Here is a 52,432-nt window from a genome sequence, read left to right as displayed (position 1 = left end):
TAAATTAACATTATAAATTCTATGTGTGTGGTGTATTAAAGATGGGGTATTTACACACCGCAACTACTTTGCATTGTCGCTATAGTGATATTTATCATTCAAGCCCTGGGCGTGGTCATGGGAATTATTGAAATGCTGAACTCTGGGCCAGGATCTGGAGTCATGCTTTGGCTCGGCCTCTTCGGTGGGATCGCCTCAGCCGCCTTTCAGCCGGCAATCTTAATAGCCGTTGCGGCAGCAGTTACGCATCTTGAGAGAATAGCTAATCTGCCTAATTTAGAAAAATAAATTGTCTCATCTAGGCATTGAGCAGGATCGGCTTTGCCGCGAAGCGCCTTCGACTTGAATGAACTGTTAGACCTCCGTCTACTCTGGCAACACAGGCATGAGTAATCAACCTTCCGATGCTTGCTCTTCTTTCTCTTCGCGCAACACTCTATATTTTACACCCCACCCTTCGGGCACCATTACTACTACAGGAACAGTTCTATTTAAATGAATGACGTCTTTTTTTGCCCTCACATCCACTCTTCTTTTCCAATCATCGCCGCACTTACCCTTTTCTCCATAAAATATATTATTAGTGTCCAACTCCCAATACATCAGCCCCCTACCCGGTACTAGCTTAGGATTGAATTCTCCACCTATTTTATTTTTTTGGCAATTTACCTCAATATTTTTGAACGCCCACACCTCGATCTTTTGCACATCTTTTTCTATTATTTTTTGACTATTTATTACGTATCTAATATACCCTTCTTTGGCATCTGGGTATTGCCTTAATATGTCATCTCCCTCTTTTGCCTCATCGGCATAAGCCGCCTCGGCAGGTAACAACAATACCATTGCTATCAGCGACAATGCACAAGCAACCCTAATCATTTTATTCCTCTTCATAAATAAAATGCACCCGAGCCACAATAATGGCTGGGCGCACTATTTCCCCTGAAACATCAATGCACTGTTTCATCCTTGACTTCTTTACCGCCACTTTCCCTTATAGCATCCGCAGTCCCCTGTATATATGCTTTTATGGCGCTAACATCATCTTGCGACAGCTTGTCAGTAAAATCCGGCATCCCTAAGCTATAGAATGGTCCTTTGAATACAAAAATTCCCAGATTCTCCAATATATTTTTATCCACGTACGCCAGATTTGGCAACGCTCCGCCTTTTGTAGCCCCTGGGGCTCCATGACAAGTTGCACAGGAACTCGTATAGAGCTTCTCTCCAAGTTCTATTTTCGACGGGTCATAATCAACGCCTTCAACTAATTTTCCTGTTCCTTCCTGCAAACTTCCCGGAGAAACGGCATCACCGCCCAGCTTAAACGTATATACAGTGCCGGATCCATGCTGTTCAGCCACCCTTCTCGGCAATCCATATGCACCACCCCAGCCTACTGGTATTGAAATATATTGCTCTCCATCAATTTCATATGTTGCTGCTCCAGCTCCTGCCCCACCATTCAAATCAAACTGCCATAATTTATCGCCGGTCTCTGCAGCATACGCTATAAATTTCCCATCAGACGTTCCTTGGAATACCAAATCCCCACCGGTAGACAACACACCTCCATTCCAAGGGGCATCATATCTAACCCTCCAACGCGATTTTTTTGATACTGGATCCCATGCCACTAGCTCACCAAACTCGCTAACAGCGTCGCTACTCCCCATTGTTTTTGCTTCGTCCCTACCAATAAACGAGCCTCTCACCCCGGGTTTCGGATCTTTGAAGCGCCAATCCATTTGATCCTTATATGTTACTGGTATTTGCTGAGCCGGTATATAAACAAGCCCCGTATCTTTGCTATATGACATAGGCTGCCAATTATGTGCGCCCAACGGTCCAGGTATCTGCAAATATTCATTTTTTGTGTCTCTTGCTGCCGCAAATTCTATTGGCCTTCCATCCTGACCATAGCCTTTCGCCCAAGTGACGTCCATATAATTTTTAGCGGATATAAACTCCCCTGTCTCTCTATCGATCACATAGAAGAATCCATTCTTCGGAGCATGCAATAATACTTTTCTTAATTTTCCATCTATTTTTATATCAGCCATAATTATTGGCTGTACCGATGTATAGTCCCAATTATCGCCTGGCGTCTCTTGATAATGCCACTTATATTCCCCGCTGTTAGGGTCTATAGCAACGATAGACCCTAGATATAGATTGTCTCCGCCCGCTGGGCTCCGAACTGCTGCCGCCCATGGACTTCCATTGCCTGTGCCAATATATAACGTATCAAGCTCTGGGTCATATACCATAGAATCCCAGACAGTTCCACCGCCACCGTTCTTCCACCACTCCCCAGCTGGGTCCCAAGTCTCAGCCGCCTTCTTCATCGCTTCATTCTCAAAGGGCTCTTTTGGGTTTCCAGGAACGGTGTACCATCTCCATTCCTTTTCTCCAGTATCTACATTGTAAGATGTAATATACCCACGTCCAGAATAATCCGCTCCTCCGTTACCTATAACTACATGACTTCCCGCTATTCTTGGCGCACCAGTTATCGTATAGTACCCCTCTTCTCCATCGAATGTATCTTTCTCCCAAACGAGCTTCCCGGTAGATGCATTCAGAGCGATCAGCCTCCCATCAAATGCAGCTACATAAACCTTATCTCCAGATAAGGCAACGCCTCTATTTACCGCATCACAGCATGCTTTGACGCCCCATTTCCCCTTATCCACCTCTGGATCATACTTCCATATGCTTTCTCCAGATTTAGCATCAATGGCATGAACGACCCCCCAGTTAGAGGTTACATACATTATGCCATTCGCGACTACTGGGGTTGATTCTATTCCTCGGCTACTTTTTAAATCATAAGACCAAGCTAGACCCAAATCTTTAATGTTAGATTTATTTATCTTATTCAATGGACTATAATGCGTCTCATAATAGTCCATTCCAGTTGTTAGCCATTCCGCACCTTTTGTTGAATTTTCTATTATTCTATCCTCTGTGACTGGCTTATATTTAGGTCCGCTATTTTCCGCATGAGCGCCGGTAATTGCCATACCGAACACCATAGATGACATAATAACTATAGCTGTTCGCGAATTCATTTTATCTCCTCAGTTACAAATACCATTTATTAAATCTTCTAATTTAGCCTTGACGCGCTCGGGCGTGAACGGGATCTGGCGCAGGCGCACACCGGTGGCGTCAAAGACGGCGTTGCTGATGACAGCGGCCGGTGGGGTTGGTGGAGGGCTCGCCACCACCAGTGGACTTGCGTTCGGGGTCGTTGTTGACGAGCACCATCTCTATGTCGTCGGGGATCTCGGAGAAGTGCAGGATGGGGTAGGCGGTCCACTCCAGGCTGGTGACGCGGCTGTGGTCGAAGGTGACTTCCTCGTGCTGCGTGCGGCTCAGCGACTGGATGATGTTGCCCTCTATCTGGTTGTGCAGGGGTTTGTTTGCATAACAAGTTAGGTATTCGCTAGAACGGTATATCGTCGTCCATATCCATGATATTGGCTGCAGGCTTTTGCGCGGGGCGCTGCTGTTGCGGTGCCTGGCTGCGCTGCTGGGGTGCCTGGCGTTGTTGCGGAGCGGAATAAGATTCATCGCCGCCAAAACCGCCATCGTCCATGCCGCCTGTACCTGTACTTTCGCGACCACCCAGCATTTGCATCTGGTCTGCCACGATTTCGGTTGAATAACGGTCTGCACCCGTGTCCTTGTCCTGCCACTTGCGGGTTTTCAGACGACCTTCGACATAAACCGGGCGGCCTTTCTTGAGATATTCACCGGCGATTTCCGCCAGGCGGTTATAGAACACCACGCGATGCCATTCGGTTTCCTCACGGCGCTCGCCCGAATTCTTATCCTTCCAGTTTGAAGTAGTGGCAATGGAGACGTTGCAGATGGCAGCGCCATCTGGAGAGTAGCGCACTTCCGGGTCGCGTCCCAGATTGCCGACGAGTATGACTTTGTTGACTGATGCCATGTTTAAATCCTGACTGTAGATGGTAATCAGGACAGTATCTTAACTGCCCTTACCGGCTTGCACAATTAGGTCATTATAGCCACCACGGGCTTTACGTAGGAGATTTGAAGCTTCTGGCGGTAAAGAACCAGACGGCAGCCAGTATCGCGCCCATGAGGAAAACGTTCGGCACGCCCGTGTAGCGGGCCAGCAGGCCGCCTACCGCGCCCCCTGCCGCAACACCCAGGGCCTGGGACATATTATAGAACCCGAGGGCCAACCCCTTGTGCTCTGCCGGGGCAACGCGCGATACCAGTGATGGCTGCAACGCTTCCAGAATATTGAATGCAACGAAATAACCCACGAAGAGCACCACAATGGCGGCGAACGAGTGGGTCGAAAAAGCCATGATGGCCATGACGATGGCCAGGCCGGCCACGCTCCACTCCAGGCTCTGCTTGTGTACGTGCCGCGTTTCCGTGTAGAAAACGACCGGCACCATGGCCACAAATGAAGCCAGAATCACGGGCAGGTAGACCTTCCACAACGTGCCGGTCGTAAACCCGCCCAGCCCGATCAGCAGTGGGGGCGCCACCACGAAAATGGACATCAGGATGCAGTGCAGGCAGAACACGCCAAAATTCAGTCGCAAGAGGTCGCCGTTTTTCAGCACATCGCGCGGGCGCGACTGGATGGCAGGGATCTGCAAGGGCGCTACCGGCACAATAAAAGTGGCCAGCAGCAGGCTGACAAAGCCCAGCAGGGAAATAACCCAGAACAGGCCCGAGAGGCCTCCATATTCGACCAGCAGGGGGGCGAGCACCAGCGCCAGGGCAAACGAAATACCGATGGAGCCGCCCACCATGGCCATCGCGCGGGTGCGGACTTCCGGGCGCGTCGCATCTGCCACCCAGGCGGTAATGGCCGCGGAAATGGCCCCCAGCCCCTGGATGGAACGGCCAATGACGACGCCAGTTACCGAATCACTGAGTGCGCAAACGATGCCACCGATGATGAACAGCACCATACCGCCAATAATCACCGGGCGGCGGCCAAAACGGTCCGAAGCCATGCCCAGCGGAATCTGCAAAATGGCCTGAGTCAGACCATACGCGCCAATGGCCGCTCCCACCAGTGCCGCATTACTACCGCCGGTCAGGCTTTTGGCCGCATCGGCAAAAACCGGGGTCAGCAGGAACAGGCCCAGCATGCGAACCGCAAAAAGCAGCGCCAGTGTCGTGCTGGCACGGCGTTCAGTGGACGTAAGTTTGAGTTTAGCCGGTTTGGCAGCATCTGCTTGAGCGGGTTGACTTGGCGCAGCGGAATTCATTCAGCAAATAAAAAGACAAAGTGGGAGGAAGGTATAACTGGTATTGACACCTGCGTTATAGTAATGGATTAGTCCGAGAAAAACCCAGTTCGTTCAACAGGAAAAGATAATTTCATGGATGCCATCCGCATTCGCGGTGCCCGTACGCATAATTTAAAAAATGTGTCGCTCGACCTCCCCCGTCATAAACTGGTCGTTCTGACCGGTTTATCCGGTTCAGGCAAGTCTTCGCTTGCCTTTGACACATTGTACGCAGAAGGGCAGCGCCGCTATGTGGAAAGCCTGTCGGCCTATGCCCGGCAGTTCCTGCAATTGATGGACAAGCCCGACGTAGACCTGATCGAAGGCCTGTCGCCGGCTATCTCCATTGAGCAGAAGGCAGCAGGTCATAACCCTCGCTCCACCGTCGGCACCATTACCGAGATTCACGATTATTTGCGGCTGCTGTATGCCCGCGTAGGCACGCCCTACTGTCCCGTACATGGCGAACCCCTGCAGGCACAGTCGGTTGCGCATATGGTGGACCACATTCTGGCCATGACCGCCGATACGCGTATTGCCATCCTGGCCCCCATTGCCCGCGAACGCAAGGGCAGCTACGAAGACGATTTTGCCCAGTTGCAGGCTCAGGGCTTTGTACGGGTGCGCATCAACGGCCAGATGACCGAACTGGAGCCGCGCCCTGTTCTGAACAAAAATGAAAAGCACTCGATTGATGTGGTCATTGACCGCCTGCGAGTGCGGGAAGAAAGCAAGCAGCGGCTGGCCGAAAGCATAGAAACTGCGCTCAAGCTGGCAGATGGTCGCGTGCTGGTGCTGGATATGGATAATGAGCGCGAACAGCCGTTTTCCATTCGCTATGCCTGTCCGATCTGCAATCATGCCCTGGCAGAGTTGGAACCACGCCTGTTCAGTTTTAACAACCCGGTGGGCGCCTGTCCGACCTGCGATGGCCTGGGGCACACCTGGTTCTTTGATCCGAAACGGGTCGTGGCCTTCCCCACCCTGAGCCTGTCCAGCGGCGCCATCAAGGGGTGGGACAAGCGCAACGCGTTTACCCATTCACTGTTGACCAGTCTGGCAGCACATTTCGAATTCGATATGGATGTGCCTTTTGAAGAGCTGCCGCCGGCGATCCAGAAAACGGTGCTGTACGGCTCGGGCAGCGAAGAAATTTCATTTGTGTACCTGAACGACAAGGGCCGCGGCTCTGTCAAAAAACATGCGTTCGAGGGCATTATTCCCAATCTGGAGCGTCGCTGGAAGGAAACCGATTCCAATACCGTGCGCGAAGAACTGGGCAAGTACCGCAGCCTGCAGGTCTGCCCCGATTGCGGCGGCTCACGCTTGCGCGAAGACGCCCGGCATGTGCTGATCGGCAATGAATCACGCGGCGGTTCGCGGGTGGGCATGGCGATCTATGAAGTAGAAGCAATGGCGCTGTCCGAATGCCTGCACTGGTTTGAAAACCTGAACCTGACCGGATCCAAGCAGGAAATTGCCGACCGAATTGTGCGGGAAATCCGTGCCAGGCTTGAGTTTCTGAACAATGTGGGCCTCAATTACCTGTCGCTGGACCGCAGCGCCGACACCATTTCAGGTGGCGAGGCGCAGCGTATCCGGCTGGCCAGCCAGATCGGATCGGGACTGACGGGCGTCATGTATGTACTGGACGAACCCTCTATCGGGCTGCACCAGCGCGATAATGATCGGCTGATCCAGACCCTTGCACATTTGCGCGATCTGGGCAACAGCGTGATTGTGGTCGAGCATGATGAAGACATGATCCGCTCGGCAGACTGGGTGGTGGACATGGGGCCGGGCGCAGGCGAACACGGCGGCCAGATTATTGCCTCTGGCACCCCGGATCAGATTGCCAATGATGAATCGTCGCTGACCGGGGCTTATTTGAGCGGGCGCATGCGCATCAAGGCGCATAACCCGCGCAAGCTGGATAAGGAGCAGGCGTGGTTGAAAATACGCGGCTGCTCGGGCAACAATCTGAAAAACGTCGAACTGCAGGTGCCTGCAGGCAAACTGGTGTGCGTCACGGGCGTATCCGGTTCGGGTAAATCCACCCTGATCAACGACACGCTGGCAACGCTGATGGCGCACGAACTGCATCGTGCCCAGACCGAGCCAGCCCCCTTTACGTCGGTAGAGGGACTGGACCACTTTGACAAGATCATCAATGTGGATCAAAGCCCCATCGGCCGTACGCCGCGCAGCAATCCAGCCACGTATACCGGGCTGTTCACGCCGATCCGTGAGTTGTTTGCCGGCACGCCGGAATCCCGTACCCGCGGCTATGATCCCGGGCGGTTTTCCTTCAACGTCAAGGGCGGCCGCTGCGAAAGTTGCCAGGGCGACGGCGTTATCAAGGTTGAAATGCATTTTCTGCCCGATATGTACGTTCCTTGCGATACATGTCATGGCAAACGCTATAACCGCGAAACCCTGGAAATTCGCTATCGGGGCCGCACCATCAGCGATGTGCTGGATTTGACGGTGGAACAGGCGCTGGAATATTTCAGCGCGGTGCCGGTGATCAATCGCAAACTGCAGACCCTGATGGATGTGGGCTTAAGCTATATACGGCTGGGCCAGTCTGCCACCACGCTCTCGGGCGGGGAAGCGCAGCGTATCAAGCTGTCGCTGGAACTGTCCAAGCGCAGCACGGGCAAGACCATGTACATTCTGGACGAGCCCACGACCGGCCTGCACTTTGCCGATATTGCACTATTGCTCAAGGTGATCAACCAACTGGTAGATGCGGGCAATACGGTCGTGGTCATTGAGCATAATCTGGATGTGATCAAGACCGCCGACTGGATTATTGATATGGGCCCCGAAGGCGGCCAGGGTGGCGGACAGATCGTGGCAACAGGAACACCGGCCGATATTGCCGCCAGTCCGAAGAGCCATACGGGACGTTACTTGAAGCCCCTCTTGGAAAGAGAAAAGGCCTGAGCAGCCATACCTGTGGCTACCGGGGCGCCTCGGTGTAGTTGCGCAGTTCCTTGCGGATGATTTTTCCAGTTGTGGTCATGGGCAGCGCGTCGACAAAATAAACGCGGCGCGGATACTCGTGCGCAGCAACACGCGTTTTTACATGATCCTGGATTTCTTTTTTCAGCGCATCCGATGGCACCACGCCTTCGTTCAGGACAACAAAAGCGGTGACCGCTTCGGTGCGCTCGTCATCGGGCAGCCCCACCACGGCAACCATGCTAACCAGTGGATGCCCCAGAATACAATCTTCGATGGGGCCCGGACCAATGCGATAACCCGCACTGGTGATCACGTCGTCATTGCGGCCGACAAAGCGGAAAAAACCCTCCTCATCCCGAACGCCCATATCTCCCGTTACCAGGAAGTCGCCGGCGAATTTTTCCCTGGTGGCCTCTGGGTTGTTCCAGTAGCCCAGGAACATGACCGGATCGGGACACCTGACACCGATATTGCCTTCGGTACCGTCGGGCAACACCTCTCCCTGGTCGTTGACAATCTGCACATCATGGCCTGGCGCAGCCTTGCCCATGCTGCCTATTTTGGGCTCGAACAGATCGGCGCAAGACGACACCAGCATATTGCATTCGGTCTGCCCATAAAATTCGTTGATGGTAATGTCCAGATTGCGCCGCCCCCAGTCGATCAGTTCCAGCCCCAGGCTTTCACCCCCGCTGGCAATGGAACGAAGCGCCAGCGGCCAGCGGCCACGCGGATTTTCCAGCCGGCGCAGCATTTTGAGTGCCGTTGGTGGCAAAAAGGTGTGCGTGACCTGGTGCCGCGACATGATATCGAAAGCCGCTTCGGCGGTAAATTTGGAAAAACGGCAGGCCAGCACGGGGATACCGTGATGCAATGATGGCATAAGGACATCAAACAGACCGCCGATCCACGCCCAGTCTGCAGGCGTCCACATGACTTTGGCGTTTTCGGGAAAGAAATTGTGGGAAATTTCAACGCCAGGCAAATGCCCTGGCAAGACCCGATGTGCGTGCAGGGCCCCTTTGGGCTTGCCGGTTGTGCCCGAGGTGTAAATGATAACGGCAGGGTCATCGGCCAGGGTACGAACCGGTTCAAGGGTATCTGGCTGCTGTTGCAGCGATGGCCAGAATGCCAGCGTTGCCGGTGTATTTTGCGTGGCATCGATATCCACGACGGTTTTCAGTTCGGGTAAGGGCGTTGCAATGGTACCCAGCTTGGCCACCCCTTCTGCATTGGTTACCAGGCCCCGCGCGCCAGAATTGGACAGACGGTAGGCCAGCGCATCGGAGCCGAACAGTGAAAACAGGGGAATGGCAATGAGCCCCAGCTTGTAGCAGGCAATATGTGCAATGGCAGTTTCTATGCCCTGGGCCAGCAAAATACCCACCCGATCGCCGCGTGCCACCCCAGCCTGTTGCAACACGTGCGCGAACTGGTTGGAATAGGCTTTCAACTGGTCGAAGGTGTAATACTGGATATCGGCGGGCGACTTTTCATGAATGATGGCAAGACGGTCGGCCCCGTCTGCCCATTTGTCACAAACATCAACGCCGATATTGTAGTGTTGCGGCACATTCCAGTGGGTAGCCGACACGGTTGCGTCGTAGGTTGCATGGCGTGTTAGCAAGGCAAGTCTCCTTTTCTTTTAATTGTATATCGGTTCGCTGCCGTCGCTTATACGTCATTGGTGTTTTTCACACTCTCGGAAACCCGTATTTGCTTCGTTTTTCGCCGGTATTCCGACGGCGTCATGCCCTGCATATTCAGAAATGCCGTTGCGAAATTGGCGGCGTTGGAAAACCCCACGTCTTCGGCAATGGTCAGCGTGCGCAACGACGTAGTGGCCAACAGGTGTTTTGCGGTGCGCATGCGTAAATCACGAATGTATTCAAAGGCGCTGCAACCGCAAACATTGTAGAAGGCGCGATTCAAGCGCTTTTTATTCATGGACACCAGCGCTGACAGCTTGGGCAGGCTCAGGTCTTCAGACAGATTGTCCTGTGCATACTGCATGACGATGCGCACGGCGACTTCATCGTCGCTGTCAATGGTGCCGGTATGCAGTTCCTGGCCCGAGGACAAACGCATTGACGCCTGCTGTTGCCGTACGCTGTGCAACCGCTGGGAGATACTGGCATGAATGCGGATGCGCGCTACCACTTCGTCATACGGATGGGCTTTGGAGATGAAATCGGAAGCCCCATATTCCAAAGCCTGGATGCGCGATTGTGGATCGTCCAGATCGCTGTAAAAGAGCACGGGAATATCTGTGGTGAGTGTGTTGGCCTTGAGCCGACGGCATAGAGGAATACCATCAAGCCGGGGCAGATGCAATTCCGAAACAATGACATCGGGCTGCAGCGTAATGGCCTTTTCGTACCCCTGCAGACCGTCAAATGCAACTGTGATACGGAAACCAGCACTACGCATGGCGGCAAGCACGCCGTGCAAACTCTGCATATTGCCGTCGACAAACAGAGTATGGGGGCTACGCAATGGTGGGGCCGGACTGTCCATAGGATTTCGCTTGACTTATCTAAATTGAAAATGCGAAATCATTTTCCAACAAGATGCGAAGTCCCTATTTTGAAAAAATTCTTGATGCTTTTTGAAAAAAGAATGAATGTAGCTTTTATGAATAATTCTTAACGTTAGTCAATCCAGTTTGCTGTGCAACACCCCGGTTTATACGACAAACAGACGCTTGTATTCTTTGATCGCATAACGATCGGTCATCCCGGCGATATAGTCGGCAATGGCGCGCGCCTGCCTGCGCTCATCATCGTGCCGGTAGTCTGCCGGCATCAGCCGCGGATCTTCCACAAAGGCCTTGAACAGCGATTGGACGATGGTGCTGGCCTTGTTGGCCATGCGCATCACCTTGTAGTGGCGATACAGATTATGCATCAGAAAGGATTTGAGCTCGTCGGCCTGCGTGCGCATTGCGTCGGAAAACTGCAGTAACGCAGGCGCTTCGGTCACGTCTTCACGTGTCTGAATCTGATGAGTACGCAGATTGTCCCGGGTCGTGTGGGTCAGGTCCACGATCAGGGCGTTGATCATGCGCCGGATGATCTCGGCAATGAGCCTGCGCCCGGTGACATCGGGAAACAGACGACTTACTTCATCATGGTAGGTGGCAAACAGTTGCACCTGACGCATTTGTTCAATTGTGATAAGACCTGAACGCAGGCCGTCATCAATATCATGATTGTTATAGGCGATTTCGTCGGCCAGATTGGCCAGTTGTGCTTCCAGGCCCGGGCGCTTTCTGTCGATAAAGCGCTGCCCCACTTCGCCCAGCTGGCGCGCGTGCGACAGTGAACAATGCTTGAGAATCCCCTCGCGGGTTTCGAAGGTGAGATTCAGGCCGTTGAACGAGGCATAGCGTTCCTCCAGCTCATCGACCACCCGCAGGCTTTGCAGATTGTGCTCGAACCCGCCAGCCGCCGGACGCAGTGTCTGCATCGATTCGTGAAGTGCGTCCTGGCCTGCATGGCCAAATGGCGTGTGACCCAGGTCATGGGCAAGCGAGATCGCTTCGGTCAGGTCTTCGTGCAATCCCAGATTGCGCGCCACCGCCCGCGCAATTTGCGCCACTTCCAGACTGTGGGTCAGACGGGTGCGGAATAAATCACCTTCGTGATTAACAAAAACCTGCGTTTTATATTCGAGCCGACGAAATGCGCCGCTGTGGATGATGCGGTCACGGTCCCGCTGGAAAGGGTCGCGCGCCGGGTCGGCATCTTCCGGATGCAGCCGCCCCCTGGAGTGGGCCGGATGGGTCGCGTAGGGCGCTAGCTTGGGCACTGTCATGCTTTACGCCCGGGCGCCGGCCATATCAGGAACCTGAACCGCGCCGCGATCGATGGCAATGTCGCCAACTGTGTCGCTGAGCGTTTCCTGAACCTGCTTTAATGGGGCCGCCTGAACCACTGCCTGACCAATGGCCGGCATGAGTACGTAACGTATTTCGCCGCCTTCGGTTTTCTTATCGCCCTGCATCAGGTCAAGCCAGGTGCTCCCCCCTAGATCCGGCGCAATATCCGGACAGCCGATGGCACGCACCAGCGCGCGCACCCGCGCGATATCGGCCGCAGGCAAGCCAAGCACCTTGCCCGAGAGCACGGCGGCCTGGACCAGCCCGCAGGCAACCGCCTCGCCATGCAGCCAGGTGCCAAACCCCAGGCCTGCCTCAATCGCATGACCGAAGGTATGGCCCAGGTTAAGGATGGCGCGCAGGCCTGTTTCCTTTTCGTCTTCCGAGACGACCTGCGCCTTGAGCTCGCAGCAGCGTGCAATGGCATAGGCCAGTGCGTCTGCGTCAAGCGCCACCAGTTGCGCGACATTGCTTTCGCACCATTCAAAAAACGCACGATCCAGGATCAAGCCGTATTTGATGACTTCAGCCAGTCCGGCCGACACTTCACGGGCAGGCAGGGTGCGCAGGACATCGATGTCGATATCGACACTGACCGGCTGATAGAACGCACCAATCATGTTTTTGCCCAGCGGGTGATTGACCGCCGTCTTGCCGCCCACCGAGGAATCCACCTGGGCCAGCAACGTGGTAGGAATCTGCATATAGCGAATGCCGCGCATATAGGTTGCTGCTGCAAACCCGGCCATGTCGCCGATGACGCCGCCGCCAAGCGCCAGAACGACGGCGCGGCGATCCAGCTTTTCGGTCAGCATGCGATCGTAAATGGTGTTAAGGGTATCGAGCGACTTGAAGGATTCGCCATCGGGCACGATGATGGTGAGCACCGGTTTGTGCAGGCCGGCCAGTGCCTGGCGCAGCGCCTCTCCGTAAAGCCCGTCAACGACTGGGTTGCTGATGACGACCAGCCGCGTGGCGTTGACCGGGACCGATTCGGCAATGTGCTGCAGGCGCCCCGGCGCAATATGAATGGGGTATTGTCCGGCAGATGTAGCGACGTTGACTGGGGCCATCAGATTCTTTCACCTCGTTGTTGGTAATCTTTCAATAGACGGTCAATAGCGTCAAGCACCGTATTGATGGAGCCATGGCTGGTTTCGACCGTGAAATCGGCCAGACTCTCGTAAATGGGTTCGCGCTGTTTTAACAGCTCCACGATACGCGCTTTGGGGTTGGCCGTCAGCAGCATGGGACGATTTTTATCCTTTGCGACTCTCCGAAAGAGTTCATCGCTGCCCGCCTTCAGATACAGCACGATACCGCGCGTGCGCAGCAGTTCCTGATTCTCGGGCGCCACAACGGCACCGCCGCCGGTGGCCAGGACCACATCGCGACGCAAGGTGATATCCTGCAGCACCTGGGTTTCCCGACGCCGAAAACCGGCTTCGCCCTCAATATCGAAGATGGTTGGAATACTGACCCCGCAACGGGCCTCGAGCTCGTGGTCCAGATCGAGAAAGTCCCGACCCAGCGAGCGGGCCAGGCCTCGGCCGATGGTCGTTTTGCCGGCGCCCATCATTCCGATGAGGAAAATGGGCGCCTGACCGGTGTGGCGGACATGGGAATTGTCCTGTTCTGTATGCTGCATGTACGTAAAAAGGTTTTTCTCCCGGTTACGCCGGGGCGTGAAAATACAGACGTTCTATGACAGTTGTCAAAGAAATGACACCATGTTTTCAATGATTTGTCGTTTATTTGTTGCAACATAGCACATGTACACCACACAGCACAATTCAGTTACAGAAAGAGCCGAAAATTTCAGCTTTTCCCGCTAGAAGGTATTAAAATTGCCTGCGATGAGTACACGTAAACCCAACTCCCCTCGTAAAACTGTGCAGCGCTCGAGCGCAGGCTCGCGCATAGGCCGGTTCCTTTTTCAATCCGTCATATTCTGCATTGGCCTTGGGCTTTGCGGTTTGTTGCTGGGTACCCTTGCCGTAGCGTTAACCTGGCCGAACCTGCCGGATCTGAAGGCGATGACCGATTATCGCCCGCGGGTGCCGTTGCGTGTGTACACGGCAGACAAAATCCTGTTGGCCGAATACGGCGAAGAGCGGCGTAACGTACTGCGCTTCAACGAAATCCCGGAGGTTATGACAAAGGCCTTGCTGGCGGCAGAAGATGATAACTTCTACAGCCATGGCGGGGTCGACTGGTCGGGTGTAGGTCGTGCGGTTATTGCCAACGTGGCTTCCGGCGCCAAGTCGCAGGGTGCCAGTACCATTACCATGCAGGTCGCGCGAAACTTCTACCTGTCCTCGGAAAAGTCCTTCATTCGCAAATTCTACGAACTGATGCTCACCTACAAGATCGAACAGAACCTGAGCAAGGACCAGATTCTTGAACTGTATCTGAACCAGATCTATCTGGGGCATCGTTCCTACGGCTTTGCCGCCGCCTCCCGCACATATTACGGCAAGCCCCTGTCGGAAGTGACCATTGCCGAAGCGGCCCTGCTGGCCGGGATTCCCAAGGCGCCTTCCCGCTTCAATCCGCGCGCCAATATGAAGCGCGCAGTCGCACGTCAGCACTACGTGCTGGATCGCATGGAAAAGCTGGGATACATTACGCCCGAACAGCATCAGCAGGCCATGGCACAGAAAATCGTCCTGCGTGACAACACGCAGGAAACACCGGAAACCAACTTTGCCCGTCATGGCCAGTACGTCGCAGAACTGGCCAGGCAACTCATGTACAACGTATACAAAGACAATGTGTATGGGCGTGGCCTGAGCGTTTACACGACGATCCGCTCAGAAGACCAGGAAGTGGCCTATCATGCGGTGCGCGAAGGCATCATGTCGTATACGCGAAGAAAGCCATATCCCGGACCGGCAGCCCAGGTTGACCTGCCCGAAGGGATCGAAAACGATACGGAACGGTTTGACCTTGCCCTCGAAGAGATTCGCAATAAACACCGCGACAGCGATGACCTGGTAACGGCCGTGGTGCTCTCGGCCAGCGCCACCAAAGTGGTCGCAGCGCGCACGCCCGAACAAATCTATGAATTGAGCGGCAAGTCTTTGGGCTATGTGAAACGGGCCCTGGTCAAAACCGGGCCGGTTTCCCGCCGGATCCAGCGTGGCTCAGTCATTTATCTGCAGAAAGTGGACAACATCTGGACGATTATCAATATGCCGACGGTCGAAGGCGCGTTCATTTCCCTGAACCCGCAAAACGGCGCGATCGAATCGATGATCGGCGGATTCGACTTCAACCGGGGCGATTTCAATCGCGTCACCCAGGCCTGGCGCCAGCCCGGTTCTACCTTCAAACCCTTCGTGTATGCTGCAGGCCTTGAACGCGGTATTACACCGGGCACCAATGTTTCGGATCAGCCCTTTCATCTGAGTGCCGCCCAGACGCGCAGCAAGCCCTGGAGTCCCAAGAACTACGGTAACTCGTACACCTACAGCCAGACAATGCGCCAGGGCTTGTACAAATCCAAAAACATGGTGTCCATCCGCATTCTGCAAACGGTCGGACCGGAATTTGCCAGCGAGTTCATCTCCCGCTTTGGCTTTGATCCGGCACGTCAGCCGCCCAAAAGCGCATACCTGACCATGGCGCTGGGCGCCGGCAGCGTGACCCCCCTGCAAATGGCCAGCGCCTACTCGGTGTTTGCCAACGGTGGTTATCGTGTCAATCCATACATCATTGATTCTGTTGTGGATATCGCCACAGGACGCGTCATCATGAAGGCCCAGCCGGCCGTGGCTGGTGATGAAACCAACCGCGTACTGGATCCCCGTACGACCTATGTGATGAATGAACTGCTGCGTGGCGTGGCCAAATCGGGCACCGCCGCCAGAACGCAGGCCACGCTCAAACGCAACGACATTGCGGGCAAGACCGGCACCACCAACCAGTCATTCGATGCCTGGTTTGCCGGATTCACCCCCAAGCTGGTAGGCATCTCCTGGCTGGGCTTTGATCAGCCCAAATCACTGGGTGACAAGGAAACCGGGGGCGGTGCAGCCATGCCGATCTGGCTCACTTACATGCAAACCGCCCTCAAAAAAGTGCCAGTGACCGCACCAGGCCCGATGCCTGAAGGGTTGACCAAGGTCGGTGACAACTACTATTTCTCCGAATTCCCACAGGGCAAGGCATTGGCCAACATCGGTGTCTCGGGCAGCGGGGGCCAGGACCCGAACGCAGCCAAACCTGCCGCTCCGTCTGGCGATGCGATCGGCAAGGCCCTGGAGTCGTTCAACCCCATGGGTGGGCCGCCGATACGGTTTTAAGCGGTCTGAGACGGTCTCTGGCAGCGCTGAAAGGATCTGAGAGGATTTGAAAAAGCGAGTGGCCGGTTTGACCAGGAATATGAAAAGGACCCATGCACATCCAATGCATGGGTCCTTTTTACTTTCCTTTTTACTTCTGGATGGTCCGACGCAGTTCAAGGCGCAGCAAACCCGGTGCAAAAGCGCGGAGCCTGGACAAAAAGAGCAAGACGATCGGAGGTACTTGCCCAAGAGCCGGATGGAAAACGGTTAGATGATTGTATGCCGTCGAGTACGGTGCGCTGGCTGGTTCGCCGCCTGATGCGCCTCCCGGAAAACACCACAATGGTGATCAACGAGCATCCGGCCTGCACTATTGCGGTTTTGCCGCGCAGCCCTGATCAGAGCGTTATTGTGAGCGCGCGAGCGGTAATGTCGGAAAAAATGCTGCTCAGATTATCCTGAAGCGTCGTGCCTGTGCGGGTGTCCACCCAGTTGGTGTTATCGAACTTGTAATGAAATCCGCCGGACGGCGCTGCTACCCACATTTCCTGTAGCGGCGCCTGACTGTTGACCACGACATGGGATTTCTGATCGAATACAATGGTCAGTACCTGACCGCTGCGGCTGGCGTCCAGGTCGATATCCAGTGTTTCAAACCAGTTGTCGACCTGTTCATGGATCTTGTCCAGGATGGCATCTGCGCGTGCAAGAAATTCTGATTCAGTCATAATATGGTTCTGTAAAAAATTTAAAGGGTGTGCCGTGTCTGCACCAAGTATAAAACGCCTTGTAGCCATCATTGTAACCCTCCTTGTCGGGAGTGTGGGTTTAACGGCTTGCGGCTATAAAGCGCCACTGTACCTTCCTACCGCCGAGCAAAAGCAGAAGTTGCAGGAGCGCGACGAACGCATCAAGGCCCGCAAGGCGAAGGCCGAAGCAGAGAAAAGGGCGAAACAGCAAGCGGCCAAGGACGCCGCCGGGCAGCCCGCTAGCGGCACCAACTCAACTGCCACACCGTGATGATGGCCCATTGCACATGCGCCGCAAAACGGTTGCGTTGGGCTCTGTGGCGGTGTGACCTGTCGCGGTGTGATCCTTATTGCAACACGGGACAGGTCACAACAGCCAGCCCAATGAAAGCGGGAATGATGCCCGGCCAGCAACGCCAGCTGGGCTAAACGCCTGACAGCGTGACGTTATTCCTGCTTTCGTAACTATGTCATCATCTGTGCTTACCCCATTTTCTGTCATCTTCGTGTGACATTACTCTTTTTAATTGTTTCATTAACTACTGTTTACCATGACTGAACTGAATGCCCCGGCGGGTGCACCCTTTTTTCATTATGACGGCTCGCAACTCATGGCAGAGTCGGTCTCTGTTTCCGAGCTGGCAGCACGCTACGGCACACCGCTGTACGTTTATTCCCGTGCGGCGCTCAAAGCGGCCTGGGAATCCTACGCACAGCCTCTGGTCAACCGCAATGCACTGGTCTGTTTCGGCATGAAATCCAACTCCAACCTGGCCGTATTGCAGCAATTTGCGCAATGGGGCAGCGGTTTCGACATTGTTTCCGGCGGCGAGCTGGCCCGTGCCCTCAAAGCAGGCGCGCAGCCCGACACCATTGTCTTTTCAGGTGTCGGCAAGCAGGATTGGGAAATCAAAGCCGCGCTGCAGGCGGGCGTCAAATGCTTCAATGTGGAGTCTACCGACGAGCTGGAACGCATTTCCCTGATCGCAAGCCAGCTTGAACGGACCGCGCCGGTATCCCTTCGCGTAAACCCGGACGTGGACGCCAGGACGCACCCCTATATTTCCACCGGCCTGAAGGACAACAAATTCGGGATTGCAATTGAAATAGCGGCGCAGGTGTACCAGCGGGCTGCCATATTGCCGTGGATCAAAATCGTCGGCGTCGATTGTCATATCGGCTCCCAGATCACACAAATCGAGCCATATCTGGATGCGCTGGAGCGCCTGCTGAATCTGCTCGATACCTTGGCTGGCCTGGGCATCAGGCTGGAACACCTGGATATCGGCGGCGGCCTGGGTATTCGTTATCAGGACGAAACGCCCATTGCCCCGGCCTTGCTGCTGGACAAGGTGTTCGCGATGCTTGAAGACCGTGCCTATGGGCATCTGCAGCTGATCATGGAGCCCGGGCGCTCGCTGGTTGGCAATGCCGGCATCCTGGTGACACGAGTGCAGTACCTGAAACATCACGAGAGCAAGAATTTTGCCATCGTGGATGCTGCCATGAACGATCTGCTGCGCCCGACCCTGTACGACGCCTGGCATGGGGTGCTGCCTGTCGTCAGCCCGTCTGACACGAGCAACACCACACAATCCAGGGTATACGACGTTGTCGGTCCGATCTGCGAAAGCGGCGACTGGCTGGCGCGCGACCGCCAGCTGCAGTTGCAGCAAAATGATCTGCTGGCAATCGAATCGGCCGGGGCCTATGGCTTTGTCATGTCGAGCCATTACAACACGCGGCCACGGTGCGCGGAAGTGATGGTCGACGCCGATCAGACCTATCTGATCCGTCCCCGCGAAACCGTTGAAGAACTGTTCGCTTCGGAGCAGATGCTGCCTGGTTGATACTGCGTGACGCGGGCCGTTGCCCGGTGAATAATCCAAAGCGAGTGCCGCAGTCGGGCATTCGCTTTTTTCATTATGACAGATGAAACAAGGGCCTCGGCAAAGGACCTTGTAACGCCTGGCTCGCAAGCATCGCTGCTTCCGGCCTGTCTGCGACCTGCAACCACTCGCGCAGCGCGATCACGCCTGTCAAACAAAATAAGGTTGTGGCGCCAGGCGTCTGCCCTCCGCGTTATATTGGTTCGGGTTACGTTCTTATATCCGAATATATAAATAAGTATTCTCTATTTTACGTATAAGAATTCCTTATATACAGTAGCCATATCTGATTCCCTATTTCGCCTTTGGTCATCTATGTCTGCCGTCTACGCTTCACTCACATCATCCCCAGCGCCCGTTGGGCAACCCGTATCGTCTGAACCGTCTTTCGAGATACGGCCGCTGGCCGCGCCACTTGGCGCAGAGGTGCTTGATCTGAACCTTGATCAGCCGCTGCCCGATGAGGCATTCTCACGTATCAGGCAAGCCTTTTCGGACCACCATGTGCTGGTGTTTCGCAAGCAGGACATTACGCCGACTCAGCATGTGCAATTTAGTCGTCGCTTCGGACCGCTGCAGATTCATGTATTGAGACAGTTCCAGCTGCCTGGCCATGAGGAAATTCTGCAAATATCCAATATCCGGGAAAACGGCAAGCCGACCGGCCTGGGCGATGCCGGTGCTTTCTGGCATTCCGATTTGTCATACAAGGCGGTGCCCAGCCTGGGTTCGCTGCTGCATGCCCGCGAGTTGCCCGACACCGGCGGCGATACCCATTTTGCAAATATGCACCTGGCCTGGGAAACACTGCCCGCATCGCTGCAAAAGATTTTGCTGCCACTTCAGGCAGAGCATAGCTACATCAAGCGCTACGAAGAACAGCGCGCCAAGGCGCCGTGGCGCCCGGCACTGACGCAGGCGCAACTGGACGAAGTCAGGCCGGTGGTGCATCCGGTGGTCACGACCCATCCTGAGAATGGTCGCAAGGCCCTGTTCGTAAACGAACACTTTACCTCGCGTATCGTCGGCCTGCCGCATGATGAGAGCGAGGATATTCTGCAGCAACTGTTTGCGCATAGCATCCGCCCCGAATTTATTTACACCCATCAGTGGCAGACAGACGATATGGTTTTCTGGGATAACCGGTCAGTCATCCATCTGGCCGGCGGCACCCCTGATGACCAGCGTCGCCGCCTGAACCGGACCACGGTGGAAGGGGCCGTGCCGGTTTGATCACAAATGTGTTAATACCCTGCGCCGCCTGTTCGACCGGGTGCTGCCCACGCACTTGAACAGGTCGCGGCATCGCTGCAGGATTGCCTCAATCGCCGGCGCAACGCACCCCTTACCCCGCCCTGATCCAGCCAATCGACATGCGGCATAATCGCGGCGACCAATAACAACATTTCAGCATTCACCTTAGCCAGAGAGCCCATCATGATTACCAATCCAGCCAGACGCCCGCTTCGTTTTCTGTCAGTACGTAACGTAGCACTTGCACTATCGGCCTGCGCGCTTGTCAGCACCACGGCGTATGCCGAAGGCCAACTGCGCATCGCCGAACAGCATGGCATCGTGTATTTGTTGTTGCAGGTTGTGCAGGATCAGAAACTGGTCGAAAAACACGGCAAGACTGTAGGACTTGAAATCAAACCCCAATGGGTCAAGCTGTCGGGGGGCGCCGCAATTAACGATGCCCTGTTGTCTGATTCGATCGACATCGCAGGAGCCGGCGTTGGCCCGCTGTTGACGATCTGGGATAAAACGCGCGGCAAATACAATGTCAAAGGCGTCGCCTCTTTGGGCAACTTTCCTTATTATCTGATCAGCAATAATCCAGACGTTAAAACCATTGCCAACTTCAGCGATAAGGATCGCATTGCGCTGCCGGCAACAACCGTGTCGGTCCAGGCACGCATATTACAGTTGGCTGCATCCAAACAATGGGGCAAGCAAGCGTTCAAACAACTGGATCGGCTGACGGTGACGTTGCCCCATCCCGAAGCGACCGCCAGCATCATCAAGGGCGGTACCGAAATCAACGCCCATTTTGCCACGCCTCCCTACCAGGAGCAGGAACTCAAAGGCAACGAGAACGCGCACATTGTTTTGAAATCCTATGACGTGCTGGGCGGGCCGTCTACGTCAACGGTGCTGTATGCCACAGAGAAATTTCGCCAGGACAACCCCAAGACCTATGGCGCTTTCGTCGAGTCATTGAAAGAAGCAGCGGCGTTTATCCAGGCCAATCCTGAAGGCGCGGCCGATGCGTATATCCGTACTGCCAAAAGCAGTATCGACCGTAATCTATTGATTGAAATTATCAAGAACCCCGATATCCAGGTCAAGCTGGCGCCGGAAAATACCTTCCCGCTGGCGCAGTTCATGGGCAATGTCGGCGCCATCAAGCACCGCCCGGCGTCCTATCAGGATTACTTTTTTGACGATGAACACAACCACAATGGCAGTTGAAATATGGCCCATGCACTGAAAAACACCCCATTGCGACTGGCTGCCGCTCCTGAGCAACCAAAGCAAAAACCCCAGCTCTCTGACCAAAACGCGTCCATCCACTTGGCAGACCAGGACTCTTTGCAGCGTGGTGATGCTTCCCAAGAAGCCAGCCTGCCCGAAGCCCTGTTCCGTGCGCAAGGAGTAAGCCTGCAGTACCAGACCGGCAATGCCATTGTACAGGCGACGCGGGACGTCAGCTTCTCCATCTACAAAGGCGACCGGTTCATTTTACTGGGCCCGTCCGGCTGTGGAAAGTCCAGTCTGCTCAAAGCAGCTGCCGGATTTATCAAACCCCAATCAGGCGCCTTTACCCTGAATGGCAAAACCATTTCCGGGCCAGGGCCCGACCGCGTGGTGGTGTTTCAGGAATTTGATCAGCTTGCCCCGTGGAAGACGGTGCTGCAGAATGTCGTCTTTGCCCTGCGCGCTTCGCGTACGCTGGACAAGGTGCAGGCTAGGGAACGCGCCGAGCACTATTTGCACCGGGTCGGTCTGGGCAGCTTCCTGCATGCCTATCCGCATACGCTGTCAGGGGGCATGAAGCAGCGCGTTGCGATTGCGCGCGCCCTGGCGATGGAGCCGGCCGTGCTGCTGATGGACGAGCCGTTTGCCGCCCTGGATGCACTCACCCGGCGCAAAATGCAGGAAGAATTATTGCAATTGTGGGACGAAACCCGGGTCACATTAATGTTCGTGACCCATTCCATAGAAGAAGCCCTGGTGGTCGGCAATCGGATTTTGCTGCTGTCGCCGCATCCGGGCCGGGTGCGCGCAGAGCTCAACAGCCATCAATTCAATATGGATAGCGCGGGCAGCGAGCAGTTTCAGGCAGCAACCAGCCGCATTCACCGCCTTCTGTTCGAGCAATTGCCTGTCTCCGAATCGGATCCTGCCGTTGCCGAGCGTTCCCATGAACCAGCCTAGCATGCGCATCGACCCCCCCTATCGACCGGAGTTCGAATATCCGCTCTTGGCACTGGCGCCGGCGGCACAGACCGAGTCGGTTCGCGAACCCCTGAGCCTGGCGCATCGCCTGCTCAATCATGACGGCATTCGCAAGATCCTGATCCTGGCGGTTCTGGCGATGATCTGGGAAATGGTCGGCCGCTGGCAGGACAATGAGCTGCTTCTGCCGACATTTACCGCCACCATTGGCGCCATGTGGGCTGACCTGGCCAATGGCCAATTGCCGGCCCGCATGGCGATCTCGCTGTCGGTGTTGCTGCAAGGCTACGCACTGGGTGTGATACTGGCCTTTTTTCTGACTACATTTGCCATTTCCACCCGCCTTGGCCGGGATGTTCTTTCCACCCTTACATCCATGTTCAATCCCTTGCCGGCCATTGCCCTGCTGCCGCTGGCGCTCATGTGGTTCGGGCTGGGTACTACCAGCTTGTTGTTTGTACTGGTTCATTCAGTCATGTGGCCGTTGGCCCTCAACACCTTCGCGGGATTTCAGAGCGTGCCGCAAACGCTGCGCATGGCAGGACAGAACTACGGACTTCGCGGACTCAGGTTTGTCTGGCAGATCCTGATCCCAGCCGCGTTGCCGTCCATTGTGTCCGGCCTGAAGGTTGGCTGGGCCTTTGCCTGGCGTACGCTGATCGCAGCAGAAATGGTCTTTGGCGCATCATCCGGCCAGGGCGGCCTGGGCTGGTATGTGTTCCAGCACCGAAATGAACTGGAAACCGCGCAGGTATTTGCCGGGCTGGTCATGGTCGTGATCCTGGGCCTGGTGGTTGAGAACCTGGTGTTTACGACCCTGGAGAAAATGACGGTACGGCGCTGGGGTACGCAACAGTAAAGAGCGCAAGCGCCGGTCGGCGCAGCGAATATGAACAAATTGACGATTTTCCCTGTTGGGATACCCGGTTGCTGTATAACCGGGTATCCCTTTTTTTTGGCTGTCCGGCGCTGGCCGTAAGCAGTGGCTTACAGCTCTCCGTAGGAGTGCAGGCCCGACAGGAAAATATTGACGCCCAGGAAGGCAAAGCTGGTGATAACCAGGCCAACCAGCGCCCAGTAGGCCGCAAACGTGCCGCGCATGCCTTTCATCAGGCGCAGGTGCAGCCAGGCAGCATAATTGAGCCAGACGATGAAGGCCCAGGTTTCTTTCGGATCCCATTGCCAATACGTACCCCAGGCATCAGCAGCCCAGAACGCGCCCAGAATGGTGGCCACGGTGAAAAAGGCAAAGCCGATGGAGATGGACCGGTACATGATGTCGTCCAGCACTTCCAGCGGCGGCAATTTGGCGGCAATGACGCGACGCCCTAGCAAAATAGCGGCAACGATGGCCAGGCTGCCCAGGAAGTAGACGAACCAGAAGCCCATATTGTCCTTGTCACGGAAAATGAACAGCTCCGACACCATGGCGCCGCCCACGACCAGCAGCGGAATCATGGGTTTCCAGCTGGTGGTGGCGCCATGCTGCTTGACCAGATAAGCGAAGCCGACCATCGCGGACAGGGCAAAGGAACCATAGCCAATGAAATTGGCCGGCACGTGCAGTTTCATCCACCAACTGCGCAGGGCGTTATTCAAAGGCGTAATCACTGCAGCGTCACGCTCGAATGTGTACCAGAGCAGGAAGATGACCGCAGACGAAATGACCAGCAACACAAAGCCACCCAGGGCACGCGTGTTGTAGCGTCTCTCGTAATACAGGTAGAACAAGGCCGTGATCAGGCAAAACAGCACGAAGACTTCATACAGGTTGCTGACAGGGATGTGCCCCATGTCGGGCGCGATCAGATGGCCCTCGCGCCAGCGCACCAGCAGGCCGGTGAAGCCGGCAAAAACGCCGGTCCAGGTCAGGGCCGACCCCATCCAGGCGCCGGTAGTACTGACAAACCCGATCCAGTAGCACACGGTGGCCATGAAAAACAGTGCACACATCCACAAAATGGCCGATTGCGAAGACAGCAGGTATTTCAGCAGGAAATTACTTTCCGCATGCGCCAATTGCCCGTCATACAGCCATATCGCCAGACCGGCTGCCAGGGCACAGGCAATCATCAGCTTGCGCACGGGCCGCCACAGCCAGCCCATCCAGGTGGCCGCAAATGTCATGCCGACCAGAATGGCTTTCTCGTAGTAATCCATCGAGTCGGGGTACTCTATGATGGCGTAGATGGCCCCTGCCAGCAACACCAGCAGGAACAAAATGTCGGAAAAGTCCGGTTTGCCGCGCAGCATGCGGCTGTCGCCGGACTCGGTAATGTTCTTTTCCCAATCGACCAGCTGGTCGGCGGCTCCTGATGCGGTCACAACGGTATTTGACATATTTGCCTCTAGGCTTTTTCGTTGCCAGTAAAGTAATGGCGGAAGCGCTCGAATTCACGATTGAAGTCGAGGGTGCGTTTTTGCGAGGTCATGGCTGCCATCATACGGCTATCCTGATCGTCCTGACCGGGCTTGACCCAGATCCAGATTCGGCGATCACGGATGTAGAACATGGAAAACACACCCAATATCAGCAGGATTGATCCCCCATAGACCATTAGTTTACCCGGGGAACGCGTGGCCTGCAAAACAGTGGCCTGAATATGCTGAAAGGTTTTCAGCTGAAAAAACATGGGCGCCGGGTAATTTGCCAGGTCAGACACTGCGCGCAAGGACAGGTCAAACCAGCGCGCCTGTGCCTGGGCATCCGGCCCTTCGAAAACGATGGGCGCAAGACCGGCCTGTTCGCGCGCCAGGTTGCGCAGTTCAATGGCACTGAACAATAGATACTCGCGCAGGATCTTCTTCATGGGCTCGCGCAACTGTGCAGGAACTCGGTCGCTTTCGGACACACCCTCGCCTTCAACATACTTGTCGATACCGGCGAAGCCGTCGGCGGCAAAGACGCTGAGCGCGCGCTCGGCCAGCTGGACAATGACCGCTTTATCGATGCGGCCATCCTGATTCTTCTCTGCATACGCCGTCGCCGCTTTCAGGCGCATCGCCTTGTCATTGAATGCCGCGCGCATGGCCAGAAATTCGCTGACCGTGCTTTTACCATCTGCAGGGATCCGGACATAACGGAACATCGAATCGCCGGGCAACTGCATACCGATCAGGAAAACCGGTGAGTCTTCAAGCATAACCGGCAGCATGTAGTTATTGAACTTGATGGACTGGTTGCGATCATCGGTCAGCGTATAGGATACGCTGGGGCCAATGTTGCGTAGTTTCTTGTCATTCCTGCCGGCTGCGCTGCCGGTCACGGCCAGAATGTCTTCCTGGAACGTTTTGGGCTGGGCCGCACCCGGATTCGGGGCGGACAGATCTTCGACGTTGATGGGCTTGAAGTCCTCGAAGGTCACGGTATAGTTTTTGCTCTGACCATTGAGGGTTGTGGTCACGCCTGTCTGCTCGCCGACCGCGCCCGACAGCTCAAACGGCGCACTGCCGTTGCCCGCCAGCGGATAGCCGGTCACGGAAACCTTGGAGCCGCCGTCATGAAAGCTTGACTGATACAGCGTAATGCCATGCATCTGAAACGGGTGATTGACTTCGATGGTTTCATTGGAAACCTGGCCTGTTTCCCTGTCGGTAATCGTCACCTCGCTGGCAAAGCGCTTGGGCATGCCATTGGTTTCGTAGTACTCGATGATGAATTTATTGAGCTTGATATCGAAGGGCAGCATTTGCAAATACTGACCGCCGCTGAGCGCCAGAATCCCGGTGTTGGCTGAATTGCCTTCGGCGATGGAGACATTGCCGCGAAAACTGGGGTTGCCAGACGAAAAACGCGCCGCTTCGGGCACATCGGAAACGAATCGGGCGGTGTCGGGAATGGGTTGCTTGCTGCCCAGCCAGATTTGCAGGCGGTTGGGCAACTCGCTGTCGAGCAGCCCGCCGATACAGACGATCACAATGGCCGAATGCGCAAAAATATAGCCCAGCCGATTGGCACTGCCCTTTTTGGCCGCCAGCAGCGTGCCGCTGGCGTCTGTTTTTTCCTTGACCGCATACCCTTCTTTTTTCAGCCAGCTGCGGACTCGCGCGAGTGAGGCAGCGGAGGTAAGACCTGTTTGGATATCAATGCGATGTGGAAAAGCACGCAAGCTGCCTTCGCGGATATATTCGCGAAAAGAGCGCATGTCCTTGAGCATTTTGGGCGCATTGCGTATCAGACAGATGCTGGTGGAGACCACCAGAAAAGTCATGATGAGCAGGAACCACCAGGTGTTGTAGATTTGCGCCACGCCGAATTTGCTGAATACAGCATACCAGTACATGCCGAACTGATCGGTGTAGGTCAAGTCAGGCTGGTTTTGCTGCAGGACCGTGCCAATAATGCTGGCCACGCAGATAAACATGAGAAGGCTCACAGCAAAACGCATGGAGCCAAGCAATTCAACGAGCTGGGCGCCCCAGGCTCTGGTAGTTGGTCGAGATACTGAATTTGTCATAAGAAAAAGGGGCACACAATGCGCGTTACCCCTTCTTTGACCCATTGTTACGGAAAAGTTCCATAACGCGGGTCAGAAATTGTCGATCGCGGCCAATTGCCAGGTTGCCGCTAATCGAAAGGCTGTCGAATCAGCGAATGCCAGCTGCGTAATCTGCAACGGCCTGGATGTCTGCCTTATTCATGCGGTTGGCAATTTTACCCATCATGTTTTCTGCGCCACCCTGCGTGCGATAGCCATCGGCAAAGGCATGCAACTGAGCTTCCAGATACTCCGGATGCTGACCGGACAGACGTGGGAAGGCCGATGGGATACCCTGGCCGGTCGCGCCGTGGCACGATGCACAGGCAGGAACGCTACGCTCAGGAATACCGGCACGCCAGATCTGGCGACCACGTTCGACGACCTTCCGGTTGTCACCCTGCTTGGCCTTGGCAGGCTGGGTCAGTTGCTGTTTGCTCAGGAAGACTGACAGGTTCTGCATGTCTTCCTTGGTCATTTGTGCCACGATAGGCGCCATGGCTGTAGGCTTGCCGTCTGGCGTGCCACGAATGACCTTATCGGCGGGTGCCTTGAAGTGTTCAAGCTGAAGCGTGAGGTATTCATGAGGCATGCCGGCCAGATTCGGGTACATGGCAACGCCACTGTTGCCGTTGACGCCATGACAGGCGACACAGGCAAGAATGCCGCGAGAAGTATCACCCTTTGTATAAAGGGCAGCGCCTTTCTCGGCGTCAGGAACAGCGGATGCAGCAGCGGCCTCTGCGCCGAAAGCTGCCGTACCGAAGGCCATACCAGCCAGAACGCTGCCGGCAACCAGAATGTTTGTTAAAACTCGCTTCATGAATATCCTCTGTGATCCCATGGATCTGGGGCGCACTTTAGCAGCCACGGCCCGTATTTTAAAAGACAAATGCGTATAAACACGGAAGTATAAACCTCAAACATGAATTTAGGCATTTTTTGGCCTAGCAATTATACAATAGAGGACGAATCTTTTTTTGCCGGAACCCTTTGTGTCAATATTACATCGCGCCTCGTTTTACACTTCAGCCGCCCGGCTCGACCAGTTGCCGCCGCCAGGGGCGCCTGAAGTCTGTTTTGTGGGCCGCTCCAACGCCGGCAAATCTTCCGCTATCAATGTGCTGGCCAACCAGAAACGGCTGGCGTTTTCAAGCAAGACGCCAGGACGCACCCGGCTGATCAACCTGTTTGGCATCCCCGATCCGCTGGATCCGGAGCAGCCGCTCGGGTTTCTGACCGACCTGCCCGGTTACGGCTATGCCTCTGTCGCGCGCGACGCCCGCGAAGAATGGGCTGAAGTGCTGGGCGCCTATCTGCGCCAGCGCACCTCGCTGGCCGGCGTCGTGCTGCTGATCGACATCCGCCGTGGCGTAACCGATCTGGACAAGCGTCTGGCCAACTGGATTGCGCCTACCGGCAAGCCCGTGCTGGCGCTGTTGACCAAGGCAGACAAACTGCCTTACGGGCAACGCATCAAGGCGGTCTTTGCGGTTAAAAAGGAGCTGGCTGATATCGGCGCCCTGAATGCAGTGCCGTTTTCCGCTACGCAACGCATCGGGCTGGAAGAGGCTGACAGCAGCATCGTCAACTGGATTTCTCCGCAGGTCGTCCCCTGATTGCCGCGCTTTTCGTGAGCAGGCAGCCAATCGGGCTGAACTTTTCGGGCGTCGGGCACTCTGATGACACAATCGACGCAATCGGGCTTGTTTCAGTACGCTGTTCAGGATATCTGCTTGCCACGGGTGTCCGCAAGCACCGGGCCGGAAAGCAGCCTGTGCCGACGACGGGCAAGATTGCCGCAGTCACCGCCCCTTGCTCGCTTGCCCTGGGACGGCACAAACCTGTGGATGATTTCTGATCATCCCTTTTTGCTTCACCTTTCCATTGCACCCTTGCGGTGCTGACTGCAATACGGATAACACCATGACTTCAATTATCACTGCCGATTTTCCCGCATCCCGCCCCCGCCGCAACCGTCGCGACGACTTTTCGCGCCGCCTGGTTCAGGAAAATGTCCTGACCGTCAATGATCTGATTTACCCGGTATTCATCAAGGAAGGCACGGGCGTGACCGAAGCGGTAGCCTCCATGCCAGGCGTAAACCGGTACAGCCCCGACACGCTGCTGGCGGTGGCCGAGACCTGTGTTTCGCTAGGCATTCCGGTGATGGCGTTGTTCCCCTCTATCGACCCGGCACTGAAAACGCCTGACGGTATTGCTGCCACATATGAAGACGGCCTGATTCCGCGCACCATTGCCATGCTCAAGAAAGCATTTCCCGAGCTGGGCATTTTGTGCGATGTGGCGCTGGACCCGTACACCAGCCACGGGCAGGATGGCGTGCTGGATGAAAACGGTTATGTACTGAATGATGAGACGACCAACATCCTGGTGCAGCAGGCACTGACCCAAGCCCGCGCCGGCGCCGACTACGTCGCCCCCAGCGATATGATGGACGGCCGTATCGGCGCCATCCGGCAGGCCCTGGAAAAGGAAAAGCTGATCTACACACGCATCATGGCCTATTCGGCCAAGTACGCCAGCGCCTTCTACGGACCGTTTCGCGATGCGGTGGGTTCGGCCACCAACCTGGGCAAATCCAACAAAATGACTTACCAAATGGATCCGGCCAATCGCAACGAGGCGTTGCGGGAAATCGCAGCGGATATCCGCGAGGGCGCCGATATGGTCATGGTCAAGCCTGGCATGCCCTATCTGGATATTGTGCGAGACGTTAAGGATACCTTCCGCGTGCCCACCTACGCCTACCAGGTTAGCGGCGAATACGCCATGATCAAGGCGGCCGCGCAAAACGGCTGGCTGGACCACGACAAGGTCATGATGGAGTCGCTGATGTGTTTCAAGCGCGCCGGCGCCGACGGTATCCTGACGTACTTCTCAATTGAAGCGGCGCGTATTCTGACCGGCCGTCAGTAAACCGCTTGCAGCCTGCCATCGGGGACAGGTGCTCTCGATGTGTGCGATCCGTGGCGGGTGGCGGCCAGAGTCTGATGGTACAGCCGCAAATGACAGGCTGCGAACCGATGATGCAGGCAGCAACAGCTGCGCTCACGCCCATGGCCGCCTCGCATCACGGATTCTAAAAGTGACCGGGATACAAACCCGGCCAGGGCTGATTTGTTGACAGGCAATCACGGAAGCGGAACATTCGCCCGCCTTGAATGCCTTGCCTCGGAATAAATTACAGCTTGAAGCCGTGATATTTCTGGCCCAGTGCTACCGTGGCGGCAAAAAAGCCTGCTTTGCTACCGCAATCGTAGCGCGTGCCTTCGTAGGCAAAACCAAATACATTACGGCTTTCGAGCAAGGCAGCAATGCCGTCGGTAAGCTGGATTTCGCCGCCTGCGCCCTTGCCGATGTGGCGCAGGTGTTCAAAAATTTCTGGTTCCAGAATATAACGACCCACCACGGCCTTGTCCGAAGGTGCATCGGCCGGCGCAGGCTTTTCGACGATCTTGCTCACCTGGATCGTATTGGACGACACCGATTTACCCGCAATAATCCCGTATTTATTGGAATCTTCGCGAGCGATGGTCTGGATGCCAAGCACACTGCCGTTATTGGCATGTGCGGCCTGAATCAGTTGCTGGGTAACCGGCACGTTCGAATCGATCAGGTCATCGGCCAGCAACACGGCGAACGGCTCATTGCCCACCACCGGCTCGGCGCACAGCACAGCGTGACCCAGGCCCAGTGGAGCCGGCTGACGGATGTAAATACAATTGACATTGGACGGAATGACCTGGCGCACCTGCTCCAGCATCTCCTGTTTGCCCTTTTCTTCCAGTTCGGATTCCAGCTCGGGCATGGAGTCGAAATGATCCTCGATCGCACGCTTGTGTCGCCCGGTAATAAAAATCAGATCGGTAATGCCTGCCTTGACTGCCTCTTCCACTGCGTATTGGATAAGCGGCTTATCCACAACGGGCAACATCTCTTTAGGCATGGCCTTGGTCGCCGGCAAAAAGCGGGTGCCCAAGCCTGCGACGGGAAATACAGCTTTACGGATCGGATTCATTTAAACCTCGTTGATGTATCGAATGACGTCATTTTATGATAAAACCCTTTGCGCTCACGGGTATAAGTCCTGCAGGCCGGCAAACACAGGAAAACGGCGATCCCTGTCGGACAGTATCATATGCTCGCGCGGCACCTGCCAGTCTATGCTCAGTTGCGGGTCATCAAAGGCCAGCCCGCGCTCGAAATCGGGCGCATAGACGGCGTCGGTTTTGTAGGCAAAAATGGCCCGTTCGCTGAGCACGGCGAAACCATGTGCAAACCCGGCCGGGATAAACAGCGATTGCTTGCGCACGGCGTCCAGTTCAATTTGCAAGGACTGTCCGAAGGTCGCGCTGCTCTTGCGCAAATCCACAATGACATCGAGTACCCGCCCCACCACCACGCGCACCAGCTTGTTCTGGGCATAGGGCGGCAACTGGTAATGCAGGCCCCGCACCACGCCATAAGACGACTGTGATTCGTTGTCCTGGATAAAGCGCAGCGTGCGCCCCAGGGCCTCATCGAGCACCTGCTGCCGGTAGGCCTCCAGAAAATAGCCGCGTTCGTCGCGGCGCACTTGGGGAGTCATCAGCAGGACATCGGGAATAACCAGGCGTTCTGTTTTCATGCGTATCAGGCAAAGCCTCAACGGATTGCATCAGCGCTGATTATAACGGATCGGTCATCACCATCGCCCTCAACAGACTTCGCGGTTTACACCGGTCCTGTTATCATGAGCCATTGCAACTTTCACATGACGACCCCGAACGCGATGGCATCTTTGCTTGTTACCGGTGGTGCCGGATTTATCGGCGCCAACTTCGTTCACTACTGGCTCAGACAGCATCCAGACGATACGCTGGTAGTGCTGGATGCGCTGACCTACGCGGGCAATCGCAGCAGCCTTGCCGGGCTTGAACATCACGTCAATTTCACATTTGTACACGGGAACATCTGCAATACGGACAAAGTAATCGCATTGCTACAACAGCACCGCGTCGATACTATCGTGCATTTTGCGGCAGAAAGCCATGTGGATCGGTCTATCCAGGGGCCCGACACCTTTATCCAGACCAATATCACCGGCACCCACAGCCTGCTCAAGGCGGCACGCCAGGTATGGATAGAGGTGCCAGCGCTGCAAAAAAAAGCCCCCCTGCCATACCGCTTTCATCACGTCAGTACCGATGAGGTTTTCGGCAGCCTGGCGGCCGACCAGCCTGCGTTTACCGAAGACACCCCCTATGCGCCGAACTCACCGTACTCGGCCAGCAAAGCCGCGGCGGATCATCTGGTGCGGGCCTACCACCAGACTTACGGTCTGGCCACCACCATCAGCCGGTGCTCGAACAATTACGGGCCCTATCATTATCCCGAAAAACTCATCCCACTCACGCTGACGAACATCCTGCACAATAAAGCCATTCCGGTTTTTGGCGATGGCCAGCAGATCCGCGACTGGCTTTACGTACTGGACCACGTTCGTGCGATCGAGGCGATTCTGGCGCAAGGCAAGGCGGGCGACACCTGGAATGTCGGTGCCCGTTGCGAGCTGACCAACATGCAGCTCATTTATAAATTGTGTTTGATCATGGACCAGGCCTTTGCGACGCGGCCGCAGTTGCGGCAGCGGTTTGCACAGGCAACGGCGGCACACGCAGGCAATAGCGCGCAGCTGATCCGCTACGTGCAGGATCGGCCCGGTCATGACCGGCGCTACGCTATGGACCCGACAAAAATCGAACAGGAACTGGGCTTTGTCGCAAGCGAGCCGTTTGACGCAGGCATCGTCAAGACCGTTGACTGGTTCCTGGACAATGAACCGTGGTGGTGTTCGGCTATATCACAATTGGCATAAACGGGCCTTAAAAGACCGGGCGCGCAATACCACTTCGCATTCATCGGCAACGCCGTCTTCATGCGCGCCTGCGAATTCAGGTTGTTGCTGCAAGCCACTTATATCTGCCGACAGCGCCAGTGCCGTTGTATTGTGGCAGGCTGGCTTATCATCACCGCCATTGCATTGAAACGTTGACAAAGCACGCGATATTCGGCGAAGAAAAAGGTACCTGATCAAAACGACGTCTTCTTCGCCTTGCATGAGCGAGCTCGGCCTGCCTGCATTTGTATTCTGGGAGTTGGGGGGTTGGGGGGTTGGGTCTGGCGGCTTGCACAACCGGCACACTTATTTTTTTACAGCCAACGCTTTCAAATTTTCTTTTATCAGCCGGGCCAGTTCGCTCGCGTCGCCATGAAAAGCCAAAATGGCGGCATGGGTCATTTGCTTCTGGCTGATGTTTTCCCACTGGATCACATACCCTGCCTCTTTGACAAGCTGACCGATAAAATGCCTGGTCGCCCTGCCATTACCGTCCCTGAAAGGATGGATGGCATTGAGCTCGCCAAGGTAATGCGCAGCCCTTTCGCTTATCGTGTCGGCCTGCTGGCCTCGCAAGTAATTTTCGCTCTGGAGCTGGCGCAATAATTGCCTGGCTGATTCTTCGATGAATTGATGGTTAGCGAATCTGGACGTTCCTTTGGATATATCGACAGTCCTGACCTTGCCCGCCCATTCATATAAATCGCCGAAAAGCCGTTCATGTATTTGCTTCAAATGACTAAAGTCAAAGTTACCTGTGACCGGATGCTCCTTCAAGGCTGCCGAAGCAAACAGATAGCTGTTGGATTCGGCCATGTCCAGTATCGCGGCGTCTTTAATGCCCTCTTTGTTGATTAGAACATCTGTACCCGGATAGACATATGAATCTGGGCTGCTGCTATACTTTGCCATTCCTGATCCGGTCAAACACGTTCTGCTTTGCCTGTTCAATAGTCAACTTGCCCTGCATGACAAGCTCCAGGTCAGCCAGCGCTTGCGCATCTGGGATAAGCCCTTCCAGGGCCAGCGAGCCAATCTCGGATTTCATTTCCTGCCGGAACTCTTCTGACTGCACGTCCATTAAAGACCCTTAAATATTGAAATAACAACCCTAACATTATAACAAAAATACGTTATTTATCATATATTTAAATGAATTTAAAGAGAATTTAAGGCAACTGCATGCGCCAACGTGTCGCGTCGCTTTTCCGTGACCCTGGCTCGGCTGCCGGCGCACCAACATGTGCCAAGGCAGTGGTGTCCGCTACGCGTTCAGTGATGCTAGAATCCGTGCGCACACTTACTCACTGATTCTTCTCTCAATGTACTTATCTACCTTTATTTTCTCAAAGAAACAGTTTGACCACGAGTTCCACAGCCTGGACAAAATCATTGCTGAAATCGCACGGAATATAGATGGCTATTTAGGCTGCGCGACTACACGCGTTCCAGCGGCAGATAGGGAGGCGCCGGCAGTTGAACATGAATCGGGTCTCCTGCGCGAACCGTTCCTCCAGTTATTACAATCGTCATAATACCGGCTTTGCGAATGAGCTCACCATCGGGCTGACGTAGCAACACCGCCTTGAGCAGACCCGTCTGGAACCGGTCTATTTGCGCGCAAGGATTGCGAAGGCCCGTTACCTGTAAAAGCGCATCGTCTCCAATCCTGAGCAAGGTATCCCTGGGTAAAGACAGCAGATCAACGCCTTCAGTGGTGATGTTTTCACCCAGGTCAGCGGGCCCCACATTAAAGCCTTTGCTTTTAAGTTCATCAAAGAGTTCGGCATGCATAAGATGAACTTGTCGCAAGTTTGGCTGCGTCGGATCTGCAGCGACCCTTGACTGATGCTTGACGGTTACGCCCGAATGCGCATCGCCCTGGATGCCCAGGCCAGCCACAATGCCTATTTGTGATGTGGGTGCTTTGGAAAAGCGGTGTTTATCGTCTTTGGATACGGACAGCACGCGCCCGCAAGTTGGAATGGTCATTTAACATTTCCTCAATGTTTCTTTTATTGTATTGCGCGGGTATTTCAACCCTGTGTACAGCACCACTTGCGCGGACAACAACCGGGACAATCCCTGAACCGTCAACACTGCGCCGCAACTATCTGTCCCATTGTCGCGGATTTGTATTACTATATCGGGAATGGTTTTTCATAGTCAGGGGAAATGAGATGAAAGTGCTGATCACGTATGACCGCCGTCTGCTGGGTACCCGATTTACCAAATTAAAACATCTCATCGATGAACATTTCCCCAGCCGCTGGCATTGCTACGATTCGAGCTATATCGTGGCGACCAATCTGGGGGTCACGCAGGTACGCGAGCTTTTGCTGCCTGCCCTTGATACTAACGACAGTCTCCTGGTGATCGAACTGGGAAATAAATGGGCTGGCATCGGTCTTTCGGAAAAAAACCGCAGCTGGCTTGATCTGGACTGAACCCACTCCTCTTGCTGCATCCACATCCGGCGTGTTGTCACATCCGGATAGCAATATCATTAGCACTCTTCTTCCGCAACCTGTATCTTGCCAGTTCAGGCATGCCTGTGGCTTACCGGCTGGGCATCGTCGGGGACGCCAACAGCAGGCGTCAGGCCTTGAAGGCAAGCGCCGCCGCGCGCAAAAGCCCCTTGCCTGGGAAGATCTCAGGCAAGGGCTGTCTTCATTATAGAAACAGACCTATGTGGGTCGCATCCCACCCACAACCGGCCGACAGTCCCGTTTGGACCACGTCCTCTGCCCACAAGCCCGGCCAACACCGGGATGGCGCCGCTGCGTCGCTAGCGCAGCGCCAGCTGCAATTTTTCCAGAAACTTGTCGGCTTTCTGGAAACCGACCACGCGGTTATCCTGCATTTCCTGACCGTTGCGATCAAAGAAAATAATGCCCGGTGGGCCGAACAGGCGAAAGCGCTTGAGCAGTTCGCGATCCTGTTCATTGTTGCCGGTTACGTCGGCCTGCAATACAAGCATGGTGCTCATGGCAGTAGCCACGCGGCTGTCTGAAAAGGTAAATTTTTCCATTTCGTGGCAGGAAATGCACCAATCTGCGTAGAAGTCCAGCATGACCGGTTTGCCGGCCGCCGCAATGCGCGCTTCGAGCTCTGCCAGTGACCGCACCCTTTCGAACTGCACTTTGGCAACGCTGGTTTGCGCGGCGCCGTTTACCTGCACAATCCCTTTGAGGGGAGAGAGCGGATCCCGGCTACCGGTTGCCAGGCCAACCAGCAACAGCAATGCCCACGTGGCGGCCAGCAGGCCAAGCGCACGCAATATGAGTCGCAACGGACCGGCACTGGCGACAGGGCCGGTATCACCGCGGAAGGCGCCCAGCAGCACTGCCAGACACATACTCAGAAATGCCCAGCCCAGCATTTGTGCCCACAGGGGCAAAACAGGCATCAGCATCCACAGCGCCGTTGCCAGCAGCAGCAGGCCGCAGAAATACTTGATTGCTTCCATCCACGGGCCCGCCTTGGGCATGAGCGCACCGGAAGTGGCGCCAAGGATCAGCAAGGAGAAGCCCTGCCCCCAGGCCAGTACAAACAGCGCCAGGCCACCCAGCACCAGGTTGCCGGTCTGGGAAATGAACAGCAGAATACCGGCCAGTGGAGCGGCAACGCAGGGACCACAAATAAGTGCCGACAGCATGCCCATGCCGAAAGCGCCGCCATAGCGCCCACCAGGCATCCGCGACACTTTGCTGTTCAGTGAGGTTTGCAACGATACCGGCACTTGTATGGTAAAAGCGCCAAACATGCCAATGGCAAGGATTATGAGCACCACCGCGAACGCCGAGAGCACCCAGGGGTTCTGAATCCAGGCTGCCAGCACCGAACCGACAGAGGCGGCCGCAATGCCCAGCAAGGTGTACACAATGGCCGTGCCCAGCACATACATGAGCGTGAGCGCAAAGCCGCGCCCTTTGGACGGGACACCTCCGCGCGCCTTCTGGTCGCCCACAATAACCGACAGCAAGATAGGCAGCATGGGCAGGACGCAGGGCGTAAACGAGAGCACCACGCCCAGCGCAAAGCAGATCAGCAGCACGCGCGCGAGGCCCGCCTCTGACAGCCATCGGGCAATAGTGGTATCGCCGGCATCAAACAGCGAGGCGTTACCGGTCTGGGCAGAAGCGGCAGAGGAAGATGACTGCCCTTGCGCCGCGCCAGATGCGCTATTTTCTGCCAGTGGCGTGCTGACTGCGCCAGCTGGCGCAGCACCTTTTTTGACGCCTGGCGTGCCGCCAGTAATGCTCATGCCGCCACCGGGTGCCGGCTCCAGGGCGATGTCATAGGTGATGGGGGGATAACACAGACCGGCATCGGCGCACCCCTGTCCCACCACCTGCACTGTGAACGGCGTTGTCTGCTTGAGCAGTGGCAGACGGATACTTACCTGGTTATGATAGACCTCCATGTTTTTGTCGAAGGTCGGGTCGTACTTTACCTCCCCCTTGGGAAGCACCGGTGTGCCCAGCTGGGCCGCAGCCTGGGATTTGTCCGCATCGTCTTTAATATGAAATTCGAACCGCTCGCGATACATGTAGTATTTGGGTGCGATGCGATAGTCTATGCGCAACTCTGACGGCGTCTGCATTTGCGCAGAAAAGGCAAAAGCCTGTTCCGGATCCAGAAACTCTTCTTCCGCATGAACAACAGGGGCTGCCAGCAGCAACAGCATGGCCATGAGCCCCAACAGCCACATAATGCGGCCCTTCAAATCCGACGACGTGAACACGCGACCTCTCTATACCGATGTTTGTGCCCGCACCCAGTCCAGATACGGCACATGCCCGCCAATGACGGGCAGAATGATAATTTCAGGAACGTCGTAGGGGTGCAACTGCACAATTCGCTCCTGGCAGCGCAGGCTGGCCCGGCTGGAGGTCTTGATGGTAAGGGTGATTTCCTCGGTCCCTTCGACGTTCTCTTCCCACAAATAAATAGACAGACCGGCAGGACTTAAGTTCACACAGGCAGCCAGATGTTCTTCTACCAGTAGATGCGCGATGCGTTTTGCCAGCAGCGTATCGGGGACGGTGGTGTACATGACCACGCAGTCAGTTGTCATTGGAAACACTCCTGAGTAGGTGAAATTACTCCAGTTCCATCCCCTTGCGTTCAGGAATCAGGAACAGGGTCGCGATAATGTCCAGTATATACAGGGACGCCAGTAACGCCAGGGCCACTTCAAAGGAATACGCTGCCGCCAACGCGCCGACCACCACCGGTCCGAATCCGCCGATGGCCCGGCCGATATTGAACAGCACATTTTGCGCGGTGGCTCTGGCTGCCCGGGGATACAGCTCGGAAATCAGCGCCCCGTACCCGCCAATCATACCATTGACGAAAACGCCCATCAGCGCTCCGCCCCACAACAGCGCGGTCGGGGTTGTGAGTTGGGAATAGACGTAAACCATGACGACGGCGCCCACCTGGTATAGCAGAAAACTGGGGCGACGGCCGATGCGGTCTGCCAGTTGCCCGAACAACCAGATGCCCAGACTCATTCCCAGTACGGTCATGGCCGTCCAGCTGGCAGATTTGGTAAGGGAGTAGCCAAACTGCGTGGACAGGTACGAAGGCATCCAGATCATCAGCCCGTAATAACCGAAGTTTTGCACCGAACACAGGATAATCACCCCGATGCTGCGCCTTACAGTTTCCACATCAGCCACCAGCAGTCGTAGTGGCGCAAACGTAAACGACCGTGCAATCGGGGCAGATTTGACGAAGTGTTCGGGCTCACCGATGTAGGAGCGCACAAAAAACGAAACAATGGCCGGCAACACACCCACGGCGAACATGCCGCGCCAGCCGATAATGGGCAGCAATAGCGGCGTGAGCAGCGCTGCCGCCAGGACGCCGGCCTGCCAGCCCAGACCGACATATGAAGAGACGCGAGCACGCTGCGATGGGCGACAGGCTTCGGTGGCCAGCGCCATGCCAATGCCAAATTCACCTCCCAGCCCCAGCCCGGCGATGGTGCGGTACACCAGCAGATCCCAATAGCCCTGCGCCAGGGCGCACATTCCCGTGAAGATCGCAAACAGGAGGATCGTCCAGGTCAGGACCCGGACCCGACCATAGATATCGCTAAGCAGGCCAAAACCGACGCCACCGATCACCGCGCCCACCAAGGTCCAGGTCACCAGCGAGCCGGCTTCGGTGCTGGTCAGACCCAGGCCCGCACTGACGGCCGATAATATAAAGCCCAGGATCAACAGATCGAATCCGTCCAGAGCATAGCCAATTGCTGAAGCCCAGATGGCTTTTCTTGCATTTTTTTGGTAGTCACGTTCTGCGGGCGCAGCAAGACCTGACACAGACGAAGCACGCATTGTTCGTTCCTGTTGGGGAAAAGAAGGGGGGAATTTTTGCAGGCCTTATTGTAGCGCGGGCGCGACTGTCATGAATCTGAAAGAATAAGTTAGGCGCAAAAGAACGGTAAATTTAATAAACCAGGCGCTTTGGCACCGTACGAGTTATCAAATCGTCGTTTCTCGGCACATGATGATTGCAGCGATTACGCTGAAGTCGATTGCGCCGCTTTTGCGCAAATTGCGTCTATCGCGTAAGATCGTGTTCGATCAGCATTCTGACATACCGGGTATACGGAATGCCTTTGTTTTTAGCCTTCACTTTAATCGCATCCAGCAGGCTTTGCGGCAACCGCAGATTCAGTGCCGCGGTCTTATTTTGCACTTCGAAGCTCATGGGCCTGAAACCGGATAGATCATATGTCGACAGATCGGCCGTGTCGACAAACGCTTGCGCCTGCTTATCGCTCTTGAGCGACGGCATAGGCTTAAGTTTTTCGGTGTTGTTGCTCATAGAAAGTGATCTCCTTCTGATGCATATAGCGAGCACTGATAGGCCGAATCAAATGGCGACCATTGACGACTCTGATCATAAAAACCAGGAATACGTAACGCCCCGATTTCGTTTTACCAATGGCGCGCATCCTTGGCTCGGCAGGGTGAGGATCGGCCATGACCATTGGAAGGCCATCAAATATTTCCTCAACCTCTATCCTGGACAGGCCATGCTTCGCACATTTAGGCCAATTGCCCGCATCCCAATCGAAACCTGTAACGGATAGTCTCTTGCCCATAGTATACACAAATGTAAATACATTTGTATAGCAATACAAAAATTCAATTAATCAAATCAGAATAGCAAACCCCGGCAATCAAGGGACAGGAGTGTGATCAATTGCTCCAACCGTACAATAGTGCTTACAGGTTGCCTTTACAGCACGGGCTTACAGTGGACACAACGCAAAAAAGGCACCTGCCAAAACAGATGCCTTTTTGCTACCGGTGATGTGATACCCCCGGCAAAGAAATACTGCGACGCCCGCCGGTGCATGCACACCGGCTGTCGACTATCGGGTGTCAGCCTTACTCGGCGTCAACCACTTCGTCGGCAACTTCAGGACGGTCAACCAGTTCCATGAATGCCATTGGTGCGTTGTCGCCCTGACGGAAGCCCATTTTCAGAACGCGGGTGTAACCACCGTTACGCTCTTTATAGCGAGGACCGATTTCGGCAAACAGTTTAACGACAGCATCGCGGTCGCGCAGACGGGCAAATGCCAGGCGTTTGTTAGCCAGGGTCGGCTCTTTGGCCATGGTGATAAGGGGCTCGATGACACGGCGCAGCTCTTTGGCTTTTGGCAATGTTGTTTTGATCGCTTCGTGCTGAATCAGAGATACAGACATGTTGCGGAACATCGCCAAGCGATGGCTGCTGGTACGGTTCAGCTTACGTAGACCACTACGGTGACGCATAATAATTTCCTTTGAATCTAGGTTAAAGACAGCTTATGCCATCTGTTTGACCGGTTCTTCTATCCTGCTATGACGGCTGTCATAACTGGCGGTCCGGTTGGTATAGGAACAGAATCGGGAGACCATATATGCAATATGATATACCCGAAACCATCCTGTTCTTTTGGCCCCTTGCGGGAATCAGCAATTTTACAGCAAATATGAGCCAGAGCTCATGCTGGCGGCAGGTTTGATGCCTGCAGCCAACAGTATTGAACCTTAAGGACGCTCAAGACCCAGTGGCGGCCAGCTTTCCAGCTTCATGCCCAGGGTCAGGCCACGTGCAGCCAGTACTTCCTTGATTTCATTCAAGGATTTACGGCCCAGGTTAGGTGTTTTGAGCAGCTCATTTTCAGTACGCTGGATCAAATCACCAATGTAATAGATATTTTCTGCTTTGAGGCAGTTGGCCGAGCGAACGGTCAGTTCGAGATCGTCAACAGGACGCAGCAGGACCGGATCAATTTGCGGTACGCCGCGAACCGGTGTTTCGAAGGTATCGCTGGCGCCTTCCAGGGCAGCAAATACGGAAATCTGATCCATCAGGATACGGGCAGACTGACGTACGGCTTCTTCAGGAGAAATCACGCCGTTTGTTTCGATATCCAGAATCAGCTTGTCCAGGTCGGTACGCTGTTCAACACGGGCGCTTTCGACAGCATAGCTGACGCGGCGAACGGGGCTGAAAGAGGCGTCCATCTGAATGCGGCCGATGGTGTGCGAACGCTCGTCGGTGAGTGCGCGCATATTGCCGGCCACATAACCACGACCCTGCTCGATCTTGATTTGCATCTCGAGCTTGCCGTTGTCTGTCAGCGTCGCAATCACGTGATTCGGATTGATAATTTCCACGTCGTGAGGCAGATCGATATCGCTGGCCAGTACCGGGCCGGAGCCTGATTTGCGCAGCGTAACGGTCACTTCTTCACGATTGTTCAGCTTGAATACAATGCCCTTCAGGTTCAGAACGATGTCAACGACATCTTCACGCACGCCTGTCAGCGTAGAGTACTCATGAACCACACCTGTGATTTGCACTTCAGTAGGCGCAAAACCTGTCATTGAAGACAGCAGAATGCGACGCAGCGCATTGCCCAGCGTGTGGCCATAACCACGTTCAAACGGTTCCATAACCACTTTGGCGTGGTTTTCGGTAACCGGTGTGACTTCAATGGAACGGGGTTTCAAAAAACCTTGAGACATAACTCTGTGTCCTTTTCAATACCCTCGGCTCGTTACACCGATAAGGCTGATGGATAAGATAAATACAACCAGGATAAAATCTGACATTGCAAAAAACAGGAAACCGTATTGGTTCCCTGTTTTTTTTGATGCATTAACGTGAGTACAGCTCGACGACCATGGATTCGTTGATATCACGAGCGACATCAGCGCGATCCGGCGCCTGTTTGAACGTACCAGTCAGTTTGGTAGTGTCCACTTCAACCCACTGTGGCAGACCGTTGCCGGATGCCAGATCCATAGACTCTTTGATACGAGCCTGTGTTTTGGATTTTTCACGAACAGAAACAACATCACCGCTGCTGACCAGCATTGATGGAATGTCTGCCTTGTGACCGTTCAACTCGATTGCACCATGGGCAACCAGTTGACGAGCTTCTGCACGTGTTGAACCGTAACCCATACGGTATACAACGTTATCCAGACGTGATTCGAGCAACTGAATCAGGGTCTCGCCAGTGTTGCCACGGCGACGCTCAGCTTCAGCGAAGTATTTACGGAATTGCTTTTCGAGCACACCGTACATACGTTTCAGTTTTTGCTTTTCACGCAGTTGCAGGCCGTAGTCGGACGTACGGGCACCAGAGGTGCGGCCGTGCTGACCGGGTTTGGAGTCAAGCTTGCATTTGGAGTCGAGTGAACGACGTGCGCTCTTCAGGAACAGATCAATGCCTTCGCGACGCGAAAGTTTGCATTTTGGTCCAGTATATCGTGCCATTATTTTCCCTTGCTAAATTAAATACGACGGCGTTTAGGAGGGCGGCAACCGTTATGCGGGACTGGCGTGATGTCTGAAATACTGGAAATTTTGATACCCAGTGCATTCAATGCACGCACTGAAGACTCACGACCAGGACCAGGGCCCTTGATACGTACTTCCAGTGTTTTGATACCATATTCCAATGCTACACGGCCCGCTGACTCGGCTGCAACCTGCGCTGCAAAAGGCGTCGATTTACGTGAGCCTTTAAAGCCCGCGCCACCCGACGTCGCCCATGACAAGGCATTGCCTTGACGGTCAGTAATTGTGATGATTGTATTGTTGAAAGATGCATGAACGTGTGCAATACCGTCCGATACAACCTTTCTGATTTTTTTGCGTGCGCGTGCAGCGCCGCCAGAAGCTTTCGCCATAATCTACCCCGATTATTTCTTCAGTGATTGTGCTGAACGACGTGGGCCCTTGCGTGTACGTGCGTTTGTACGTGTGCGCTGACCGCGAACGGGCAGACCACGTTTATGACGCAGACCACGGTAGGTACCCAGGTCAATCAGACGTTTAATCGAAAGTTGTACTTCACGACGCAAATCACCCTCGACTGTGAACAGACCAATCTGTTCACGGATTTTCTCGAGTTCTGCATCTGTCAGATCTTTCACTTTCTTGTCAAAGGCCACACCGGCTGATTCGCAGATTTTGCGAGAGCGAGTGCGTCCAATGCCAAAAATAGCGGTCAGACCGATTTCAGCATGCTGATGCGGCGGAATGTTAATGCCAGCTATACGGGCCATGTCTGTTCCTCGTTAAATCGATGCGCCAGGATTAACCCTGACGCTGCTTGTGACGTGGATCTGTACAAATTACTCGTACAACTCCGTGTCGTTTAATGATCTTGCAATGACGGCAGATCTTTTTTACCGATGCCATTACCTTCATGGTTGACTCCTAGTTTTGTTTCCGCTTATTTAGAGCGGAAGACGATTCTTGCACGTGAAAGGTCATAGGGCGTGAGTTCCACGGTTACCTTGTCACCCGGAAGAATCCGAATATAGTGCATTCGCATCTTGCCGGAAATGTGGCCAAGAACCACATGTCCGTTTTCGAGCTTTACACGAAATGTTGCGTTCGGGAGGTTCTCGACAACCTCACCCTGCATTTGTATGACGTCATCCTTGGCCATGATCTATCTCATAGGTAAGCTCGAACCCTTAAAACTTGTCTTCTTGAGCAGCGAATCATACTGGTGGGACATCATATAGGCCTGTACCTGCGCCATGAAGTCCATTGTTACCACCACGATAATCAACAGCGAAGTGCCGCCAAAATAAAACGGTACATTCTGCCACTGCATCCGGAGAAACTCGGGAACCAGACACACCAGAGTGATGTAAATGGCACCGACCAGTGTCAGGCGCATCAAAATTTTGTCGATGTATTTTGATGTCTGCAGTCCCGGACGGATACCCGGAACAAATGCGCCGCTCTTCTTCAGATTGTCTGCTGTTTCCCGGCTGTTGAATACCAGCGCGGTATAGAAAAAGCAGAAGAACACAATCAAGGCAGTGAATACTGTCACATACAGGGGCTGACCAGGCTGCAACGCAGCTGCCGTGTCGCTTAACCAGCGCATGTTACTTGATTGCGAAAACCAACTGGCAATGGTCGCCGGAAACAGGATGATGGACGAAGCGAAGATGGGAGGAATCACACCTGCCATATTCAGCTTCAGGGGCAGATGCGAGCTCTGACCACCATAAACCTTGTTACCGACCTGGCGTTTGGCGTAGTTCACCGTAATACGGCGCTGACCACGCTCAACAAACACCACCAGTGCTGTGATCGCTACCACCAGTACCAGAATAAACAGTGCGGACACCGTTCCGATCTGATTCTGACTGACCAGCTCAAACATGCTCGCCAAAGCGGTTGGCAGACCGGCCACAATACCTGCAAAAATCAGGATTGAAATACCGTTACCAAGACCGCGCTCGGTAATTTGCTCTCCAAGCCACATCACGAACATGGTTCCGGTTACCAGGGTGACCACTGTCGTAAAGACAAACATGGCCCCCGGTGAATTGACCAGATCCGGCTGAGCCTGCAGCGTGGCGGCAATACCAAAGGATTGCGCCAGCGCGAGCAACACCGTGCCGTAGCGTGTGTACTGGGTAATCTTGCGGCGGCCAGCCTCCCCTTCTTTCTTGATTGCTTCAAGAGAAGGTACTACGGAACTGACCAGCTGCATGATGATCGATGCCGAAATATACGGCATGATACCCAGAGCAAATACTGAGAAGCGCGACAGGGCGCCACCCGAGAACATGTTAAAGAGGCCCAGAATCCCGCCAGATTGCGAATTGAACAGCTGGCGCATGGCATCGGGATTAATACCCGGCACCGGAATATGCGTACCCAGCCGATACACGATCAGCGCGAGAATCAGGAACACAAGACGCTGCCTGAGGTCGCCGTATTTTTTACCGCTACCTGCTTTTCCTGCTGCCTGTGCTTTAGCCACTTTGACCCCTTTTACTCAGCGAGTGAACCACCAGCGGCTTCGATCGCTGCGCGGGCACCGGCTGTTGCTGTCAGCCCTTTGAGGGATACTTTACGGGAAAGGTCACCTGATTTGATGACTTTCACATAACGTACTTGCTGACCAATAATACCTTGCTGCTTGAGCACCTGAACGTCGACTTCGTCGCCAGTCAGCTTCTGCAGATCAGACAAACGTACTTGTGAGTACAGGTGCTGACCCAGAGGCGTAAAACCGCGTTTTGGCAAACGACGTTGCAGGGGCATCTGACCACCCTCGAAGCCGACTTTATGAAAGCCGCCTGAGCGTGATTTCTGACCTTTGTGTCCACGACCGGCTGTTTTACCCAAGCCTGAACCAATGCCGCGACCTACGCGACGTTTGGCGTGCTTGCTGCCTTCAGCGGGGGACAATGAGTTGAGTTGCATTTCGGACATCTCTATTCCTTTACGATAGGCTTCAGGCTTCCGAAACGGACACGAGATAATCGACTGTGCGAATCATCCCACGAACTTCCGGTGTATCCACCAGCACGCGGCTGCTGTTTACTTTACCCAAACCCAAACCGCGCACTGTATCGCGGTGACTTTGTTTGGTGCCGATAACGGACCGAACAAGCGTGACTTTAATTTGCTTCTTCTGTGCCATCATTTACCCCAGAATCTCTTCGACCGATTTGCCGCGCTTGGCTGCCACCTCGGAAGGTGTCAGGCAGGCGTTCAGACCGTTCAATGTTGCGCGTACCAGGTTGTACGGGTTGCTGGAGCCCAGGCTCTTGGCAACCACGTTGCGTACACCCATCACTTCGAAGATGGCGCGCATTGGACCGCCTGCGATCACTCCGGTACCTTCGGCAGCCGGTGAAATCAGAACGGTAGATGCGCCATGTTTACCCACGACGGTGTGATGCAGCGTGCCCTCTTTCAGCGCGACGCGAACCATGCCACGACGGGCCTGTTCCATTGCTTTCTGAACTGCGACGGGCACCTCGCGTGCTTTACCTTTACCCATACCGATGCGGCCATCGCCATCACCGACTACTGTCAGGGCTGCGAAGCTCATTGTGCGACCACCTTTAACTACCTTGGTCACACGATTGACCGCAATCATCTTCTCGCGAAAACCGTCATCGCGTTCTTGCTCAGGGGCGTTCTTGCCTTGTGCTTTTGCCATTTGACAATTCCTCGATTAGATCTTGAGGCCGGCTTCACGCGCGGCTTCGGCCAGCGCCTTGACGCGGCCATGGTAACGGAAACCGGCACGGTCGAATGCTACAGACTCGATACCCGCTGCCTTGGCTTTCTCAGCAACCCGTTTTCCAACAATGACGGCTGCCTCAACGTTGCCACCATTTTTCTTGCCTTCGGCCAGTTCCTTGCGGACTTCGGGCTCGAGCGTAGAAGCGGTTAACAACACCTTGTCGCCTTCCGGCGAAATAACGTTTGCGTAAATGTGAAGATTCGAACGGTGAACTGCCAGACGGTATGTACCGAGCTCTGCAATTTTCCGGCGAGTCGCCACTGCACGACGCAAACGGGATAATTTTTTGTCCATGATATATCCTTGCCTGCGCTATTATTTCTTCTTGGTTTCTTTGATGATGACGCGTTCGTCAGCATAACGAACACCTTTGCCTTTGTAGGGCTCTGGTGGACGATAGGCGCGGACTTTCGCGGCAACCTGGCCAACAGCCTGTTTGTCGAAGCTCTTCAGAACGATTTCGGTCTGAGTGGGGCATTCGGCTTTCACGGTGTTTGGCAGCGGGTGCACGATGTCATGCGAGAAACCAAGTTGAAGCTTGAGTGAATCTCCCTGAACCTGGGCACGGTAACCCACGCCAACCAGATTCAGACGACGTTCGAAACCCTTGCTGACGCCGGTAACCATATTGTTTACCAGGGCGCGCAGAGTGCCGGACATTTCTTTTGCATGGCGTGAATCATCAGCCACGGTGAAAGAGATTTTGCCGTCGTCCAGCTTGAGAGCGACTTCGCCGCCCAGTTGCTGGTTCAGTTCACCCAAAGGGCCTTTAACATGAATGTTGCTGTCCGTGATGCTAACTTCAACACCTTTAGGGACTTCAACAGGATATTTTGCTATACGTGACATATTCTTCTCCTTATGCCACGTAACACAGAACTTCGCCGCCCACGCCTTCATGACGGGCCTTGCGGTCTGTCATGACGCCACGCGAAGTGGAGACGATGGCTACACCCAGACCGTTCATCACCTGAGGGATGGCAGTACGGCCTTTGTAGATGCGCAGTCCAGGACGTGATACGCGGTCAATGCGTTCGATCACGGGACGTCCCGCGTAGTATTTCAGTGAAATTTCAAGCTCGGGCTTGGCTTTTTCACCTTTGATTTCAAAGCTCTCGATATAACCTTCGTCTTTCAGCACGGTGGCAATAGCCACTTTCAGCTTAGAGGAGGGCATCGATACCGAGACTTTCTCGACTTGCTGCGCGTTACGGATACGCGTCAGCATATCGGCGATTGGATCGCTCATGCTCATAATTTATTCTCCTACCAGCTAGCCTTGGTCATACCGGGCACTTCTCCGCGCATTGCCATCTCGCGCAGTTTGTGACGGGTCAAACCAAATTTGCTGAACACGCCACGTGGGCGTCCGGTGATTACGCAACGGTTACGCATACGAGTTGGGTTTGCATTACGCGGTAATTGCTGTAATTTCAAACGTGCGTCGTAGCGCTCTTCGTCGGATTTCGATGTGTCGTTAATGATCGCTGTCAGTGCTGCACGTTTGGCTGCGAATTTCTCAACCAGTTTGGCGCGTTTGATATCGCGATTGATGAGTGAAAGTTTTGCCACGTCATCGCCCCTTAGTTACGAAACGGGAAGCTGAAGGCTGTTAGCAGCGCTTTGGCTTCTTCGTCTGTCTTAGCTGTCGTTGTGATACTGATATTCAGGCCACGCAGTGCGTCGATTTTGTCGTATTCAATTTCAGGGAAAATGATTTGCTCTTTCACCCCGACGTTGTAGTTACCACGACCATCGAACGCGCGACCGGAGATACCACGGAAGTCGCGTACACGAGGCAATGCGATCGTAACCAGACGATCCAGAAACTCGTACATACGCTGACCGCGCAATGTCACCATGCAGCCGATAGGATAGTTTTCACGGATTTTAAAACCGGCAATCGCCTTTTTGGTTTTAGTAATCACAGGTTTCTGACCAGCAATTTTTGTCAGGTCTGAAACAGCGTGTTCGATCACTTTCTTGTCAGCAACGGCTTCAGAAACGCCCATGTTCAGTGTGATCTTGCTAATGCGAGGCACTTCCATGTCACTCTGGTAACCGAACTGTTTCTTCATTTCGCCAGCAATCTTGCTGTTGTATAAGTCTTGCAAACGAGCCATGATTACGCCCCTTTCGCTTTCGCGCCAACGACTTCGCCGTTAGAACGGTAAATACGGACGTTACGTCCATCCACTTCTTTGACGCCTACACGATCGCCCTTGCCAGTTGCAGGATTGAACAATGCCACGTTGGAAACGTGGATAGGCATTGTTTTGTCAATGATGCCGCCGGGATTGTTGCTCATCGGATTAGGTTTAGTGTGTTTCTTGACAACGTTCACGCCTTCGACCAGGACGTAATTAGCGTCAACACGGGCCAGTACGACACCGCGGCGCTTTTTATCACGACCGGTAAGGACGATAACCTCGTCACCTTTACGAATGTTTTCCATCTATCTGCCCCTTACAGCACTTCAGGTGCCAGTGACACGATTTTCATGAAGCGCTCGGTACGCAGTTCACGCGTAACAGGCCCGAAAATACGTGTACCGATAGGTTCAAGTTTGGCGTTCAGCAGTACTGCTGCGTTCCCACCAAAACGAATTAGCGAACCGTCTTTACGACGAACGCCCTTGGCGGTACGTACGACGACCGCATTATAGATTTCGCCTTTTTTGACGCGTCCGCGCGGAGCTGCATCCTTGACAGTCACTTTGATGATGTCACCGATGGCTGCGTAACGGCGCTTTGAGCCACCTAACACCTTGATGCACATAATACGGCGCGCACCGGTGTTATCAGCCACGTCTAGCGTGCTTTGCATTTGGATCATGATTATTCCTGTTCCAACTTAGTTACATACACTGCCGGTTTCCCGACAGCCCGTTTGCCATTTCTGGTATTTCGACCCACTTCGCTTTTGATTTACTCGTAATAAACACCAAGGTAAATCAGCACGTCAGGCAGGCCAGCAAGCACCAGATGCTATTCATATAACCAGTTTTGGTCCCGTCAGGCCGCGCCCATCAGTTTGTGCGCCACCCTGGGTTGAAATCTGTTTAAATAGTTTCTCCGCCCATAAACGAACGAAGTCCTCTAATATATCCTATCTGAGTACCGGACGCAAGTGAAAAACACCTTAAAAAGACCAATTACTACTTGAAAAACAACAACTTTTTTGGCAAACGCGTCTCGTAAGTACGGCCGAAATGAATGTGACAGGTTTAATCTGGGCATACAGCAAACGAGAACGTGCGCGCCGCCATTGGCGATGAACCGCCCGGCTGGCCGCCTTCTTCTATGGCGACTTCTATATTCTGCCTGCTGCGTGAACCCGCCTATGTGTCTGCGCTCAAGCGCCACCATCAATCAATCACAGTCAGATCACTGACGCCTTTCTATCTTCCAATCTATCGGCTCTATATATATACCAGGTTCCTATATAGCAGTTGCCGCGCAAGACCCGACCAACGCGCAGGCCTGGGTCTGTTTTATCAAAAAATAAGATACATGTGCGTACTTTGACAAGCCAAAAATTTCTCCTTAAGATTCTTTCACGAACCTTAAACCCGAGTTTTATCCCCTTGGAGCCAGCATGAAGCCTGCCGTTTCAACCCCTATATATGCACAAGTCTGCCTACCCCCCAGAACACCGTCCAGAATCCTGTTGGCTTTATTGAGCCTGACCGCTGCGGCCGCTCATGCCGCCGACGACGATCATCTGAAACTCGGCCTGGGCGCAGCCATTGCCCCGCGCTATGAAGGGGCCGATGAATATCGGCTGCAGCCCTTTCCCGTGGTGGACGCCCAGTACGGGCGTTTTTTCGCCCGCTCGGGCGATGGTCTGGGCTTAAATATCTGGCAGTCCCCGCAACTGACTATCGGAGCCGGCGTGAACATGATGGAGGGGTATAGCGAAAGCGACGTGCCCGAGGGCATCGGCAAGCTGTCCAATGCGCTGGGCGCACGTATTTTCGTATCGACGAATGTATGGGGTGCCATATTCACGGTATCGGCCACCCAGGCAATTACCAAAAGCGAGCGCGGACTCACTGCAAATGCGCGCGTCTCTTATCCGTATTCCGTATCGGAGCGCTTTAAAGTCATTCCCAGCCTGTCGGTCAACTGGGCCAACGCCAAGTACATGAACAGTTACTTCGGCATCAGTGCGCAACAGGCAGCCCGCTCCGGTTTGTCGGAATACCGGGCTTCGGCCGGATTCAAGGATGTTTCCCTGCGACTTGGCTTCAGTTATGACCTGACCAAGACATGGAGCATCACCGGCACCGCCGGTGTCAGCCAGCTCATGGGGGACGCGGCCGACAGCCCGCTGGTACGGCGCAAATCGCAAGCTGTGGGCGCCCTTGGCGTTGCCTATCGGTTCTAGCGACCAGGCACAATGCAGGCCAATGGTCTTGGGTTCAGGTTCAGGCGCGTCGCACCAGCGGAAGAAAAATTGAATCGACCCAGACAACGCGCAATTGTTCGGACGGCGCGGCCCGGTGCATCATGACATGATGACGCAGCAGGTCCCGGACAAGGGTCTTGACCGGCGGGATCAGCTTGTCCGGATCTATTTCGTTGCGCGCCACCGCACGGTCCAGGATCACGCTCAGATTATCCGTTTTGCCCGCACTCAGCGCCCGTCTGACCTCTTCCGGCGTGGCAAATGCCTTGCGAAACAGGTCGTTCGACAGCAAGGCATTGACTGTTGTGAAGATGGGTGCAAAGTTGCCAAGACGTTGCAGATACTCAAGCAGCTCTTCCCGCACATCGCCCCGATCGGGCACCTGCGGCGGATGCCTGGAGAGCTGGTATTTAATTGCCGCCAGCACCAAGGCGGCTTTACTGTTCCAGCGCCGCGCGAGCACCGAACGGCTGGTATGCGCAGCGCTGGCAACCATTTCCATGGTCAGCGAGGCGTACCCGTGTTCAATCAGCCTGTCCCAGGCCACCTCAATAATGGCCTGCTCAAGCCTGGCGCCTCGCCGCCGTGTTTTTACAGATTTCGCTATGGTCATATTTCCGGGGCACCGCTCAAAGTCGGGTTAGCATTTTGCTATTATTATTTAAGATATTATCACGTATCTTATTTTCGCATTTATAGAGCACTTTCAGGGGTATTTAATGGCGCACATAATTCGGCACATAATGAGGCACGTGATACCTTCCTGGGCCGGTGTACCGCTGCCCTCATATCCTGGCCAGCTCCTGGCGTGACGATAAACACTCACATTGCATCTGTAATATTGCATCCGTCATCGGCACGAGCGCACCGACACAACCGACCCGCCGCAAGGGGCAGCCGCATAAATCGCCTGGCCCTCAATGCGCGACTCCTGCGCTCCCCATGCTGCCGCCAACGCGCTGTTGGTTTACGCCTGGGGCATCGCCAGACGCAGCCGTTCGGCGCGCCGCCGCAGCCATTCCAGCGTCAGCAGCATGGCGACCGAAAACAGAATCAGCAATGTCGCTGCGGCAGCGATCGTTGGATTCAGGTTTTCGCGGATGCCGCTGAACATGACGCGCGGCAAGGTGTACTGGTCGGGCCCCGCAATGAACAGAGTCATGACCACTTCATCGAACGAGGTGCCAAAGGCGAACAGCGCCCCCGAGATCACGCCAGGCGCAATCAGCGGCAGCGTGACCCGTCGAAACACATACAACGGCGGGGCGCCCAGGCTGGCCGCCGCCCTTCCCAGGTTGGTATCATAGCCCTCGAGCGTAGCCATCACGGTAATCAGCACAAAGGGCGTACCCAGCACCGCATGCATGACCACCAACAGGCCCAGATTATTGGCCAGACCCATTGGCGCGAAAAACAGATAAGCAGCCACACCCAGGATAACAACCGGTACGACCATGGGAGAAATCAGCAGCGCCAGCAATAGGCCTTTACCGGGAAAACGCGCCCGATACA

57 protein-coding genes (1 of these 57 running past the window's edge) are annotated in these 52,432 nt (G+C 54.7%); 14 read left to right on the top strand and 43 right to left on the bottom strand.

Annotated features, from left to right (window positions below; genetic code table 11):
- The first annotated feature begins 117 nt into the window (after positions 1-117).
- On the top strand, positions 118-288 hold the full coding sequence (locus INT32_RS17910; protein ID WP_193090067.1) for a hypothetical protein: 171 nt from the start codon (positions 118-120) through the stop codon (positions 286-288).
- Positions 289-393: 105 nt separating this feature from the next.
- Here INT32_RS17910 and INT32_RS17905 read toward each other — a convergent pair whose 3' ends face one another.
- The 4 genes from INT32_RS17905 to INT32_RS17890 all read right to left on the bottom strand — a co-directional run bounded on the left by INT32_RS17905 (position 394) and on the right by INT32_RS17890 (position 5,273).
- Positions 394-882, bottom strand: a complete 489-nt coding sequence (locus INT32_RS17905; protein WP_193090066.1) for an ecotin family protein — start codon at positions 880-882, stop codon at positions 394-396.
- 71 nt (positions 883-953) lie between these two features.
- Positions 954-3,029 (bottom strand): PQQ-dependent dehydrogenase, methanol/ethanol family, encoded by a 2,076-nt coding sequence (locus tag INT32_RS17900; protein ID WP_321196312.1) that lies wholly within the window; start codon positions 3,027-3,029, stop codon positions 954-956.
- A gap of 425 nt (positions 3,030-3,454) precedes the next feature.
- Positions 3,455-3,964: a single-stranded DNA-binding protein gene (gene ssb / locus INT32_RS17895; protein WP_193090064.1), complete on the bottom strand. Its 510-nt coding sequence runs from the start codon at positions 3,962-3,964 to the stop codon at positions 3,455-3,457.
- A gap of 91 nt (positions 3,965-4,055) precedes the next feature.
- Positions 4,056-5,273, bottom strand: a complete 1,218-nt coding sequence (locus tag INT32_RS17890; protein ID WP_193090063.1) for an MFS transporter — start codon at positions 5,271-5,273, stop codon at positions 4,056-4,058.
- Positions 5,274-5,387: 114 nt separating this feature from the next.
- Between INT32_RS17890 and uvrA the strand changes: the two genes are divergently transcribed.
- Entirely contained in the window at positions 5,388-8,243 is a 2,856-nt protein-coding gene (gene uvrA, locus INT32_RS17885; protein WP_193090062.1) for an excinuclease ABC subunit UvrA, read from the top strand.
- Positions 8,244-8,259: 16 nt separating this feature from the next.
- On the opposite strand, the gene INT32_RS17880 is transcribed toward uvrA, so the two are convergent.
- The 5 genes from INT32_RS17880 to INT32_RS17860 all read right to left on the bottom strand — a co-directional run bounded on the left by INT32_RS17880 (position 8,260) and on the right by INT32_RS17860 (position 13,792).
- Positions 8,260-9,891 carry an acyl-CoA synthetase gene (locus INT32_RS17880; RefSeq protein ID WP_193090061.1) on the bottom strand — a complete coding sequence of 544 codons (1,632 nt, stop codon included), beginning with the start codon at positions 9,889-9,891 and terminating at the stop codon, positions 8,260-8,262.
- 47 nt (positions 9,892-9,938) lie between these two features.
- Positions 9,939-10,781, bottom strand: coding sequence for a DNA-binding response regulator (locus INT32_RS17875; protein WP_193090060.1), 843 nt, complete (start codon positions 10,779-10,781; stop codon positions 9,939-9,941).
- A 168-nt stretch (positions 10,782-10,949) separates the two neighbouring features.
- A complete protein-coding gene (locus tag INT32_RS17870; protein ID WP_193090059.1) occupies positions 10,950-12,080 on the bottom strand; it encodes a deoxyguanosinetriphosphate triphosphohydrolase in 1,131 nt (376 codons plus the stop codon).
- A 3-nt stretch (positions 12,081-12,083) separates the two neighbouring features.
- The gene (aroB, locus tag INT32_RS17865; protein ID WP_193090058.1) at positions 12,084-13,217 is read right to left on the bottom strand and encodes a 3-dehydroquinate synthase; all 1,134 of its coding nucleotides are present in this window, start codon (positions 13,215-13,217) and stop codon (positions 12,084-12,086) included.
- Positions 13,217-13,792, bottom strand: coding sequence for a shikimate kinase (locus tag INT32_RS17860; RefSeq protein WP_193090057.1), 576 nt, complete (start codon positions 13,790-13,792; stop codon positions 13,217-13,219). Before INT32_RS17860 ends, aroB begins: the two co-directional genes overlap by 1 nt.
- Positions 13,793-14,000: 208 nt before the next feature.
- On the opposite strand from INT32_RS17860, the gene INT32_RS17855 reads away from it, so the two are divergent.
- Positions 14,001-16,451, top strand: coding sequence for a penicillin-binding protein 1A (locus INT32_RS17855; RefSeq protein ID WP_193090056.1), 2,451 nt, complete (start codon positions 14,001-14,003; stop codon positions 16,449-16,451).
- 380 nt (positions 16,452-16,831) lie between these two features.
- Here the strand turns inward: INT32_RS17855 and cyaY are convergent, their stop codons facing one another.
- Positions 16,832-17,161 carry an iron donor protein CyaY gene (gene cyaY, locus INT32_RS17850; protein WP_193090055.1) on the bottom strand — a complete coding sequence of 110 codons (330 nt, stop codon included), beginning with the start codon at positions 17,159-17,161 and terminating at the stop codon, positions 16,832-16,834.
- 34 nt (positions 17,162-17,195) lie between these two features.
- Here cyaY and INT32_RS17845 point away from each other — a divergent pair, with 34 nt between their 5' ends.
- The 6 genes from INT32_RS17845 (at position 17,196) to INT32_RS17820 (ending at position 23,389) form a co-directional block, all read left to right on the top strand.
- The gene (locus tag INT32_RS17845) at positions 17,196-17,453 is read left to right on the top strand and encodes a lipoprotein (RefSeq protein WP_193090054.1); all 258 of its coding nucleotides are present in this window, start codon (positions 17,196-17,198) and stop codon (positions 17,451-17,453) included.
- A 280-nt stretch (positions 17,454-17,733) separates the two neighbouring features.
- Complete coding sequence (gene lysA, locus INT32_RS17840; RefSeq protein ID WP_193090053.1) at positions 17,734-19,032, top strand: diaminopimelate decarboxylase; 1,299 nt, start codon at positions 17,734-17,736, stop codon at positions 19,030-19,032.
- A 354-nt stretch (positions 19,033-19,386) separates the two neighbouring features.
- Complete coding sequence (locus INT32_RS17835) at positions 19,387-20,304, top strand: TauD/TfdA family dioxygenase (protein ID WP_193090052.1); 918 nt, start codon at positions 19,387-19,389, stop codon at positions 20,302-20,304.
- A 204-nt stretch (positions 20,305-20,508) separates the two neighbouring features.
- Positions 20,509-21,543 carry an ABC transporter substrate-binding protein gene (locus tag INT32_RS17830; RefSeq protein ID WP_193090051.1) on the top strand — a complete coding sequence of 345 codons (1,035 nt, stop codon included), beginning with the start codon at positions 20,509-20,511 and terminating at the stop codon, positions 21,541-21,543.
- Between the two features lie 3 nt (positions 21,544-21,546).
- Positions 21,547-22,509 (top strand): ABC transporter ATP-binding protein, encoded by a 963-nt coding sequence (locus tag INT32_RS17825; protein ID WP_193090050.1) that lies wholly within the window; start codon positions 21,547-21,549, stop codon positions 22,507-22,509.
- Complete coding sequence (locus INT32_RS17820) at positions 22,496-23,389, top strand: ABC transporter permease (RefSeq protein ID WP_226817251.1); 894 nt, start codon at positions 22,496-22,498, stop codon at positions 23,387-23,389. The genes INT32_RS17825 and INT32_RS17820 overlap by 14 nt, the downstream gene beginning before the upstream one ends.
- 128 nt (positions 23,390-23,517) lie before the next feature.
- On the opposite strand, the gene ccsB is transcribed toward INT32_RS17820, so the two are convergent.
- The 3 genes from ccsB to INT32_RS17805 form a co-directional block, all read right to left on the bottom strand.
- On the bottom strand, positions 23,518-24,870 hold the full coding sequence (gene ccsB, locus INT32_RS17815) for a c-type cytochrome biogenesis protein CcsB (RefSeq protein ID WP_193090049.1): 1,353 nt from the start codon (positions 24,868-24,870) through the stop codon (positions 23,518-23,520).
- An 8-nt stretch (positions 24,871-24,878) separates the two neighbouring features.
- Positions 24,879-26,918, bottom strand: coding sequence for a cytochrome c biogenesis protein ResB (locus INT32_RS17810; protein WP_193090075.1), 2,040 nt, complete (start codon positions 26,916-26,918; stop codon positions 24,879-24,881).
- A gap of 199 nt (positions 26,919-27,117) precedes the next feature.
- A complete protein-coding gene (locus INT32_RS17805; RefSeq protein ID WP_193090048.1) occupies positions 27,118-27,831 on the bottom strand; it encodes a c-type cytochrome in 714 nt (237 codons plus the stop codon).
- A gap of 172 nt (positions 27,832-28,003) precedes the next feature.
- On the opposite strand from INT32_RS17805, the gene yihA reads away from it, so the two are divergent.
- The gene (yihA, locus tag INT32_RS17800; RefSeq protein ID WP_193090047.1) at positions 28,004-28,627 is read left to right on the top strand and encodes a ribosome biogenesis GTP-binding protein YihA/YsxC; all 624 of its coding nucleotides are present in this window, start codon (positions 28,004-28,006) and stop codon (positions 28,625-28,627) included.
- Positions 28,628-28,934: 307 nt separating this feature from the next.
- Entirely contained in the window at positions 28,935-29,948 is a 1,014-nt protein-coding gene (gene hemB / locus INT32_RS17795) for a porphobilinogen synthase (protein WP_193090046.1), read from the top strand.
- Positions 29,949-30,213: 265 nt separating this feature from the next.
- Here hemB and galU read toward each other — a convergent pair whose 3' ends face one another.
- Positions 30,214-31,050 carry a UTP--glucose-1-phosphate uridylyltransferase GalU gene (gene galU, locus INT32_RS17790; RefSeq protein ID WP_193090045.1) on the bottom strand — a complete coding sequence of 279 codons (837 nt, stop codon included), beginning with the start codon at positions 31,048-31,050 and terminating at the stop codon, positions 30,214-30,216.
- A gap of 54 nt (positions 31,051-31,104) precedes the next feature.
- Positions 31,105-31,659, bottom strand: a complete 555-nt coding sequence (rfbC, locus tag INT32_RS17785) for a dTDP-4-dehydrorhamnose 3,5-epimerase (RefSeq protein WP_193090044.1) — start codon at positions 31,657-31,659, stop codon at positions 31,105-31,107.
- Positions 31,660-31,785: 126 nt separating this feature from the next.
- Here rfbC and rfbB point away from each other — a divergent pair, with 126 nt between their 5' ends.
- Complete coding sequence (gene rfbB, locus INT32_RS17780) at positions 31,786-32,889, top strand: dTDP-glucose 4,6-dehydratase (protein WP_226817249.1); 1,104 nt, start codon at positions 31,786-31,788, stop codon at positions 32,887-32,889.
- Positions 32,890-33,216: 327 nt separating this feature from the next.
- Here the strand turns inward: rfbB and INT32_RS17775 are convergent, their stop codons facing one another.
- From INT32_RS17775 to INT32_RS17765, 3 genes are all read right to left on the bottom strand, one after another.
- On the bottom strand, positions 33,217-33,822 hold the full coding sequence (locus tag INT32_RS17775) for a Fic family protein (protein WP_193090043.1): 606 nt from the start codon (positions 33,820-33,822) through the stop codon (positions 33,217-33,219).
- The gene (locus INT32_RS17770) at positions 33,809-33,991 is read right to left on the bottom strand and encodes an antitoxin VbhA family protein (RefSeq protein ID WP_193090042.1); all 183 of its coding nucleotides are present in this window, start codon (positions 33,989-33,991) and stop codon (positions 33,809-33,811) included. The genes INT32_RS17775 and INT32_RS17770 overlap by 14 nt, the downstream gene beginning before the upstream one ends.
- Before the next feature lie 356 nt (positions 33,992-34,347).
- Complete coding sequence (locus INT32_RS17765; protein ID WP_193090041.1) at positions 34,348-34,902, bottom strand: MOSC domain-containing protein; 555 nt, start codon at positions 34,900-34,902, stop codon at positions 34,348-34,350.
- 188 nt (positions 34,903-35,090) lie between these two features.
- Between INT32_RS17765 and INT32_RS17760 the strand changes: the two genes are divergently transcribed.
- Positions 35,091-35,357: a SinR family protein gene (locus tag INT32_RS17760; protein ID WP_193090040.1), complete on the top strand. Its 267-nt coding sequence runs from the start codon at positions 35,091-35,093 to the stop codon at positions 35,355-35,357.
- Positions 35,358-35,698: 341 nt separating this feature from the next.
- Here INT32_RS17760 and dsbD read toward each other — a convergent pair whose 3' ends face one another.
- From dsbD to rplN, 23 genes are all read right to left on the bottom strand, one after another.
- The gene (gene dsbD / locus INT32_RS17755) at positions 35,699-37,657 is read right to left on the bottom strand and encodes a protein-disulfide reductase DsbD (RefSeq protein ID WP_370540255.1); all 1,959 of its coding nucleotides are present in this window, start codon (positions 37,655-37,657) and stop codon (positions 35,699-35,701) included.
- A 9-nt stretch (positions 37,658-37,666) separates the two neighbouring features.
- Positions 37,667-37,990 (bottom strand): divalent-cation tolerance protein CutA, encoded by a 324-nt coding sequence (gene cutA / locus INT32_RS17750; protein WP_128393175.1) that lies wholly within the window; start codon positions 37,988-37,990, stop codon positions 37,667-37,669.
- Between the two features lie 25 nt (positions 37,991-38,015).
- Positions 38,016-39,260 carry an MFS transporter gene (locus INT32_RS17745; protein ID WP_193090039.1) on the bottom strand — a complete coding sequence of 415 codons (1,245 nt, stop codon included), beginning with the start codon at positions 39,258-39,260 and terminating at the stop codon, positions 38,016-38,018.
- A gap of 226 nt (positions 39,261-39,486) precedes the next feature.
- Positions 39,487-39,753 carry a CopG family antitoxin gene (locus INT32_RS17740; protein ID WP_226817247.1) on the bottom strand — a complete coding sequence of 89 codons (267 nt, stop codon included), beginning with the start codon at positions 39,751-39,753 and terminating at the stop codon, positions 39,487-39,489.
- Positions 39,728-40,033, bottom strand: coding sequence for a BrnT family toxin (locus INT32_RS22420; protein WP_193090038.1), 306 nt, complete (start codon positions 40,031-40,033; stop codon positions 39,728-39,730). Before INT32_RS22420 ends, INT32_RS17740 begins: the two co-directional genes overlap by 26 nt.
- A gap of 289 nt (positions 40,034-40,322) precedes the next feature.
- Positions 40,323-40,712 (bottom strand): 50S ribosomal protein L17, encoded by a 390-nt coding sequence (gene rplQ / locus INT32_RS17730; protein ID WP_193090037.1) that lies wholly within the window; start codon positions 40,710-40,712, stop codon positions 40,323-40,325.
- Positions 40,713-40,970: 258 nt separating this feature from the next.
- Entirely contained in the window at positions 40,971-41,954 is a 984-nt protein-coding gene (gene rpoA / locus INT32_RS17725; protein WP_128393179.1) for a DNA-directed RNA polymerase subunit alpha, read from the bottom strand.
- A 133-nt stretch (positions 41,955-42,087) separates the two neighbouring features.
- Complete coding sequence (rpsD, locus tag INT32_RS17720; RefSeq protein WP_193090036.1) at positions 42,088-42,711, bottom strand: 30S ribosomal protein S4; 624 nt, start codon at positions 42,709-42,711, stop codon at positions 42,088-42,090.
- A 17-nt stretch (positions 42,712-42,728) separates the two neighbouring features.
- Positions 42,729-43,127, bottom strand: a complete 399-nt coding sequence (rpsK, locus tag INT32_RS17715; protein ID WP_014752486.1) for a 30S ribosomal protein S11 — start codon at positions 43,125-43,127, stop codon at positions 42,729-42,731.
- Positions 43,128-43,139: 12 nt separating this feature from the next.
- Positions 43,140-43,505: a 30S ribosomal protein S13 gene (rpsM, locus tag INT32_RS17710; protein WP_100694088.1), complete on the bottom strand. Its 366-nt coding sequence runs from the start codon at positions 43,503-43,505 to the stop codon at positions 43,140-43,142.
- Positions 43,506-43,536: 31 nt separating this feature from the next.
- The gene (gene rpmJ, locus INT32_RS17705; protein ID WP_024004065.1) at positions 43,537-43,650 is read right to left on the bottom strand and encodes a 50S ribosomal protein L36; all 114 of its coding nucleotides are present in this window, start codon (positions 43,648-43,650) and stop codon (positions 43,537-43,539) included.
- Between the two features lie 25 nt (positions 43,651-43,675).
- Positions 43,676-43,894, bottom strand: coding sequence for a translation initiation factor IF-1 (gene infA / locus INT32_RS17700; RefSeq protein WP_014752489.1), 219 nt, complete (start codon positions 43,892-43,894; stop codon positions 43,676-43,678).
- 3 nt (positions 43,895-43,897) lie between these two features.
- On the bottom strand, positions 43,898-45,232 hold the full coding sequence (gene secY / locus INT32_RS17695) for a preprotein translocase subunit SecY (RefSeq protein ID WP_193090035.1): 1,335 nt from the start codon (positions 45,230-45,232) through the stop codon (positions 43,898-43,900).
- Between the two features lie 11 nt (positions 45,233-45,243).
- Positions 45,244-45,687: a 50S ribosomal protein L15 gene (gene rplO / locus INT32_RS17690; protein ID WP_193090034.1), complete on the bottom strand. Its 444-nt coding sequence runs from the start codon at positions 45,685-45,687 to the stop codon at positions 45,244-45,246.
- Positions 45,688-45,709: 22 nt separating this feature from the next.
- The gene (gene rpmD / locus INT32_RS17685) at positions 45,710-45,898 is read right to left on the bottom strand and encodes a 50S ribosomal protein L30 (RefSeq protein ID WP_014752492.1); all 189 of its coding nucleotides are present in this window, start codon (positions 45,896-45,898) and stop codon (positions 45,710-45,712) included.
- A 3-nt stretch (positions 45,899-45,901) separates the two neighbouring features.
- Entirely contained in the window at positions 45,902-46,423 is a 522-nt protein-coding gene (rpsE, locus tag INT32_RS17680; RefSeq protein WP_193090033.1) for a 30S ribosomal protein S5, read from the bottom strand.
- 15 nt (positions 46,424-46,438) lie between these two features.
- A complete protein-coding gene (rplR, locus tag INT32_RS17675) occupies positions 46,439-46,804 on the bottom strand; it encodes a 50S ribosomal protein L18 (protein WP_014752494.1) in 366 nt (121 codons plus the stop codon).
- Between the two features lie 21 nt (positions 46,805-46,825).
- Positions 46,826-47,359: a 50S ribosomal protein L6 gene (gene rplF / locus INT32_RS17670; protein ID WP_193090032.1), complete on the bottom strand. Its 534-nt coding sequence runs from the start codon at positions 47,357-47,359 to the stop codon at positions 46,826-46,828.
- Positions 47,360-47,369: 10 nt separating this feature from the next.
- Positions 47,370-47,765: a 30S ribosomal protein S8 gene (gene rpsH / locus INT32_RS17665; protein WP_193090031.1), complete on the bottom strand. Its 396-nt coding sequence runs from the start codon at positions 47,763-47,765 to the stop codon at positions 47,370-47,372.
- An 11-nt stretch (positions 47,766-47,776) separates the two neighbouring features.
- Positions 47,777-48,082 carry a 30S ribosomal protein S14 gene (gene rpsN / locus INT32_RS17660; RefSeq protein WP_014752496.1) on the bottom strand — a complete coding sequence of 102 codons (306 nt, stop codon included), beginning with the start codon at positions 48,080-48,082 and terminating at the stop codon, positions 47,777-47,779.
- Positions 48,083-48,093: 11 nt separating this feature from the next.
- Positions 48,094-48,633: a 50S ribosomal protein L5 gene (gene rplE, locus INT32_RS17655; RefSeq protein WP_193090030.1), complete on the bottom strand. Its 540-nt coding sequence runs from the start codon at positions 48,631-48,633 to the stop codon at positions 48,094-48,096.
- A 2-nt stretch (positions 48,634-48,635) separates the two neighbouring features.
- The gene (gene rplX, locus INT32_RS17650; protein ID WP_128393186.1) at positions 48,636-48,965 is read right to left on the bottom strand and encodes a 50S ribosomal protein L24; all 330 of its coding nucleotides are present in this window, start codon (positions 48,963-48,965) and stop codon (positions 48,636-48,638) included.
- A gap of 11 nt (positions 48,966-48,976) precedes the next feature.
- Positions 48,977-49,345, bottom strand: coding sequence for a 50S ribosomal protein L14 (rplN, locus tag INT32_RS17645; protein WP_014752499.1), 369 nt, complete (start codon positions 49,343-49,345; stop codon positions 48,977-48,979).
- A gap of 762 nt (positions 49,346-50,107) precedes the next feature.
- Here rplN and INT32_RS17640 point away from each other — a divergent pair.
- Positions 50,108-50,899, top strand: coding sequence for a MipA/OmpV family protein (locus INT32_RS17640; RefSeq protein ID WP_193090029.1), 792 nt, complete (start codon positions 50,108-50,110; stop codon positions 50,897-50,899).
- 40 nt (positions 50,900-50,939) lie between these two features.
- On the opposite strand, the gene INT32_RS17635 is transcribed toward INT32_RS17640, so the two are convergent.
- Complete coding sequence (locus INT32_RS17635; RefSeq protein WP_193090028.1) at positions 50,940-51,533, bottom strand: TetR/AcrR family transcriptional regulator; 594 nt, start codon at positions 51,531-51,533, stop codon at positions 50,940-50,942.
- 354 nt (positions 51,534-51,887) lie between these two features.
- Positions 51,888-52,432 carry the 3' portion of an ABC transporter permease gene (locus tag INT32_RS17630; protein ID WP_193090071.1) on the bottom strand. 244 nt of this gene lie beyond the right edge of the window, so 545 of the gene's 789 nt are visible here — the last part of the coding sequence; its start codon lies off the right edge, out of view — the gene reads right to left on this strand; its stop codon occupies positions 51,888-51,890.

Origin of the sequence: Advenella sp. FME57, from assembly GCF_014897675.1 — a bacterium.
Lineage (GTDB): Bacteria > Pseudomonadota > Gammaproteobacteria > Burkholderiales > Burkholderiaceae_B > Advenella.
This window is presented reverse-complemented; position numbering and strand designations above follow the sequence as displayed.

Excerpts from the sequence above, each read along its gene's own strand:
- INT32_RS17910 (WP_193090067.1), top strand. The coding sequence starts at position 118 with ATGGGAATTATTGAAATGCTGAACTCTGGGCCAGGATCTGGAGTCATG.
- INT32_RS17905 (WP_193090066.1), bottom strand. The coding sequence starts at position 882 with ATGATTAGGGTTGCTTGTGCATTGTCGCTGATAGCAATGGTATTGTTG.
- INT32_RS17900 (WP_321196312.1), bottom strand. The coding sequence starts at position 3,029 with ATGGCAATTACCGGCGCTCATGCGGAAAATAGCGGACCTAAATATAAG.
- ssb (WP_193090064.1), bottom strand. The coding sequence starts at position 3,964 with ATGGCATCAGTCAACAAAGTCATACTCGTCGGCAATCTGGGACGCGAC.
- INT32_RS17890 (WP_193090063.1), bottom strand. The coding sequence starts at position 5,273 with ATGAATTCCGCTGCGCCAAGTCAACCCGCTCAAGCAGATGCTGCCAAA.
- uvrA (WP_193090062.1), top strand. The coding sequence starts at position 5,388 with ATGGATGCCATCCGCATTCGCGGTGCCCGTACGCATAATTTAAAAAAT.
- INT32_RS17875 (WP_193090060.1), bottom strand. The coding sequence starts at position 10,781 with ATGGACAGTCCGGCCCCACCATTGCGTAGCCCCCATACTCTGTTTGTC.
- INT32_RS17870 (WP_193090059.1), bottom strand. The coding sequence starts at position 12,080 with ATGACAGTGCCCAAGCTAGCGCCCTACGCGACCCATCCGGCCCACTCC.
- aroB (WP_193090058.1), bottom strand. The coding sequence starts at position 13,217 with ATGGCCCCAGTCAACGTCGCTACATCTGCCGGACAATACCCCATTCAT.
- INT32_RS17860 (WP_193090057.1), bottom strand. The coding sequence starts at position 13,792 with ATGCAGCATACAGAACAGGACAATTCCCATGTCCGCCACACCGGTCAG.
- INT32_RS17855 (WP_193090056.1), top strand. The coding sequence starts at position 14,001 with ATGAGTACACGTAAACCCAACTCCCCTCGTAAAACTGTGCAGCGCTCG.
- cyaY (WP_193090055.1), bottom strand. The coding sequence starts at position 17,161 with ATGACTGAATCAGAATTTCTTGCACGCGCAGATGCCATCCTGGACAAG.
- lysA (WP_193090053.1), top strand. The coding sequence starts at position 17,734 with ATGACTGAACTGAATGCCCCGGCGGGTGCACCCTTTTTTCATTATGAC.
- INT32_RS17835 (WP_193090052.1), top strand. The coding sequence starts at position 19,387 with ATGTCTGCCGTCTACGCTTCACTCACATCATCCCCAGCGCCCGTTGGG.
- INT32_RS17830 (WP_193090051.1), top strand. The coding sequence starts at position 20,509 with ATGATTACCAATCCAGCCAGACGCCCGCTTCGTTTTCTGTCAGTACGT.
- INT32_RS17825 (WP_193090050.1), top strand. The coding sequence starts at position 21,547 with ATGGCCCATGCACTGAAAAACACCCCATTGCGACTGGCTGCCGCTCCT.
- INT32_RS17820 (WP_226817251.1), top strand. The coding sequence starts at position 22,496 with ATGAACCAGCCTAGCATGCGCATCGACCCCCCCTATCGACCGGAGTTC.
- ccsB (WP_193090049.1), bottom strand. The coding sequence starts at position 24,870 with ATGTCAAATACCGTTGTGACCGCATCAGGAGCCGCCGACCAGCTGGTC.
- INT32_RS17810 (WP_193090075.1), bottom strand. The coding sequence starts at position 26,918 with ATGCGTTTTGCTGTGAGCCTTCTCATGTTTATCTGCGTGGCCAGCATT.
- INT32_RS17805 (WP_193090048.1), bottom strand. The coding sequence starts at position 27,831 with ATGAAGCGAGTTTTAACAAACATTCTGGTTGCCGGCAGCGTTCTGGCT.
- hemB (WP_193090046.1), top strand. The coding sequence starts at position 28,935 with ATGACTTCAATTATCACTGCCGATTTTCCCGCATCCCGCCCCCGCCGC.
- galU (WP_193090045.1), bottom strand. The coding sequence starts at position 31,050 with ATGAATCCGATCCGTAAAGCTGTATTTCCCGTCGCAGGCTTGGGCACC.
- rfbC (WP_193090044.1), bottom strand. The coding sequence starts at position 31,659 with ATGAAAACAGAACGCCTGGTTATTCCCGATGTCCTGCTGATGACTCCC.
- rfbB (WP_226817249.1), top strand. The coding sequence starts at position 31,786 with ATGACGACCCCGAACGCGATGGCATCTTTGCTTGTTACCGGTGGTGCC.
- INT32_RS17775 (WP_193090043.1), bottom strand. The coding sequence starts at position 33,822 with ATGGCAAAGTATAGCAGCAGCCCAGATTCATATGTCTATCCGGGTACA.
- INT32_RS17770 (WP_193090042.1), bottom strand. The coding sequence starts at position 33,991 with ATGGACGTGCAGTCAGAAGAGTTCCGGCAGGAAATGAAATCCGAGATT.
- INT32_RS17765 (WP_193090041.1), bottom strand. The coding sequence starts at position 34,902 with ATGACCATTCCAACTTGCGGGCGCGTGCTGTCCGTATCCAAAGACGAT.
- INT32_RS17760 (WP_193090040.1), top strand. The coding sequence starts at position 35,091 with ATGAAAGTGCTGATCACGTATGACCGCCGTCTGCTGGGTACCCGATTT.
- cutA (WP_128393175.1), bottom strand. The coding sequence starts at position 37,990 with ATGACAACTGACTGCGTGGTCATGTACACCACCGTCCCCGATACGCTG.
- INT32_RS17745 (WP_193090039.1), bottom strand. The coding sequence starts at position 39,260 with ATGCGTGCTTCGTCTGTGTCAGGTCTTGCTGCGCCCGCAGAACGTGAC.
- INT32_RS17740 (WP_226817247.1), bottom strand. The coding sequence starts at position 39,753 with ATGAGCAACAACACCGAAAAACTTAAGCCTATGCCGTCGCTCAAGAGC.
- INT32_RS22420 (WP_193090038.1), bottom strand. The coding sequence starts at position 40,033 with ATGGGCAAGAGACTATCCGTTACAGGTTTCGATTGGGATGCGGGCAAT.
- rplQ (WP_193090037.1), bottom strand. The coding sequence starts at position 40,712 with ATGCGTCACCGTAGTGGTCTACGTAAGCTGAACCGTACCAGCAGCCAT.
- rpoA (WP_128393179.1), bottom strand. The coding sequence starts at position 41,954 with ATGTCTCAAGGTTTTTTGAAACCCCGTTCCATTGAAGTCACACCGGTT.
- rpsD (WP_193090036.1), bottom strand. The coding sequence starts at position 42,711 with ATGGCACGATATACTGGACCAAAATGCAAACTTTCGCGTCGCGAAGGC.
- rpsK (WP_014752486.1), bottom strand. The coding sequence starts at position 43,127 with ATGGCGAAAGCTTCTGGCGGCGCTGCACGCGCACGCAAAAAAATCAGA.
- rpsM (WP_100694088.1), bottom strand. The coding sequence starts at position 43,505 with ATGGCCCGTATAGCTGGCATTAACATTCCGCCGCATCAGCATGCTGAA.
- rpmJ (WP_024004065.1), bottom strand. The coding sequence starts at position 43,650 with ATGAAGGTAATGGCATCGGTAAAAAAGATCTGCCGTCATTGCAAGATC.
- infA (WP_014752489.1), bottom strand. The coding sequence starts at position 43,894 with ATGGCCAAGGATGACGTCATACAAATGCAGGGTGAGGTTGTCGAGAAC.
- rplO (WP_193090034.1), bottom strand. The coding sequence starts at position 45,687 with ATGTCCGAAATGCAACTCAACTCATTGTCCCCCGCTGAAGGCAGCAAG.
- rpmD (WP_014752492.1), bottom strand. The coding sequence starts at position 45,898 with ATGGCACAGAAGAAGCAAATTAAAGTCACGCTTGTTCGGTCCGTTATC.
- rpsE (WP_193090033.1), bottom strand. The coding sequence starts at position 46,423 with ATGGCAAAAGCACAAGGCAAGAACGCCCCTGAGCAAGAACGCGATGAC.
- rplR (WP_014752494.1), bottom strand. The coding sequence starts at position 46,804 with ATGGACAAAAAATTATCCCGTTTGCGTCGTGCAGTGGCGACTCGCCGG.
- rplF (WP_193090032.1), bottom strand. The coding sequence starts at position 47,359 with ATGTCACGTATAGCAAAATATCCTGTTGAAGTCCCTAAAGGTGTTGAA.
- rpsH (WP_193090031.1), bottom strand. The coding sequence starts at position 47,765 with ATGAGCATGAGCGATCCAATCGCCGATATGCTGACGCGTATCCGTAAC.
- rplE (WP_193090030.1), bottom strand. The coding sequence starts at position 48,633 with ATGGCTCGTTTGCAAGACTTATACAACAGCAAGATTGCTGGCGAAATG.
- rplX (WP_128393186.1), bottom strand. The coding sequence starts at position 48,965 with ATGGAAAACATTCGTAAAGGTGACGAGGTTATCGTCCTTACCGGTCGT.
- rplN (WP_014752499.1), bottom strand. The coding sequence starts at position 49,345 with ATGATCCAAATGCAAAGCACGCTAGACGTGGCTGATAACACCGGTGCG.
- INT32_RS17640 (WP_193090029.1), top strand. The coding sequence starts at position 50,108 with ATGAAGCCTGCCGTTTCAACCCCTATATATGCACAAGTCTGCCTACCC.
- INT32_RS17635 (WP_193090028.1), bottom strand. The coding sequence starts at position 51,533 with ATGACCATAGCGAAATCTGTAAAAACACGGCGGCGAGGCGCCAGGCTT.